Source organism: Motiliproteus sp. MSK22-1, assembly GCF_001968815.1.
GTDB lineage: Bacteria > Pseudomonadota > Gammaproteobacteria > Pseudomonadales > Balneatricaceae > Motiliproteus.
Genome location: NZ_MIEQ01000022.1, coordinates 1 through 57,671, shown reverse-complemented (window position 1 = coordinate 57,671; position 57,671 = coordinate 1). Strand labels below are relative to the sequence as shown.

The 57,671-nt window shown below is 47.2% G+C and carries 53 protein-coding genes and 1 other RNA gene; 31 read left to right on the top strand and 23 right to left on the bottom strand.

The window, feature by feature from the left end:
- Positions 1-7: 7 nt before the first annotated feature.
- The 6 genes from gcvH to BGP75_RS03385 all read right to left on the bottom strand — a co-directional run bounded on the left by gcvH (position 8) and on the right by BGP75_RS03385 (position 6,816).
- Entirely contained in the window at positions 8-400 is a 393-nt protein-coding gene (gene gcvH, locus BGP75_RS03410; RefSeq protein WP_076715149.1) for a glycine cleavage system protein GcvH, read from the bottom strand.
- 75 nt (positions 401-475) lie between these two features.
- A complete protein-coding gene (gene gcvT, locus BGP75_RS03405) occupies positions 476-1,579 on the bottom strand; it encodes a glycine cleavage system aminomethyltransferase GcvT (RefSeq protein WP_076715147.1) in 1,104 nt (367 codons plus the stop codon).
- A gap of 239 nt (positions 1,580-1,818) precedes the next feature.
- Positions 1,819-3,234: a UbiH/UbiF/VisC/COQ6 family ubiquinone biosynthesis hydroxylase gene (locus BGP75_RS03400; protein WP_076715145.1), complete on the bottom strand. Its 1,416-nt coding sequence runs from the start codon at positions 3,232-3,234 to the stop codon at positions 1,819-1,821.
- A 133-nt stretch (positions 3,235-3,367) separates the two neighbouring features.
- The gene (ubiH, locus tag BGP75_RS03395; protein WP_076715143.1) at positions 3,368-4,675 is read right to left on the bottom strand and encodes a 2-octaprenyl-6-methoxyphenyl hydroxylase; all 1,308 of its coding nucleotides are present in this window, start codon (positions 4,673-4,675) and stop codon (positions 3,368-3,370) included.
- A complete protein-coding gene (locus BGP75_RS03390) occupies positions 4,672-6,183 on the bottom strand; it encodes an aminopeptidase P N-terminal domain-containing protein (protein ID WP_369832096.1) in 1,512 nt (503 codons plus the stop codon). The genes ubiH and BGP75_RS03390 overlap by 4 nt, the downstream gene beginning before the upstream one ends.
- A 9-nt stretch (positions 6,184-6,192) precedes the next feature.
- Complete coding sequence (locus tag BGP75_RS03385; protein ID WP_158070057.1) at positions 6,193-6,816, bottom strand: UPF0149 family protein; 624 nt, start codon at positions 6,814-6,816, stop codon at positions 6,193-6,195.
- 218 nt (positions 6,817-7,034) lie between these two features.
- On the opposite strand from BGP75_RS03385, the gene BGP75_RS03380 reads away from it, so the two are divergent.
- From BGP75_RS03380 to BGP75_RS03365, 4 genes are all read left to right on the top strand, one after another.
- A complete protein-coding gene (locus BGP75_RS03380) occupies positions 7,035-7,241 on the top strand; it encodes a TIGR02449 family protein (protein WP_076715137.1) in 207 nt (68 codons plus the stop codon).
- Positions 7,238-7,534, top strand: a complete 297-nt coding sequence (locus tag BGP75_RS03375) for a cell division protein ZapA (protein ID WP_076715135.1) — start codon at positions 7,238-7,240, stop codon at positions 7,532-7,534. The genes BGP75_RS03380 and BGP75_RS03375 overlap by 4 nt, the downstream gene beginning before the upstream one ends.
- A gap of 91 nt (positions 7,535-7,625) precedes the next feature.
- A non-coding RNA gene (ssrS, locus tag BGP75_RS03370) (6S RNA) lies at positions 7,626-7,805 on the top strand.
- 407 nt (positions 7,806-8,212) lie between these two features.
- Positions 8,213-8,797, top strand: a complete 585-nt coding sequence (locus tag BGP75_RS03365; RefSeq protein WP_076715133.1) for a 5-formyltetrahydrofolate cyclo-ligase — start codon at positions 8,213-8,215, stop codon at positions 8,795-8,797.
- Here BGP75_RS03365 and BGP75_RS27160 read toward each other — a convergent pair whose 3' ends face one another.
- The 4 genes from BGP75_RS27160 to BGP75_RS03355 form a co-directional block, all read right to left on the bottom strand.
- Positions 8,798-8,935, bottom strand: a complete 138-nt coding sequence (locus BGP75_RS27160) for a hypothetical protein (protein WP_198939261.1) — start codon at positions 8,933-8,935, stop codon at positions 8,798-8,800.
- A 420-nt stretch (positions 8,936-9,355) separates the two neighbouring features.
- Complete coding sequence (locus tag BGP75_RS03360; RefSeq protein ID WP_076715131.1) at positions 9,356-12,118, bottom strand: sodium:solute symporter family protein; 2,763 nt, start codon at positions 12,116-12,118, stop codon at positions 9,356-9,358.
- Between the two features lie 25 nt (positions 12,119-12,143).
- Complete coding sequence (locus BGP75_RS26985; RefSeq protein WP_158070056.1) at positions 12,144-12,320, bottom strand: hypothetical protein; 177 nt, start codon at positions 12,318-12,320, stop codon at positions 12,144-12,146.
- A gap of 149 nt (positions 12,321-12,469) precedes the next feature.
- Positions 12,470-13,405: an AEC family transporter gene (locus tag BGP75_RS03355; RefSeq protein WP_076715129.1), complete on the bottom strand. Its 936-nt coding sequence runs from the start codon at positions 13,403-13,405 to the stop codon at positions 12,470-12,472.
- A gap of 129 nt (positions 13,406-13,534) precedes the next feature.
- On the opposite strand from BGP75_RS03355, the gene BGP75_RS03350 reads away from it, so the two are divergent.
- Entirely contained in the window at positions 13,535-14,062 is a 528-nt protein-coding gene (locus BGP75_RS03350) for a glycine cleavage system protein R (RefSeq protein WP_076715127.1), read from the top strand.
- 137 nt (positions 14,063-14,199) lie between these two features.
- Here BGP75_RS03350 and argH read toward each other — a convergent pair whose 3' ends face one another.
- The gene (gene argH / locus BGP75_RS03345; RefSeq protein ID WP_076715125.1) at positions 14,200-15,648 is read right to left on the bottom strand and encodes an argininosuccinate lyase; all 1,449 of its coding nucleotides are present in this window, start codon (positions 15,646-15,648) and stop codon (positions 14,200-14,202) included.
- Between the two features lie 326 nt (positions 15,649-15,974).
- On the opposite strand from argH, the gene hemC reads away from it, so the two are divergent.
- Genes hemC through BGP75_RS03325 form a run of 4 tightly spaced genes read left to right on the top strand, consistent with a single transcriptional unit; the run spans position 15,975 to position 20,365 of the window.
- Entirely contained in the window at positions 15,975-16,907 is a 933-nt protein-coding gene (gene hemC / locus BGP75_RS03340) for a hydroxymethylbilane synthase (protein WP_076715123.1), read from the top strand.
- Entirely contained in the window at positions 16,904-17,743 is an 840-nt protein-coding gene (locus BGP75_RS03335; RefSeq protein WP_076715121.1) for a uroporphyrinogen-III synthase, read from the top strand. Before hemC ends, BGP75_RS03335 begins: the two co-directional genes overlap by 4 nt.
- Positions 17,736-19,121, top strand: coding sequence for a uroporphyrinogen-III C-methyltransferase (locus BGP75_RS03330; RefSeq protein WP_076715119.1), 1,386 nt, complete (start codon positions 17,736-17,738; stop codon positions 19,119-19,121). The genes BGP75_RS03335 and BGP75_RS03330 overlap by 8 nt, the downstream gene beginning before the upstream one ends.
- Positions 19,121-20,365, top strand: coding sequence for a heme biosynthesis HemY N-terminal domain-containing protein (locus tag BGP75_RS03325; protein ID WP_083704601.1), 1,245 nt, complete (start codon positions 19,121-19,123; stop codon positions 20,363-20,365). Before BGP75_RS03330 ends, BGP75_RS03325 begins: the two co-directional genes overlap by 1 nt.
- Positions 20,366-20,460: 95 nt before the next feature.
- Here BGP75_RS03325 and BGP75_RS03320 read toward each other — a convergent pair whose 3' ends face one another.
- Entirely contained in the window at positions 20,461-21,243 is a 783-nt protein-coding gene (locus BGP75_RS03320; RefSeq protein WP_083704600.1) for an NAD(P)H-flavin reductase, read from the bottom strand.
- Positions 21,244-21,290: 47 nt separating this feature from the next.
- Positions 21,291-22,769, bottom strand: a complete 1,479-nt coding sequence (ubiD, locus tag BGP75_RS03315) for a 4-hydroxy-3-polyprenylbenzoate decarboxylase (protein WP_076715116.1) — start codon at positions 22,767-22,769, stop codon at positions 21,291-21,293.
- Between the two features lie 898 nt (positions 22,770-23,667).
- Here ubiD and BGP75_RS03305 point away from each other — a divergent pair.
- From BGP75_RS03305 to BGP75_RS03260, 12 genes are all read left to right on the top strand, one after another.
- Entirely contained in the window at positions 23,668-24,195 is a 528-nt protein-coding gene (locus BGP75_RS03305) for a hypothetical protein (RefSeq protein WP_076715111.1), read from the top strand.
- A 79-nt stretch (positions 24,196-24,274) separates the two neighbouring features.
- A complete protein-coding gene (locus tag BGP75_RS03300; protein WP_076715109.1) occupies positions 24,275-30,688 on the top strand; it encodes an RHS repeat-associated core domain-containing protein in 6,414 nt (2,137 codons plus the stop codon).
- Positions 30,689-30,693: 5 nt separating this feature from the next.
- Positions 30,694-31,002, top strand: coding sequence for a hypothetical protein (locus BGP75_RS03295; protein ID WP_076715107.1), 309 nt, complete (start codon positions 30,694-30,696; stop codon positions 31,000-31,002).
- Positions 30,999-31,139, top strand: a complete 141-nt coding sequence (locus tag BGP75_RS26980) for a hypothetical protein (RefSeq protein WP_158070055.1) — start codon at positions 30,999-31,001, stop codon at positions 31,137-31,139. The genes BGP75_RS03295 and BGP75_RS26980 overlap by 4 nt, the downstream gene beginning before the upstream one ends.
- Before the next feature lie 235 nt (positions 31,140-31,374).
- Entirely contained in the window at positions 31,375-31,668 is a 294-nt protein-coding gene (locus BGP75_RS03290; RefSeq protein ID WP_076715105.1) for a hypothetical protein, read from the top strand.
- Positions 31,669-31,787: 119 nt separating this feature from the next.
- Complete coding sequence (locus tag BGP75_RS03285) at positions 31,788-32,129, top strand: hypothetical protein (protein ID WP_076715103.1); 342 nt, start codon at positions 31,788-31,790, stop codon at positions 32,127-32,129.
- Positions 32,130-32,187: 58 nt separating this feature from the next.
- Positions 32,188-32,355 (top strand): HNH/endonuclease VII fold putative polymorphic toxin, encoded by a 168-nt coding sequence (locus BGP75_RS27710; protein WP_369832101.1) that lies wholly within the window; start codon positions 32,188-32,190, stop codon positions 32,353-32,355.
- Between the two features lie 8 nt (positions 32,356-32,363).
- A complete protein-coding gene (locus BGP75_RS03280; protein WP_076715101.1) occupies positions 32,364-32,981 on the top strand; it encodes a hypothetical protein in 618 nt (205 codons plus the stop codon).
- 22 nt (positions 32,982-33,003) lie between these two features.
- Positions 33,004-33,261, top strand: a complete 258-nt coding sequence (locus tag BGP75_RS03275; RefSeq protein WP_076715099.1) for a hypothetical protein — start codon at positions 33,004-33,006, stop codon at positions 33,259-33,261.
- A 90-nt stretch (positions 33,262-33,351) separates the two neighbouring features.
- Positions 33,352-33,849, top strand: coding sequence for a hypothetical protein (locus BGP75_RS27155; protein WP_076715097.1), 498 nt, complete (start codon positions 33,352-33,354; stop codon positions 33,847-33,849).
- A 234-nt stretch (positions 33,850-34,083) separates the two neighbouring features.
- Positions 34,084-35,148 (top strand): LamG domain-containing protein, encoded by a 1,065-nt coding sequence (locus tag BGP75_RS03265; RefSeq protein ID WP_076715096.1) that lies wholly within the window; start codon positions 34,084-34,086, stop codon positions 35,146-35,148.
- An 88-nt stretch (positions 35,149-35,236) separates the two neighbouring features.
- Positions 35,237-35,605, top strand: coding sequence for a hypothetical protein (locus BGP75_RS03260; RefSeq protein ID WP_076715095.1), 369 nt, complete (start codon positions 35,237-35,239; stop codon positions 35,603-35,605).
- A gap of 159 nt (positions 35,606-35,764) precedes the next feature.
- Here the strand turns inward: BGP75_RS03260 and BGP75_RS03255 are convergent, their stop codons facing one another.
- The 4 genes from BGP75_RS03255 to hslO form a co-directional block, all read right to left on the bottom strand.
- Positions 35,765-36,991, bottom strand: coding sequence for a glycosyltransferase (locus BGP75_RS03255; protein ID WP_076715093.1), 1,227 nt, complete (start codon positions 36,989-36,991; stop codon positions 35,765-35,767).
- Positions 36,992-37,134: 143 nt separating this feature from the next.
- Positions 37,135-38,394, bottom strand: coding sequence for a transcription termination factor Rho (gene rho / locus BGP75_RS03250; protein WP_076715091.1), 1,260 nt, complete (start codon positions 38,392-38,394; stop codon positions 37,135-37,137).
- A gap of 434 nt (positions 38,395-38,828) precedes the next feature.
- The gene (gene trxA, locus BGP75_RS03245; protein WP_076715088.1) at positions 38,829-39,155 is read right to left on the bottom strand and encodes a thioredoxin TrxA; all 327 of its coding nucleotides are present in this window, start codon (positions 39,153-39,155) and stop codon (positions 38,829-38,831) included.
- A 191-nt stretch (positions 39,156-39,346) separates the two neighbouring features.
- On the bottom strand, positions 39,347-40,228 hold the full coding sequence (gene hslO / locus BGP75_RS03240) for an Hsp33 family molecular chaperone HslO (protein WP_076715086.1): 882 nt from the start codon (positions 40,226-40,228) through the stop codon (positions 39,347-39,349).
- A gap of 168 nt (positions 40,229-40,396) precedes the next feature.
- On the opposite strand from hslO, the gene BGP75_RS03235 reads away from it, so the two are divergent.
- Entirely contained in the window at positions 40,397-41,185 is a 789-nt protein-coding gene (locus BGP75_RS03235; protein WP_076715084.1) for a phosphatase PAP2 family protein, read from the top strand.
- A gap of 89 nt (positions 41,186-41,274) precedes the next feature.
- On the opposite strand, the gene BGP75_RS03230 is transcribed toward BGP75_RS03235, so the two are convergent.
- Positions 41,275-41,646 (bottom strand): RNA-binding S4 domain-containing protein, encoded by a 372-nt coding sequence (locus BGP75_RS03230; protein WP_233152830.1) that lies wholly within the window; start codon positions 41,644-41,646, stop codon positions 41,275-41,277.
- Positions 41,647-41,739: 93 nt separating this feature from the next.
- On the bottom strand, positions 41,740-42,417 hold the full coding sequence (gene yrfG / locus BGP75_RS03225) for a GMP/IMP nucleotidase (protein ID WP_076715080.1): 678 nt from the start codon (positions 42,415-42,417) through the stop codon (positions 41,740-41,742).
- 107 nt (positions 42,418-42,524) lie between these two features.
- Between yrfG and nudE the strand changes: the two genes are divergently transcribed.
- Both nudE and cysQ read left to right on the top strand, forming a co-directional pair.
- Positions 42,525-43,112 carry an ADP compounds hydrolase NudE gene (nudE, locus tag BGP75_RS03220; protein ID WP_076715078.1) on the top strand — a complete coding sequence of 196 codons (588 nt, stop codon included), beginning with the start codon at positions 42,525-42,527 and terminating at the stop codon, positions 43,110-43,112.
- 118 nt (positions 43,113-43,230) lie between these two features.
- Positions 43,231-44,049 (top strand): 3'(2'),5'-bisphosphate nucleotidase CysQ, encoded by an 819-nt coding sequence (gene cysQ, locus BGP75_RS03215; protein ID WP_076715076.1) that lies wholly within the window; start codon positions 43,231-43,233, stop codon positions 44,047-44,049.
- 14 nt (positions 44,050-44,063) lie between these two features.
- On the opposite strand, the gene BGP75_RS03210 is transcribed toward cysQ, so the two are convergent.
- The gene (locus BGP75_RS03210; protein WP_233152829.1) at positions 44,064-44,366 is read right to left on the bottom strand and encodes a hypothetical protein; all 303 of its coding nucleotides are present in this window, start codon (positions 44,364-44,366) and stop codon (positions 44,064-44,066) included.
- Between the two features lie 271 nt (positions 44,367-44,637).
- Here BGP75_RS03210 and sodB point away from each other — a divergent pair, with 271 nt between their 5' ends.
- The 3 genes from sodB to BGP75_RS03195 all read left to right on the top strand — a co-directional run bounded on the left by sodB (position 44,638) and on the right by BGP75_RS03195 (position 47,274).
- Entirely contained in the window at positions 44,638-45,222 is a 585-nt protein-coding gene (gene sodB / locus BGP75_RS03205) for a superoxide dismutase [Fe] (protein ID WP_076715072.1), read from the top strand.
- 211 nt (positions 45,223-45,433) lie between these two features.
- Positions 45,434-46,630 carry an NnrS family protein gene (locus BGP75_RS03200; RefSeq protein ID WP_076715070.1) on the top strand — a complete coding sequence of 399 codons (1,197 nt, stop codon included), beginning with the start codon at positions 45,434-45,436 and terminating at the stop codon, positions 46,628-46,630.
- Between the two features lie 122 nt (positions 46,631-46,752).
- Positions 46,753-47,274 (top strand): hypothetical protein, encoded by a 522-nt coding sequence (locus tag BGP75_RS03195; protein WP_076715068.1) that lies wholly within the window; start codon positions 46,753-46,755, stop codon positions 47,272-47,274.
- Between the two features lie 152 nt (positions 47,275-47,426).
- Here the strand turns inward: BGP75_RS03195 and BGP75_RS03190 are convergent, their stop codons facing one another.
- Positions 47,427-47,972 (bottom strand): Spy/CpxP family protein refolding chaperone, encoded by a 546-nt coding sequence (locus BGP75_RS03190; RefSeq protein ID WP_076715066.1) that lies wholly within the window; start codon positions 47,970-47,972, stop codon positions 47,427-47,429.
- A gap of 181 nt (positions 47,973-48,153) precedes the next feature.
- Here BGP75_RS03190 and BGP75_RS03185 point away from each other — a divergent pair, with 181 nt between their 5' ends.
- Complete coding sequence (locus tag BGP75_RS03185) at positions 48,154-48,864, top strand: response regulator transcription factor (RefSeq protein WP_076715064.1); 711 nt, start codon at positions 48,154-48,156, stop codon at positions 48,862-48,864.
- Positions 48,864-50,300: a HAMP domain-containing histidine kinase gene (locus tag BGP75_RS03180; protein ID WP_076715062.1), complete on the top strand. Its 1,437-nt coding sequence runs from the start codon at positions 48,864-48,866 to the stop codon at positions 50,298-50,300. The genes BGP75_RS03185 and BGP75_RS03180 overlap by 1 nt, the downstream gene beginning before the upstream one ends.
- Before the next feature lie 19 nt (positions 50,301-50,319).
- Here BGP75_RS03180 and ilvA read toward each other — a convergent pair whose 3' ends face one another.
- Positions 50,320-51,837 carry a threonine ammonia-lyase, biosynthetic gene (ilvA, locus tag BGP75_RS03175; protein ID WP_076715711.1) on the bottom strand — a complete coding sequence of 506 codons (1,518 nt, stop codon included), beginning with the start codon at positions 51,835-51,837 and terminating at the stop codon, positions 50,320-50,322.
- Positions 51,838-52,001: 164 nt separating this feature from the next.
- On the opposite strand from ilvA, the gene rpiA reads away from it, so the two are divergent.
- Together rpiA and BGP75_RS03165 are read left to right on the top strand one after the other, a co-directional pair.
- Complete coding sequence (gene rpiA / locus BGP75_RS03170; protein ID WP_076715059.1) at positions 52,002-52,673, top strand: ribose-5-phosphate isomerase RpiA; 672 nt, start codon at positions 52,002-52,004, stop codon at positions 52,671-52,673.
- Between the two features lie 227 nt (positions 52,674-52,900).
- The gene (locus BGP75_RS03165; RefSeq protein ID WP_076715056.1) at positions 52,901-56,275 is read left to right on the top strand and encodes a DUF748 domain-containing protein; all 3,375 of its coding nucleotides are present in this window, start codon (positions 52,901-52,903) and stop codon (positions 56,273-56,275) included.
- 515 nt (positions 56,276-56,790) lie between these two features.
- On the opposite strand, the gene BGP75_RS03160 is transcribed toward BGP75_RS03165, so the two are convergent.
- Entirely contained in the window at positions 56,791-57,033 is a 243-nt protein-coding gene (locus tag BGP75_RS03160) for a GrxA family glutaredoxin (protein WP_076715053.1), read from the bottom strand.
- Positions 57,034-57,671: the final 638 nt, after the last annotated feature.

The following is a 57,671-nucleotide window of genomic DNA, read 5'->3' as shown; positions in this document are numbered from 1 at the left end:
AAATCAATTACTCTTCTGATTCACAAAGTTCACCGTAAGCGGCGGCGTCCAGAAGACCATCCAGTTCAGATTCGTCTTCCAACTTAAGCTTAACAAACCAGCCGTCACCGTAAGGATCTGAATTAACCTGTTCAGGGGAATCTTCCAACTCTTCGTTTACTTCAATAACCTCACCACTGAGCGGTGCATAAAGATCCGAAGCAGCTTTCACTGACTCAACAACGCCCATGTCATCGCTTAGGGCAAAGCTGGATCCAACTTCGGGTAACTCAACAAAAACCACGTCCCCCAGCTGATCCTGAGCATGATCAGTAATACCTATGGTAACAACGCCTTCACCTTCTACACGAATCCACTCATGACTGGATACATACTTCAGCTCAGCCGGAATATTGCTCATTACGCAATCCTCAATCAATATGACAAAACAGAATGATAAGACAAACAGTTAAAAAAAGTCCTTCAGAACCTTTATTTAAGCAAAGACTTGCTTTCCTTGCCTAACAAAACAGGGCTTTACTACAGAAACTTTTATGCGCTTACCACGCATCTCGACTTCAGCACTGGTTGCAGTGGCAGCAGGGACCCGGGCCAAAGCAACTGAATGCCCAAGACTCGGTGCAAAAGAACCGCTGGTTATTTCCCCTTCACCAACCCCTTCAATGATTACTTTTTGATGAGCTCTTAATACCCCTCGCTCTTTAAGCACCAGCCCAACGAGCTTCTCAGGGCAGCCTTTCAGCCGTTGCTGTTCCAGAGCCTTGCGTCCAATAAAATCGCGATCCTCTGGCTCCCAGGCGACACTCCATCCCATATTTGCAGCCAGCGGTGAGACTCGCTCATCCATATCCGAACCGTATAGATTCATTCCAGCCTCCAGACGTAAGGTGTCACGAGCTCCAAGCCCACAGGGTTTAACACCGACAGCTGACAGATCTTGCCAAAACTTACTCACGTCCGCTTCAGGTAGCATTATTTCCAAACCGTCTTCACCGGTATAACCAGTGCGAGCCAAAAACCACTCTCCTGCAGGTGCACCATGAAAAACAGTCAGGCCTGCCAGGGCACTTTTTTGATTATCCGCTAATACAGCCCCTACCTTGTCAATCGCCTGAGGTCCTTGTACTGCAACTAATGCCATTTCTGGCCGCTCAGTCATCGCAACCTCAAATCGCGCAGCATGCTTGTCCATCCAATCAAGGTCTTTCTTCCGGGTACCGCAGTTAACAACCAGCCGGAACCATTCTCCGGCTGAGCCGGGAGTCCCCATCGCATAAACAATCAGATCATCAACAACACCACCATCCTCATTAAGCATCCCTGTATATAATGCTTTTCCAGAAGTATTCAGGCGCCCAACATCGTTTGCCAGAAGGTGACGCAGATAATCTTTGGCATCTCCTCCTTTAACATCCACAACGGTCATATGGGATACGTCAAACATTCCTGCAGAAGCCCTAACCTGGAGGTGCTCTTCTTTTTGTGAGCCGTAATGGAGTGGCATATCCCAACCACTGAAATCAACAATTTTTCCACCCATGTCCAGGTGTTGCTGGTATAAAGCTGTTTTCTGTCCCATAGCCTTTCTCACTCAAATAAAGCTTTTGTCGATCAATTGAGGTCTTTCTCAATTAACCTGAGCCATTCTTAATAAACCAAGGTGTTTACTCGCTCTCAACCCAGGATCAACAAACTATCTCATCAACAATATCTCTCAAATAATGACCACGCCTGACCTATTACCGGGGAATGTATAACTAGCCTTAAATTAATTCAACGCAGATAGACACTTTCACTCCGCCTAAACTTGCCATCAGATTAGTGCACATCCGCTCGGCTACTATTAAGTCGACAAGCCAGCCTTGGGCGCCCGGTGCCTGCGAGGGCCGCTTGATTGTCAATACCCATAGCCCTCTCAGTCAGAAATTGTTTAACGGGGGTTACCCGATCAACCCAGTGCATACCCAGATTTCTCAACCAGTGAACCGGTGGAGGAACCTCTGCATACAAATGCTTAAGGGCCGACATCAACCCAATCATTTGCAGATTTTCTCCCTGCCGGCGACGTTGATAGCGCCTTAACCAGCGACGTTCAGAAAATTCAGCACCTTTATTTTCTGCATTGATCAGCTCTTCCGCCAGCGTAGCAGCATCCAGAAAGCCCAAATTAACACCCTGTCCTGCCAGCGGATGAATGCTGTGAGCTGCATCACCCACCAGAGCAATACACTGATCAACATATTTGGAAGCATGACGCTGTACCAAAGGAAAACTGTAGCGTTTATCAGACTCAACTATCCGGCCCAGTCGGTTTTCAAAGGCTGTCGCAAGAGCGATATTAAAGTCCTGCTCATCCATAGCCATTAATGAACGGGCGTGATCTGGAGAAGTAGACCAGACAATTGACACCAGGTTATCCTGTGGCTCATCACCACTGATCTTGTCGGCACTCTCTTCAGTCGATACCTTGCCTGACGCTGGGCTAACAGACTTAAAGGAACAATCTGGCCCTGAAGAGCAAGTAAGAGGTAACATGGCCAGAGGGCCATCTTCTGTAAAGCGCTGCCAGGCTGTCCGCTCATGACTCTTTGACACTTTAACGGTCGCTACGATCGCATGATGTTGATAATCCCATTCACTCACGGTCAATCCGGCAAGAGAGCGAGTCAAAGAACGCGCCCCGTCAGCTGCGACTACCAGCCTCGCATTCAGACGCTGTCCGTTAGAAAGGGTCAGCTGGCGCCGGGATTTTCCGCTGGTTAAATCATGCTCTACAATTGATAGGGATGTCAGGGAAGCACCACTGATCAGTTCGATATTACTGTGACGAGACATTACCCGGTAAAGAGCCGCCAGGGTGATACGATTCTCAACAATATGGCCCAGGTATGGTTCATACATCTGAGCAGCACTAAAATCGATGGAAGCTGTGCCTTCACCATCCCAGACATGCATATGACTATAAGGACTCACACGCATTTCGGCCATTAACTCCCAGGCTCCGAGATTACGCAATATCTGCTCGGAAGCTAAGGTAAGGGCACTGACCCGGGGATCAAACCCCTGTTTGTTTTGCTGTTGAGTCAAGTCCCAAAGCTCATCTGGCTGATGTGCCTGAGGCTCGATAACAACCACCCGTAGATCCTGCCCACCGAGAGCGCAGGCCAGAGTAAGGCCAACCATGCCACCCCCGACAATGGCAACATCTACAGTCTGCTCTTTAGTATTCTGCATCACTACCTTGTATCACTGTTGTTTTATACCACTTGTCATTCCACTGGGTTGGACACAAGTGTTCCATACTACGCTTAAATCGCAGATAGAAGTGCTCAACTAGAAAATTATCTCTAAGGTACGCTCTTCAATATTATTCTCTAGCCTGGTTAGCAAACGCTGGAGCAGGGATATCGAGCCCCATCGCACTGCGCGCAAACCATTGTTTTGCAATTGGGGAGAGATCCATAGCCAGTAATCCCAGGTTACGGGCAACGACAGCCCCACCGGCCTCGGAGGAAAATAGCCGAGTTACCTGATCACTAAAGCCGATAGTCTTGTCTTGATCCCACTCCAGACGCTGCTCGAACTGTCTTAGAGTCGCCATGGCACCTAAATCAGCTCCCTCTTCCACTGCCTTTACCAGCTGTTCAGATAATGCCAATGCCCCTCTCAACGCCAGGTTAAAGCCCTGACCTGCTATTGGGTGCAAAGTATGGGCAGCATTACCCAATACCACAATTCCCTGCCTGACCTGCTCCCTTACTCGCATCAGTTGAAGTGGATAGCAATAACGTTGACCAACCTGTTGGAAAATGCCCGCACGATAACCAAATTGCTGCTGCAGCTGGTGAAGAAACTTGTCGCCAGAGCAGTTCATTATTTGCTCCGCCTGCTCAGCAGCAATACTCCAGACTAACGCACACCGGGGCTTATTCATGCCATCATTGGTCAGCGGAAGCAAAGCCATAGGGCCAGAAGCAGTAAATCGCTCATAGGCTATGTTCTGATGAGGTCTATCCGGAGTAATATTGGCTACCACTGCATACTGCTGATAGTCCGACTCGTTGTAATCAATGGCCAGTTTTTCTCGTAATGCGGAGCGACCACCATCAGCCATAACAACCAGATCTGCCGTCACGTCAAAAGTACTACCATCCTTCCTCACAACCAATTGCATACCTTTATCCAGAGGCTCGGCACTGATTACTTCGGTTGGGCAGAGCAGGCTGACAGGAGACTCAGCAACCGCATCTGAAGACTTCTTTGCCATAGAGTCAGAGGACAAACCACGACTTAACGCATCCAGTAGCGTTTGTCCCAGCCAACGATTTTCAACAACATAGCCCAAAGCCGGCACTTGCTGGGTTTTTGCCTCCAAACGAACCGCTCCGAAATGCCCACGATCAGAAACCCTGATCTTCTCAATCGGAGAAACCTGTGCCCTAAGGGTATCCCAGACTCCCATCTGCTCTAATAACTTCCGAGTACCAAAGGAAAGCGCTGTCGAACGCGCATCGTAACTGGGCTGGAAGGTTTCTGCTGTGGGTTCAGGCAAGGGATGTGCTTCAAAAACAGCAATACTCAGGGAGTATTTACTGGCAGCCTGAAGTAACGAGACAGCTAAACTCGCTCCCACCATGCCACCACCAATGATGGCTATATCGTAGTGAGATTTCACGACCTTACCTGCACCTCTGAGCTTGTTTCTGCAAAACTTGAACGATCCCGATGTTGTTCTTCTGTCTGTAAATGTTCTCTTTTTATTTTGGCTGTTTTCATCAACGCCTCGATTTGTTCCACGGTTTTGGGTACAGCGGCTGTTAAGATTTCACAACCAGATTCAGTAACCAGTACATCATCTTCAATACGCACCCCCAGTCCCCGCCAACGAGGGTCGACTGTTTCACAATTCGGGGCGATATAGAGTCCAGGTTCAACCGTTAAAACCATACCGGGTTCCAGCGCACGCCACGGTTCCTTAGTCTTACTATCCTTACTACCACGGGCGGGCAACTGATCCGACCCATTGTTGTTCATCTCATCCTGTTCAGCACTGCACTGATCTGCCATATTTTCAGCGGCTTTGTATTCACCAACATCATGCACATCCAAACCAAGCCAGTGTCCCGTACGGTGCATATAGAAGGGTCGATACGCTTCCGACTCAATAAGCGCAGACAATTCTCCCTCCAGCAAACCCAGTTGCAACAATCCCTCAGTCAGTACTTCCACTGCAATTTCATGGGGCCGGTTCCAGGAAGCTCCCGGCTTTATCTCTCCAATAGCCGCTACCTGAGCGTCCAGCACCAATTGGTACAGGGCACGCTGATCTGAAGTGAATGTTCCGTTCACCGGAAATGTCCGGGTAATATCACCAGCATAACCATCCACTTCTGCACCGGCATCAATCAGCACAAGGTCACCCGCTTTCAGTGGGTCACGATTTTCCGTGTAATGCAGGATACAACCGTTAGCTCCACCACCTACGATGGTATTGTAGGCAGCTGAACGTACTCCCTGGTCAGCGAAACAGTAGAGAATTTTTGCCTCCAACTGATACTCCATCAACCCCGGTTCACAATGTTGCATTGCCGATACATGAGCCTCTGCAGACAAAGCCCCCGCAGCCCGCATAACTGCCTGTTCCTGTGGGCTTTTAATTAAGCGCATCTCGTGCAACAAAGGCTCAATATTGCGCAATGTCTGAGGAACAGTGAGACTACTGCGGTGTTTACTTTGAATCTGCTTTCGCCAGTTCTGTATTTGCGAAGACAGCTCTTCATCCTGAGCTAATGGGTAGTAAAGGTCGGTTTTTCCATGCAACAGCTCAACCATCTTTTGATCTAATTCATCGAGGTTATATGCAAGATCGATATTGAAGTTGTCTACCACGCCCTCTGGCCCATAGCGATAACCGTTCCAGGTTTCTTTCTCTGGATCTCGAGGCAAGCAGAACAGCACCGATTGCCCTCCTCCATTTCCATCAGGGAGCAGGAGTAAAAAGCCTTCCGGCTCTGGAAAACCGGTGAGATACAGAAAATCACTGCTTTGCCTGAAAGGGTACTCGGCATCACGATTACGAATACAAAGCTTAGCGCCAGGTAATAACACAGCACTATGGGAGTCAAGCATAGACATCAGTTGCATACGTCTGTGCTGATATTCGGTTTGTGGTATTTTAATCACAAGATAACCTCAGTGCAGAAGCTTACCCGCTGGCGGGTTCTGTTCCAGCTCAGATTGGTCTTCTCCATTAGCACCAACAGAGTCGGTGTTACATTCGGAAAAAATCAGCATTGCGGACATTCTTACGTACTCAAAAACCTCAACAAAATCCGCTTCTTCTCCCTCATCCTCGCCGGATTCAGCAGCGATCTGAGAGATTTGTACCATATCCTGTATTGCGTCCAGGGCATCTTCACTCAACTGTCCTTCGACACCACCGCCGGCAATACCATAGCTACTCAAGAAACCATGGCACCATTGACCAAGAGCTTCAGCTCGTACTGACATCGGCGCTTCGTCTTCCGGGACAAGCAGTGAAAATTCAAAACGCCCATTGGAGAGTTGTTCCAGACTCACTTGATAAATCGACTGTAAGGCCGAGACCAAAGATTCATCCCTGACCTCGGTAATTTCCATCAACTCTGTCGCTGCTGCTAACCAGGTTGTTGGTTCATAGCGTCCACCAGCAGCCAGATGACCACACAAGCTACCGTGAAACTCTGCCGGAGAACAGAAGGCTCCAGCCTGTACAAACAGATTGGCCAAACCATCAAAATCTGGCAGCAATTGCTCTGAGTGATCGAGACTCGACATTAAAGCACCCATGTATAGCGCCAACGGTTACGGCGCCAATTAAAAGAATTCAAACAGACTCTAATGCTAGCATCTCCACCGTTGCAGAGCCATGAATCAAGGAGTCAGTAGGTTACTGAAGGCAAAGATACGCCTAAACATTGCTCTACCCTGGGTGGCTCAGTATAGTTATCAAATTATTGATATCCACCTCTGGGAAGCGCTTTTAAGGACAAGTTATGAGCGAACAGACATTCGAACATCTTGAGCGGCAAATAGATCGTTTGATTGCACGCTACCATAACCTGCAAGAAGAAAACGAAAAACTGCTAAAACGGGAAGTGGAATGGAAGGCCGAACGAGCACAGTTATTACAGTCTCGCAACAGCACCCAATCCAAAGTTGAAGCGATGATCAGCCGACTGAAGGCTATGGAGCAACAATGAAGCAGCATCGCGATAAAAATAACGTCTCGATAAAAGTTATAGATAAAGAGTTTCTCATTAATTGTCCAGAAGAAGCTCAACCGGAATTGATGGAAGCCGCCAAATACCTGGATCAACGCATGCACGAAATTAAATCCGGTGGGCGTGTTTATGGAATGGAACGCATAGCCGTTATGGCAGCCTTAAATCTATCTCACGAATTACTCAAAGCCCGTCAGGAAACCGCTGAACTCAACCGCCGTTTGGACCAAAAGATCAGCCAGGCCCTTGCAAACACCGACTCGAAGGAATAGCCCCTTCCTGGCGTCAGTTCGGCAATTCCCTTATCACAGACACAGAAGAATACAAGACCTGACATTAGCCGCAACAAAGGTATAATAGCTTCACTCCCTGAGGTGTTTGGCAGTTGGTACAGTCCCTCGAGCCGATAATTAACACCCCGGAGGTTTTCAGAAGGCGCCGATGTGCATGTCCGCAAGACGGAAAGCCTAAAGTGTCTCGAAAACCACCACCTTGAACCTTCGGGTTCAGGGCCGAAATCAACACCGGCATCCTGGGGAGCCTTTTGTTTTACCTCTTCAATGTATCCACTCTCACAGACAAATTTCTGGTGTTGACTAAGTACTGCTCTATCTTGATAACTACCCGATAGCGCTTGACTCTAAACGATTTTTCAGACGATATTTTTCAGACGATATAGTTGCCCCTGCCGTTTTTGTGCACCTCATACTCGTACCCTTTCGTGTACAATTTGCTTCTCCACGCAATCGGCTTCTCCACGCAATCGGCTTCTCCACGCAATCGGCTTCTCCACGCAATCGGCTTCTTCGCACAACAGCAATTACCAACTCTGGATATATACCCTAAAACCTTTTCCATACTTGTCTGAACCTATCACTACCAGTACTCTTCACACCGGAGTGGCCTAAGCCATTGGTACGAATATAACTCGATAATAATAGGATCCTTTCATGGACCGTCAACAGCTTCGTAAACAAATGCGTTTAAAGCGCAGAGCCCTGAGTCGTAAACAGCAAACAACAGCGTCAGAAGGTCTCAAACGTGTTTTAATTCGTAATCCAATACTGCTGGGCAGGAAGCGACTGGCCTTTTATTTGGCCAGTGACGGAGAAATATCCACCCAACCCTTATTGAAGTGGGCTCTCGCTACCGGTAAAGAGTGTTATCTACCAGTATTACACCCGGTACGTCACAACCGACTCTGGTTTGTCCGATACCGTCCAGGTTGCCCGATGAAGCGAAATAAATACGGTATTGATGAACCTTGCGGAGTCAGAAACCCTCGTGTTCCTGCCTGGGGCCTCGACCTGGTGCTACTCCCCTTGGTAGCGTTCGACCCTTTCGGAGGACGCTTGGGAATGGGCGGCGGATATTATGATCGTACTTTTGCCTACAAGCATCGTAGAGGAGGAATGAAAGGACCTAAATTACTGGGCTTGGCACATGAATTACAAAAAACGGAGAGATTGGAGCTTGCCAGCTGGGATATCCCCCTAGCCGGAGTAGCAACAGACCGATCACTTTATATCAGTTGATCAGCTATTGGTCGCTTGACTGAATACCTGAGTAACGACCGATGCAAATTGAAGATCGGACTGACTAAGCGTGGTAATTACAAAACCCACTGCAAATACTACAATCAGCATCATTATCAGATCTGGCCCTTGCTTCATTGAGGATTCCCATTACTAGTCGCTCAAAAATTTAATGCGAGATACTCGCATATTCAAGAGAAAAAGCAACAACTAGCTGTTATCTCATGATATAAAGCGAAAAAACGCACCCTGGAACGAATAAATAAGCCATTAAGCATTACATTATAATCGCAGGGTTGTTTATCTAATCAACCACTGAGTGCTTATATACACTAGTCAGATATACATCAGATTAATGTTTTCATATAGCACTGTGGCTCTAATCGGCTAAGCTCAGGGAAAATTAAGGCTTATTTGAGAAAAGATGCAAAATAATCGAAAAATCTTCAATTTTATCTACAGGCTCTATAAAAAAACCGGGCTGAACTAAAAACATCTCGTTGTTACTCAAGAGCGTGACTGAAAATATATCACTCAGTCGAAGAGCATATCGCTTATCTACTGATCGTTAGCTTCCGCGCTGCTATCAGCAGAATCATCACTGGCAACCTGTTCAGACTGCTGAAGCTGATGCTCTACACTTTCTAACTTGGCAATGAGCATTTTTTGTTCGCCCCGCTCAGTCTCAAGTTGCTGCTGAATTCGATACCGTTGAACTAAACCGCCTAAACTATTGGCAACAATCTCCAAAAACAGTAAATCACTTTCCTGCTTTTGATACCCGGATTGAAGATAAATCACCAGTCCACCCAATAACTCATTATCGGCTAATAAAGGCATCAGGTAATTAATCTCCCCTTCCATCGAATAGAAAAGTGCACAGGTTGTAGCATTTACCTCCTCACTATCACTACCTTCAACAATACTCTCTTCATTACCAGCGTCCTTGTCAAAGCCACTCTCCTCTGCATTCTGTAAAGAGCGCTGCAGATCGACTGCCATGCCACGCAAACAGTCTTCATATTTAACCGGAGAACAAGCTTCTGTTATCCCCTTCTCAATAACGTTAGTTACATGGAGTTTATTATCTGCCAGAAATATAACCCCCTTACCATTTGTCGGTAACCAAAGTAGCGCCAGTATTTTATCCAACGCTTTTTGAAGCGTTCTTTCTATTGCCGTTTTTTCAAATGAAAGAATAAGCAATTCATTTAACAGCTGCTGTGATTGCAGCGCCTTTTCTGCTTCTTTTTCGGCCCGTAAGCGTCCTTTGATTTCCCGCTCTCTCTCAAGCACTCGAGCCTCTAGCTCAATAGAATGCATTCGCTGTACTTTATCTCGCTCTTCAAAATAGGAGATTCGTTCCAGTAACTCGTCGGGAGTCAGGTGCAGATTAGCGAGAATTCCAGCGTAAGCCCTGTTTACCTGTCCGTGCTCCTGCTCCGAATAGCTCAACCCCTTCTTCATCACCTTATGAGCAGCTGCTGCACCGATACTACCCGCCAAAACCCGCTCCAACTCACGATGAAAACGAAGTAGCTCCCCTGCACTAATCAATTCTTTTTCCAGGATGCCCATCCCCTCAATTATTTGTCGCACCTTACTCCGGGCAACCTTTTCACTGTAATAGTGCTCTAGCAATGTTCTGGCTTCGTCCAGCTTCGCCGCTTTATCAATGGTAGAGCTGTCACTGCTGCTATGAGTCTCCCGACGACGATTAAACCGGAGAGCATGAACATAAGCACTGGCCATTTCCAGCTCTGTCTCCTTCTGCCGCGCTAACAGCGAACCCAACAGATAGAACCCACTATTAAAAAACAACGACCAGAACGACGCATGAGTCACCGAATCAAAACGTTCCAGACCAAACAAGGCTTCAGGCCGTAACCAGTTCATCGCAAAAGGACCCTCATTAAGCCACGTCATTGGCAGCCAGCCTCCCTGAGCAAGCAGCGGTACCATCAACGTATAAAACCAAAGAATAAAACCTGCACTCAGCCCCAGTAATGCTCCGGTCTTATTCCCCCGTAACCAAAACATCCCTCCGATGATCGCCGGTACAAACTGCAACGCCGCACAGAAACCAAGAATACCGATATTGACCAGCAACCAGCCCTCTGTCAGTTCTCGGGCAAAAAGATACCCAAATAACAGTACGATGGTAATTGCCACCCAACGAGCAGGAAGCAGATAACGTTTCATAAAATGCAGAGCATCAACATGGTTCAGCACGGGTACCAGTAAGTGATTGGTACTCATGGTAGCCAGGGTAACTGAACTGACAATAATCATGCCTGAGGCGGCAGCAAGCCCTCCGATAAAAACGAGAATAGAAAGAAAATGCTGATCGGCCTGCATAGGAAGCAATAACACAAAGAACTCAGCTAGCTGAGGAGAAAGCCCTTGCAGTTTCCCAGCGGCTGCTAATGGAACAACAAAGATACTAATCAGAAGCAAGTAGGCCGGTACCAGCCAGACTGCCGTCCGAATATGTTCCTCATTACTATTTTCAATAACAGCCGTGTGGAACTGGCGAGGTAAAAATAGAATACCGGCCATAGAAATAAAAAACACTGTCATCCAACGGACATAACTTTGATACTGATCATCTCCCACTTGAGTCAATTGCTGGCGATCTAGATGAGGGAGCTGATCAAGAATATCGCCGAAACCGTCATACATTCCATAGGTTACGAAGATTCCAACGGACATAAATGCCAACAACTTTACAAAGCACTCAACAGCTAAAGCTGCCATCATCCCCTGATGTCGCTCGGTAGGATCCAGCCGTCGTGCACCAAACAGCACACTGAAGGCAATTAAAAGAACGGTTATTGCCAAACCAATTCCTTGCCAGTCCAGTGCAGTTTCCTTAGCCCCGGTTATCACGCTAAAGCTGGTAACCACCGCTTTTAACTGCAAGGCGATATAAGGCAAAGTCCCTAACAGGGCAATCAGGGTGACAATCATCGCAACACCCTGAGAGCGGTCATAACGGGCGGAAATAAAATCAGCAATACTGGTGATGCCACGTTTTTCCTTAATACGTACCATCTTTCTCAGCAGTACCCACCAGAGCCCAATGGCTACAGTAGGTCCCAGATAAGTTGGCAAGAACATCAAGCCGGATTCTGATGCCAGGCCAACACTGCCATAGAAAGTCCAGGAAGTTGCATAAACGGTGATCGACAGCGCATAAACCCAGGGGCGTCGAGATAATGCGGTGGATAACTTGGGATTGCGCTCCACAGACAAGGCGACCCAAAACAAGGCTCCCATATAGGCGAAAAAGATTAACAGGACTGTACTGGTTCCAAACATTTAGTCAGTTCCTTCTGCTTTCGCTTCAACCAACTTTTTTAGACATAAAGAAATAGACCAGCACCACCGTTGCCCAAATACCGAAGAAATAGAACAGTCGCCCCAAAGGACTGAATTGACGGTAAACCTCCATCAGAGGCCAGGCAAACAACAATCCAGCCACAACAAAGAGGATATAGGGAAACTCCGGTTTTGATAACACAGTTCAGCTTCTCCTTGAGAAGACTATTTCAACAGGATGGCCACGAACCCGTTCCAGCAGGAAAGCTGTGGGTAAGTCCAGACTCCTTAGTCAGTATAGACTCCGGAGCTTTCGAAGCTTCCTACTTAACTTCAAAAGCTTTAGACAGACTATGAAAAATAACCGAACAACACCAATATCAGCGGTATAGTCAGCATCGCCAATAAGGTTTGCAGGGTAATCATTGCCGCCATTAAGGGTGCATCACCTCCCAGTTGTCGAGCGAGTATATAAGCTGAAGGGGCCGTAGGTAACAAGGTAAAAATCAGTAGTACGGATGTAGCCACTGTGGATAATTGAAATAGTTTAGCGAGTACGACAAACAACAGTGGATAACACAGGAGTTTAAAAAAACAACTCAGCCAAAGGCCTAAACCTCCTCGCCTTAAAACCTTTAAATCCAATCCAACTCCCACAGCCAACAACCCCAAAGGCAGTGCTACCGGACTTAAAAGAGCAAGGACAGGTTCTGCTCCCCAAGGTAATCCCAGACCGCTGACATTCAGACCGATGCCTATTCCACAGGCAAGTATTAACGGGTTCTTCGCCAGATTCATAATCACCGACCCCAAGGACGGCCGATTACCTCCCTCTGCAACCAGAGCAAACACTAATACACAGCAGACATTAACCAAAGGAATCATCACTGCGAGAAAAACAGCTCCCCAGAGCAGCCCCTGCTCTCCGAACAGCTCAACCGCAGACGCCAGGCCAACGTAAGTATTAAAACGAACACTGCCCTGATAAAAAGAACTCAACGCCGGTCCACCTAACTTCAGCCAGACCCCCAGCCCGTAAACAAGTAGAGAGGCAACAACCAGTAAACAGACGATCGCCGCGACAGCAGATGGCAGCTCAAGACCTGAAAGCCGGGCTGTGGATAACTTATAAACCAACAAAGAGGGAAACAGCAGATAGTAGGTAAAGCGCTCAGCCTGGGGCCAAAAGCCCTGCCCTGGAAATCCAATCAATCGACAAGCGTAACCCAGCAGGACAAGGACAAAAACCGGCCCCAAGGCTGCAATTACCCCATTAAACTCACTCATACTTAACCCGACCCCTTCTATCAGCTTGCGAATCGCTTAGATCTGCGCATAGTATGCAACTGTACATAGTCTATTATTGCTGAATACAACATTGCAGAACCGTACAATGATCCTCTGGAGTCATAACCCATGAAAACCTCTCTGGTAGTTACCCTGATTGGTCCCGACAAGCCGGGCCTGGTCGAAATAGTTTCAGGTACATTAACAGAACACCGAGCAAGCTGGCAGGAAAGTAGCATGTCTCGACTCGCTGGAAAGTTTGCCGGAATCATGATTGCCAGTGTAGACAGCACCCGAGCAGATAATCTGCTTAACGCTCTTCAACAGCTCGACACTCAAGGGCTGAAAGTTATTGCGGAAGTGGACAGCAGCAGTGAAATTGAACGTCAGGGTAAACCGCTGTGCCTTGAGCTGATTGGTCATGATAAACCCGGCATCGTTAGAGACATATCCCGGGCACTGGCAAAGCATAATGTCAGCGTTGATCACCTCGAAACTGAGGTCGTCAGCGGATCAATGTCTGCTGAGATGTTATTTAAAGCCAGTGCAGATCTGATGGCTCCTGTAGATACCGATCTCGATGAACTTCAGGAAGGACTGGAAGCTATCGCTTCAGACTTAATGGTTGATATTTCTCTGAATTTACAAGGCAACTGAAACAGTAGCAAAAAGTAATCAAACGGTGACGTGGCTGTTCCCTCACCTGTGGCCGTTTAAGCAAGGTTGCTAGCATGAGATTCAAAGCCCATGCTAGCAAATTGAGTCTGGATTTTTATTTATCTGACAAGATAAGACTAACCTCGATCAGCCAGCTTTTCCCGCCCCCGTGCAACAGCAGCACGGACCTGATCTGGCGCAGTACCGCCAATATGATCTCTGGCTGCCACCGAGCCTTCCAGCGTTAACACGTCAAACACATCTTCACTAATGACATCTGAAAATTGCTGCAACTCCTGCAACGACATCTCTCCCAGGTCTTTATCCTGCTCGATACCGTAGGCAACAGACTTTCCTACAATCTCGTGGGCATCCCGAAATGCAACGCCGTTACGGACCAGATAATCGGCCAGATCAGTTGCCGTTGAAAAACCACGCAATGCCGCTTCGCGCATACTTTCTTTCTTCGAGGTAATTGCCGGAATCATATCCGCATAGGCACGCAAACAGCCCTGAAGGGTATCAATGACATCAAACAACGGCTCTTTATCTTCCTGGTTATCCTTGTTGTAAGCCAAAGGTTGCGACTTCATCAGCATCAACAGAGAGATCAGGTGGCCAGTTACCCGTCCGCTCTTGCCACGAACCAACTCAGGAACATCAGGATTCTTTTTCTGCGGCATGATCGAAGAGCCGGTACAGAAGCGGTCAGGCAGATTGATGAAGTTAAACTGGGCCGATGTCCACAGGACCAATTCTTCAGATGCGCGCGAAAGATGCGTCATGATCAGGCTGGCAGCGGCACAGAATTCAATCGCAAAATCCCGGTCACTGACGGAATCCAGGGAGTTTTCGCTCGGCATATCAAAGCCTAACAGCTCCGCAGTGTAATGCCGATCAATAGGATAAGTGGTACCTGCCAAAGCAGCAGCCCCCAAAGGCAGGATATTGATACGCTTACGACAGTCCAGCAAACGCGCATGATCCCGCTGCAACATTTCAAACCATGCCAGCAAGTGATGACCAAAAGTCACCGGTTGTGCCGTCTGAAGGTGAGTAAAACCTGGCATGATGGTATCAGCTTCACGCTCAGCCAAATCCAATAACCCCTGTTGGAGGCGGTTGATCTCAGAGAGAATAACATCCAGTTCATCACGCAAATAAAGGCGGATATCAGTTGCAACCTGGTCATTACGCGAGCGCCCGGTATGCAATTTTTTACCGGTAAAGCCTATTTTCTGGGTTAATGCGGCTTCGATGTTCATATGTACATCTTCTAATGCCACTGACCAGTCAAATTCACCGCTTTCGATTTCTTCCAGAACCTCCTGTAAACCACCCAGAATGTCGTCACGTTCAGCTTCAGTCAGCACTCCTACTTTGGCCAACATCCTGGCGTGGGCAACAGAACCCTGAATATCTTGACGATACATCCGCTGGTCAAAGTCCACCGATGCCGTAAAGCGAGCAACAAAGGCGTCGGTAGCTTCGCTGAACCGACCACCCCATTGCTGGTTGGTAGCAGATTGATGACTGTCATCCTGATTGACAGATGAACTATTACTGGAGGAATCGGTACTGGACATGAATTGGAGCCCCTTCATTTCGAACTGGTACAAGTCCGGGAAACGTTTAGATCTGGATTATTTATACTGCGATGGATAATTACCACTGTCCGCAGAATTAGCAAAGTGGCGGTATTATACAGTGCCTTCCAGCACTCTGCGACGACCTCCCTTTGACTATTTATTTTGGGAGGATTGACTCTAAACAATTTGAGCAGATGCAGTTCAAAGCAGGTTTCTGGTAAACTGGCGCGCAGCGAGGGTGTCCAAGCATTTTTCCAGTCGTAGAAAGTATACTACTACGCCTGTTCTACACCCCTCAATTTGACCGTGCAGTGAGACCTAAAATGCCCGAAAAACTCATCCGAATTGCCACCCGCAAAAGCCCCTTGGCCCTCTGGCAAGCCGAATTTATCAAGGCTGAGTTAGAAAAACACCACCCAGGAATCAAAGTAGAATTACTGGGAATGACTTCCCGTGGGGACAAAATTCTTGACGTTCCCCTGGCTAAAGTCGGCGGTAAGGGTCTCTTTGTTAAGGAACTGGAACATGCACTGCTGGAAAACCAGGCCGATATAGCCGTCCATTCCATGAAAGATGTCCCGATGGAATTCCCTGAGGGCCTCGGTCTGGCTATTATTTGCGAACGGGAAACGCCCACGGACGCTTTTGTCAGCAATCGATACAACAGCCTGGATGAGTTGCCCGAAGGTTCAGTGGTCGGCACATCCAGCTTAAGACGTGAAACTCAGCTGCGGGAAAGACGGCCAGATTTGCAGGTCAAGTTTCTTCGGGGAAACGTGAATACTCGCCTGGCCAAGCTGGACAATGGGGATTACGACGCCATTATCCTGGCCTCAGCAGGCTTGATCCGCTTAAAAATGGAAGATCGTATCAAACAACAAATCCCCCCTGAACAAAGCTTGCCCGCAGGCGGTCAGGGAGCCGTTGGCGTCGAATGCCGAATGGCAGACGAACAGACAGTTGCCCTATTGACACCGTTGCACCATCAGGATACAGCCTATCGAGTCAAGGCCGAACGAGCCATGAATAAGCGCCTGGAAGGTGGTTGCCAGGTACCTATCGCATGCTATGCAACTCTGGATGATAAGAAACAGATTTACCTTCGGGGACTGGTAGGAAAACCCGATGGAAGCCTGGTGCTGCGCGCAGAAATCAACGGACCTGCAGAACAGTGTGAAAGCCTTGGCATAACGCTGGCCGAAGAATTGTTAAGCCAGGGTGCTGCGGCCATTTTGAAGGAAGTTTACGGGGAATGAGTCAACCGGATCAGCCATTATCCGGACAGCGAGTCCTGGTGACCCGGCCTGCTCCTCAGGCAGAGGCTCTATGCCAGACCCTACGGGAAATGGGGGCTGAACCCGTCCGCTTTCCGACATTGGCAATAGAACCAGCGGAAAGCTACATGGCTTCTCTTGAGCCGCTGAAGCAAAAGTTTATGGAACTGGACCGCTATCATGCAGTCATTTTTATCAGTACCAATGCCGCTCGCCTTGGATTTGAATGGATAGACAGTTACTGGCCACAGTTACCCATCAGAATTCATTGGCTCGCAGTCGGCGACGCAACCGCCAGAGCATTACAAAAACTGGACATCCCGGCAACCTGTCCTGAAACAGGAATGGATTCAGAAACATTATTGACGTTACCGGAGCTGCAACAGTTACAAGGAAAGAGTATCCTTATCTGCCGTGGGGTCGAAGGACGAGAACATCTGGGACAAGCACTGTCATCAAGAGGGGCAAAGGTCGACTATGCTGAGCTTTACCGTCGAGTTAGCCCAAACTACGCCGTGCAGGACGTCGAAAGTATCATTTATAAATTTCTGCCTTCGGTTATGTTAGTTACCAGTCAACAATCCCTCGAGAACCTGGATCAATTGTGTAAAGGACCAAAAGATTCACTGCCGATCCATCAGTTACGGCAGATACCTCTGATTGTACCCAGCCAACGCATTGCTCATAAGGCACGCCAACTGGGCTACAGCAGAGTAGATATAGCGCTAAATGCAACAGATCAGTCAATGATTGAAGCTTTTCAGCATACATTACAACTTACTACTGCGGATGACGAACATGGGAAAATCCATGAATGACAAAAAGTTAGGGCAGAGCAAAGAAAAGCAGGACGACCTGCAGTCTAAAGATGACAGCTCAACTGAAACCACTCAAACAACGGAAAGTTCAGACACGCCGACAGTAGACGAGCAACCGACCGACACGCAGAAGAATGCTGATGATCTGGATGCAAAAGCAGAAATCACCACAGGTCACTCAGACAGTGATGTGGAAGACGCTGTTGTTTTAGAAGAAACCACAGATACTAAAACTGAGCCGGAATCAGTGGAAGGCACTAACGAAGCAGCCAGCACTGCTGAGGAATCCGGATCAGAAAACAAAGAACCGGAACAAACCAGCACAGAAAAGAAATCTCGTTCCTGGATCGGTGTTTTAGCTTTTGTTTTGGCTCTCTGTGCGTTGATTGTCGCAGGCTACGGTTTCTCTAAACTGCAGGAACTTCAACTACAAACAGCTTCTCTGGAGTCCTCGGCGGCCAGTGTTAATGAATCCATAGATCAGAATCTACAGAAAACCATCGCTGCAGCCTCGAAAGAGAGTGGCAAAGCGGAAGCAAAGATAGACGCACTCAAGTCTGAACTACAAGCACAACAGCAGCATGTTTCAGAGCTTCAGGACCGCTTGACCCGAGCTACCAAGCAAATGAGTAAAATCGGTACCGACAAGCGTAAAGACTGGTTACTCGCTGAAGTCGAATACCTGTTACGACTGGCTAATCAGCGTGTACTGATGGAGAAATCTCCAGTTGGAGCGCTAGCATTACTGAAGTCTTCAGATCAGATCCTGAAGGAAACCGACGATGTGTCTATCTATAATGTACGCAAAGCAATTGCCAGCGACATTGCCTCTCTGGAGTCTGTACCACGCTTGGACGTCGACGGAACTTTCCTGAAGCTGGCCGCCCTGAACGAACAGGTCAGCAAACTTCGCCTGATTCCAATCTCAGACAAGCGTGAGCTACCCGACATGCTAAAAGAGGTCACGCCTGATTCTGTATCCGAGAGCTGGAATCAAGGACTGAAAGCGTCCTGGAATCAGACAATGGACAAGCTGGAAAAGCTGATCGTAATTCAACATCGTGATGAGCCTATTGAGCCTCTATTATCTCCCGAGCAGGTATACTTCTTACAACAGAACCTGCACCTGATGATTGAACAGGCTCAGCTATCTCTACTTCAGGGCCAGCAGGGTTCCTATGACGCCAGCCTTAACAAAGCAACGGAGTGGGTCAGCAGTTATTTTGAAGCGGAAGACTCTACCACTCAAAGCCTGCTTAAAGGCCTCAATGACCTGAAATCCATACAGGTGTCACCAGCCCTGCCTGATATAACTTCTTCACTGAAAGCACTCAAAGCTTACCTGGCGGACATTCATGACGCCAAAGGAGAAGCGTGATGAAACTGCTATACGTTATAGGGCTTATCCTGCTGCTTGTTGGTACTGTGGTTGGTGAACTTATCATCAAAGACCCTGGCTATGTACTGCTGAGCTATCAGAACACGACCATTGAAACCAGTATCTGGGGGCTTGTCATCGTAGCAACGGTTCTTTTTGTAACCCTGCACCTGGCTATTCGCTTTCTTCAATATGTACTGGAACGCCGCCGCAAAATTAACGATTGGAACAACAATCGCACTCGGGTTCGCGCTAATCGCAGAACCCTAAACGGCTTGCTGGCATTGTCTTCCGGTGACTGGCAGAAGGCTCAACGCTTATTGGTTTCTGCAGCAGACAAAGCAGAAACACCGTTGATAAACTACCTTGCAGCAGCACGAGCTGCTCATGAAGAAGGCTTACCAGATGCTTCCGACCGCTATCTTGAGCAGGCCCAAAAGGTCATGCCTAAGGCGGAAACAGCTATCGGCATTACACGGGCCCAGATTCAATTATCCCGAGGCCAGCTTGAACCCTGTCTGGCGACGCTTAAGCGCCTGCGAGGCATCGCCCCCCGACATACTTTCGTGCTGAAAATGCTGAAACAGGTTTATTTGCAACAGCAAGATTGGGTGTCTCTGTCCGAGCTTATTCCTTACCTCCAGAAGAACGACGTTCTCAAAGGTCAACAACTGCGAGAGCTTGAGCGAAAAGCTTATATTGGGCTGATGAAGGAAACACTGGATCAATTGCCAGCAGAAAGTGACGCTCCAGCCCGGATTAAAGCACTGAATAAAACCTGGAAGTCCTTACCCAGAGAGCTGATGAACGACTCTGATCTGATTGCCAGTTATGTCTCACTGCTGGCACAAAACGGATCTGAGGACAAAGCCGAAACATTTCTCAGCGATGCCATTTATCGCGAATGGGATGATTCCCTGGTCAAACTCTACGGGCAGATTGCCAGTAGCAATCCTGCTAAGCAGCTAAGCACCGCAAAAACCTGGGTGCACGAACACAGCGACAACGCTACTTTACAGCTAACTCTGGGTCGCCTGTCACTGCTGAATGCTCAATGGGAGCAGGCTCGCGAACACTTTGAGAAAAGTATTGAGCTGCATAATTCGCAAGAAACTTATAACGAGCTGGCTCGTTTACTCAAGCATCTTGACGATACCGAGGGCTTCCAGAAGCTGATGAAGGATAACCTGGATTCGGTAACCGAGTCTTTGCCAAAGCTTCCGTTACCAGCAGGAAACACCTAGTACCGACATATATCGATTCAGATAAAACAGCAAGGCAATAAAGAAGGGTGTCATAGACACCCTTTTTTAATTTCAAGCCTGCCAATATTCCTGCGTTATGCACTTCTCGGAGCGTAAGCAAAAACATCTGAAAAAATTCTACCTTCTTTCAATCCGTGTTCCAGAAAGGCATCTTCTACGGCATAAACCATTTGAGGAGAGCCACAGACATAGGCTCGAACATTATCCAGACTATCAAAGTCTTCAATGACAGCAGTATGAACGAAACCACTTCTGCCCTCCCAGTTCTCCAGCTCCTCTGAGACAACCGGCACAAAATGAACCTGTGGATGCTCATTAGCCCATGATTCCGCCAGATATTTCAGGTAAAACTGCTCCTGGGCTCTTACTCCCCAGTAAAGGTGAATCGGGTTTTTCACCCCTTCATCCAGAGCATGTTCGATCATCGCTTTCATTTGTCCGAATCCAGTGGCCGCCGCCACAAACAACAACTCTTCCCTGGCATCAAGATGATCCGGGTAGAGGATACATTCACCCATTGCCATACGAACCTGTACTGCCGGTTGGCTATTAAACAATTCCAACACTTTCTCAGAAAGTCCCCCTTCCTGATTGAGAATATGCAGCTCAATCTCGTCTTTTTTAGGGGCTGAAGCAATAGAATACGGTACAGCTTTACCGTCTTCTAAAACCAGCTCCAGATATTGCCCGGCGTGGAAACCCAGCTCTTCACCTAATTCAGGCAACGCAAGACGTACCTCATACACTGATGCTCCAAGCAGCTTCACCCCCAGTACCTGACAAGTGCAGGTCAGCTGTGGCCAATGAGACATGGTTTTTTCAGTATTTTCCGCAGCACACGAAGAGTTAGCGCTCATTAACAATTCCTCTCATTTCAATACAACTAAACTGCAACTAACGCACTTCAGCGGTCTGGTAATTCTATTCCCAGGCTATCCCAAATATCATCCACTCGACTTTTGACTCTGGCAGACATTTCTATGGGATCCCCCCACTCTCGCTCTGTTTCACCGGGCATTTTATTGGTCGCATCAAACCCCATTTTAGACCCTAACCGAGGCACTGGAGATGCAAAGTCCAAATAGTCGATCGGCGTATTCTCAATAAACACCGTATCCCGGGCAGGATCCATACGGGTCGTCATAGCCCAGATAACGTCTTCCCAATTGCGGGCATCGACATCATCGTCAGTAACAATAACAAACTTGGTGTACATAAACTGACGGAGAAACGACCACACCCCCATCATTACGCGCTTTGCATGACCAGGATATTGTTTCTTGATCGTCACTACAGCCATCCGATAAGAGCAACCTTCTGGCGGTAAATAAAAGTCGACTATTTCCGGATACTGCTTCTGTAAAAGCGGGATAAAGACCTCATTTAATGCCAATCCTAAAATGGCAGGCTCATCCGGCGGTCGTCCAGTATAGGTACTATGATAAACAGGATTATTACGGTGAGTAATGCACTCCACTGTAAATACCGGAAAGCTTTCAACTTCATTATAGTAGCCGGTATGGTCACCAAAAGGACCTTCATCAGCCATTTCACCCGGTTCGATATAACCTTCAAGGATGATTTCAGCCGTTGCAGGCACCATCAAGTCATTTGTTAGAGATTTAATCAGCTCAGTTTTCTGTCCTCTGAGCAATCCTGCAAAAGCAAATTCCGATAATGAATCCGGTACTGGTGTAACCGCTCCCAAAATCGTTGCGGGATCAGCCCCCAGGGCTACCGAAATGGGGAACCGCTCACCAGGATGAGATTGTTGCCACTCTCGAAAGTCCAATGCCCCGCCCCGGTGAGACAGCCAACGCATAATCAGTTTATTCTTGGCAATCAGCTGCTGCCGATAAATCCCCAGATTGAGCCGTTCTTTATGAGGTCCCTTAGTTATCACAAGAGGCCAGGTTACCAGAGGGGCTGCATCCTTTGGCCAACAGGTCTGAATAGGCAGTCGATAAAGATCCACCTCTTCACCCTGCAACACATGAGTCTGACAAGGTGCCTGCTTAACAACCTTTGGCCCCATATTCATCACCTGCTTGAAGATAGGTAACTTCTGCCAGGCATCTTTCATACCCTTGGGAGGCTCAGGTTCTTTTAAAAATGCCAACAGCTTACCCACTTCGCGTAGCTGCTCGACATTTTCCTCACCCATTCCCATCGCCACACGGTTTGGTGTACCGAACAGGTTCGCCAGCACCGGTATATCATAACCTTTCGGGTTTTCAAACAATAACGCCGGTCCGCCCGCCTTCAATGTGCGGTCGCAGATCTCAGTCATCTCCAGATTCGGATCCACCTCCGCTTTAATACGGATAAGTTCCCCCTGGGCTTCCAGGTTTTCTATGAATTCTCGAAGGTCTTTGTATTTCATGATTATCCCGGTAAGGCACTCGGAGAGAGGATTCTAACGGCTCCAGAGGCTCGGAGCCAGTCAAGGCACGATATCCTTATTTACTTCACCGCTGTCGTTATACCAAATCACGTATAAACCAAGCTTGTCACTAACATCCAGACTGCGAAAAAAGCAGTTCAACATGATAGTAACCGGCGATTCTGAAAGCGTGATAGCGACTTAGCCAACCATAAGCTCCTCGCACTGATTCGCAAGGTGGTTTCCCTATTGCATCCATCGCACCATTAATAACCGACAACGCCTGGTGGTCCGACGCAAGCAGAAACTCCTCTGATAATGATTTAGCTGGCTGCAGACTTGGCAATGGAGATTTTCCGGGAGGAGAGAAAAAACCGGTGCCAAAACTCGCTACTGAAAAGCCTGATTCTCTCGCTGCAAGTAAGGCTGTTGGGGCGTGATACAAACCAGTAAGCTGGGATTCAAAGTATCAAATAACGACATCCGGCCTGATAACAAACCAACCAATGACTTAGATTTTTTGTAACCATGCCAACAGAGTAAATCTGAATAGTTATTGATAGGAATCCGATCACCTGGTGATGACAAATAAAACGGCGCCTGAAACACGTTATCGAAGCTGTTTTCACTTAAGCTTTTAAAGTTCGATAAATCCCTTAGAATCCAGCTCTCAGCTCCCAAGCAAATACTACATGCCTTGCGCTCATTTTCGAATCCTTCGTTAACTACAGCAACCAAAAGAACCAGCCCTGAAGACTTTGCCAAAAATGAGTAGACCCAAAACAGTTGACAGTCAAGTAAAACGATTGTAAATTCCTCATCGATTTTGATGTTGTTGTTATTTTTCTTTTATTTATTAACAAGCTGTGCATCATCTTTCATAAAAGGATTATGGGATATGGATTTCAAGCTGCATCGTGTTGTTGTACCTGTCGCGCTGCTGGTTCCTCTTTCAGCGTTTGTTTATTTTCAGTTCCAACAGATTGACAACGATGCTTCTGTTGAATTGGTCTCTCATCACCGCTCTGGCAACTCCACAGCTGTACCCTCCGATATTTCCTCTCCCCTCCAGGAGTTAATCGATAAAAACAGGGCTTCATACACCTCTGACAGAGCCTCTTCGTTGGAAAACAGCGCTCCTGCTCCTCATCAAGCGCAAACACAGGAACTTGTCGAAAAGGCAACACCATCCTTCGACAACACCATCCGGCAATTGCAGCTGCTGACGGACAAGAAGAACCCAGCCCCTACGCCTACTGAGCAAAAAGTAATACATGCCGATAAACTGATCGCTGACACGGATCGCCTGTTAGCCAGCATCGGCTTAAAACCTCCGTCACAAAAAACCGCCAGAACATCACCTGATACGGATGAAAAGTTCATCGCAGCAACCGAACGTTTACTGCGCCTGCAACAGCTCCAGTAACCGCCCAGAATCAGTCAAGGGTATTTCGATACCACTGCCCCCACACCGATAGACTTTGTTGTTTGACCAAGGACCGGAAATGAACCTGACGCATCGCGCCGCTCAACGATTGACCACCGTATTATCCCGACGATGGACTCCATTTACGGTCGCCTCGCTCCTGGCAGCACTCGTCACTGCGCTGCTGATGGTTAGCGCTCCCCAAGTAACGGCGGACGAGGTGGGGAGTATCGAGGGTGATTTTAAGGTCGATAACGGTGGGGCAGCATCCTACAGTATCCCCCTGGCTCTGCCACCCGGTATTGCCGGACTGGAACCTAAACTCACCCTGAATTACCGCAGCGGTCGTGATCTGGGTGAACGCTGGGGCTACATGGGCCGAGGCTGGCGGTTGGGGGGGCTGTCCTCGATTCATCGCTGTCGCGCCAGTCAGAAGCAGGATGGATTTAAAGCCGGGGTCTGGTTTGAAGAAACTGATCGTTTTTGCCTCAATGGCCAGCACCTCAAAGCAATCAGCGGTACATACGGTGCCAACGGTACGGAATATCGCACTGAGCTGGATAGTTTCAGTAAGGTAGTCTCCTACGGCAATGCCGGTGTGGGACCCGCCTGGTTTAAGGTCTGGACCAAGTCCGGACGTATTATGGAATTTGGTAACAGTGCCGACTCCCGTATTGAAGCTCAGGGTAAGCACTCCGTCCTGACTTGGGCGGTTAACCGTATTCAAGACCGCTCCAATAATGAAATAACCTTCAGTTACACCGAGATTAACGCCAATACCGAGTTTGTCCCCAACCGGATTAACTACGGCGGCAATTCGATACGCTTTGAATACGCCGATGTCACTGGTAGCAAGGAGTCCTGGATACTGGGTTCGAAAGTCAGTGTTTCTAAACGCCTGGATAAAGTCCGAACTTATTCCGGTGAACAGGAAGTGATGAACTGGTCCCTGGATTATGAAACCGGGATCCCCACCACCGCCCCACAAATAACAACAATCACTCAATGCAACGCGGAGGGCGGCTGCTTACCCGCCACCACTTTTGACTGGCAGCAGGGCACCCAACCGGCCCTCTTCGCGGATGATGTCGAGCCTGAGGACAGTTTCCCGGAGTTGGACCCCAAAGCGCCACTGATCGATTTCGATGGCGATGGGATCGAGGATGAGTTTCGCCTTCTTAACGGCAGTAACGCCAACCTCAGAGAAGCTCAGGTCAAGCTGGGAGACGCTGACTTTATCACCTGGCAAACCGGTGTGACCGGTAATTTACCCCGTTTTGGCGATATCAATGGGGATGGTAAAACCGATTTTGTCACCCAGACCCATGAAAGCTGCCGCACTTATGGGAGCGATGATACGGTGGAGTGCACCACTGGCGCCCCTCAGGCCTACCTGTCGACCGGTACGGGCTTTCAGTTGATGGAACTCCCCGAAGTCAATCGACCCATTGATTTGGGTGACTTTAACGGTGATGGTCGTGCCGATCTGATTGTCGCCAACAAAGTCGCCCTGTCCCAGGGGGGCAGCTTTGGCCCCTGTGGTGAGTGGATCGCTGCTGCGGACCTCAAAGGTCGTCCAGATGTGGGCGATGTGAACGGTGATGGTTACACCGACCTGTTGGTTGCCGCCGCCCTTGATCCAGTCTCTAACAATGTCACGATACCCGCTCGACTGTTTCTTTCCACCGGCAATGAATTCGTCCCTGCTGAGACCCCGCACAGTCTTAACACCAGTGCGGTACTGCATGATATCAATGGTGACGGCCAAGCCGACTTTTATGGTAATCGAGCAAACGATGGCTCCCCACAGCTACAACTGGCCACGATTGCCAGACCCGATCTGATCACCGGTATTCACGGCGCCACTGATATTATCATCAAATACAAAGAACTCACCGACACCAGCATTCACACTCCGGCCACCGACTTTGGCGTAACGGAACTGCCCAACCGTCGACCGGTACCACTGGTGGCCAGCGTCCAAACGGATGACGGTATTGGTGGCACTTATAACACTCGCTATCAATATGCCGGTGCCAAATACGATTTCCAGGGGCGGGGGTTTTTAGGCTTTGACTGGCGAGAAAAAACCGATGCCGAAACCGGCATTATCACCCGCACTACGTTCAACCAGAGCTTTCCTTACGTAGGACGTGCCAACACCACCACACGCGCTCTCGCCGATGGCACCCTGATCAGTGAAGTCAACCGCACCTACGACGACATCGCCAGTAACAACGGCGCCCTACACTTTCCTTATCTCAAACAGGAAGTGGAAAAAAGCTATGAAATCAATGATGGCGCTAACACCGAAATAATCACCGTCACCAAAACCTTCTCTGACTATGATGACTACGGTAATGCCCGATCCATCGAAGTCACAACCATCGGTGACGGAGAGACCCACACCAAAGGCACCACCAACACCTTTGCTAATGACAGCGGCAACTGGCTATTGGGCCAATTGACCCGCGCCGTTATTACCCATACTAATCCTGACAACACCACCCTGGTCCGCACCAGCGAATTCGACTATGACCCAATAACGGGGCAACTGACAAAGGAAACCACCGAACCCAACGATGCCTTGGCTATCAGCAGTCAATACAGCTACGACAGCTTTGGTAATCGTACCCAGGTCAGACTCAGTACTCATGGCGAAGATGACCGTATCACTCGAACCGAGTACGACAGTCAGGGACAATTTCCCACCGACAGCTATAATGCCAAAAACCACCATGAAACCTATAGTTACGATTCGCGCTTTGGCCAAGTCACCCGTCAAACCGATCCGAACGGCCTGGAAACCAGCTGGAGCTACGACGGCTTTGGGCGCGAAGAACGGGAAGTCCGACCTGACGGGGTTAACACCACCCGCAGTTGGCGGTGGGCTTCGGACTGTAGCGATGTCCCTGCCCATGGCTATTACTGCGTCACAGAAACCCGTGATGGAGAGTCCCCGATTACCGTTCATTATGATCGTTTGGGTCGGGAGCTGCGCACCGTCTCTATCGGTTTTAACGGCGATGCAGACAATGGCGGCAGCGCCCGCACCGTTTACACTGATCAGGTCTATGATCACCTGGGCCGCTTAGCCAAACACTCTCGCGCCTATTTTGCTGGAGACCGAACCTACTGGGCAGAGCATCAATACGATATTCTGGGTCGCAAGACAGAATCGAAAATCGCCGGGACCGATGGCCAGTTTACCACCACGACCACCGCCTACGATGGCTTGGTCACCCGTGAAACCAACGCCGAGCAACACCGTAAAAAGACCACTCAGAATGTGCTGGGTCAGGTGATTCAGGTGATTGATGCCGAAGGCAGCGCGGATCAGTCTGCTATCGCTTACAGTTACGATCCGGTGGGGAACCTCTTAACCACCACCGATGCTGACAACAACGTTGTCACCCTTACTTACGATGCCCTGAACAACAAAGTCACCATGGATGACCCTGATATGGGGTTCTGGCAATACAGCTATAACGGCTTTGGTGAGCTAAAAACTCAGAAAGATGCTAAAGGCCAGATCACAGAGATCACTTACGATGCTCTGGGCCGTCTAAAGACCCGTGATGATGACACCAACATCCCATCAGCGGGCTTCACAGAGTGGCACTACGACAACGCCCCCAATGGAATCGGAAAGCTGGAATCCGTTTATGCCCAAAACAATACCTCAGAGTCATTTATCTATAATGCGCTGGGACTTGTCGAATCGGTCACTCGCAGTAACAGTAGTTTCTGGCTGGATAAAATAACCATCAAAAACACTTATGATGCTTATTCGCGTTTAGATGTACAAACGCGTCCGAGTGCAAACTCCAGTGAATTTCAGCTCAAACATTTTTACAACGCCGAAGGCTTCTTAACCGCCGTGGGTACGCCCCGGGAGTCGGTTACGGATTACTCGGCAGCCCATCTGACAGGGCTGGTCATCACGGCCACCGAAGATGCCGAGGCTTTGCTTGAAAAGGCGGATGAATTTAGGGAAAAGTCCGATGAATACGCAGCCCAAGCAGATTATTACCGTACAGTCAGCGAGCAACTTAGTGTATTTGGCGATTATACCAATTTCGGTACCGCAGTTGTTGATGGGCGTCATTCGGTCTATATCGACAGTACTGGTCGGCGCTTTCTAAGAGTTGTCCCCACCACTGACACTAATGGCGATCGCTGGATTCCGATCTTTGCCGGGGGGATTATCTTTCCCATTCGAGTAACAGTTGAGGGCCAGGTCGAGCGTTATGTACAGCTCCTTGACAACGGTGATGGCACTTGGAGTCTTTACGATTTCGGTTCAAACTACCAGTGGCCGGACTTGGCCGCAGACCTTACCGCCAACAGTGAAGTGCTATTCGCCGGTCAATTGGATAATCAAGGCGATAAAGACTTTTTTATCTTTGATCATGCCATCGTCCCCTGGGACGATGCTGTCATTGATCCAACCTTCCTCGTAAAGTTGTTTAATGCCAGCAATGAGCTGGATGAAGTCGCAGACTTTCTGGCCAAAGAAGCCAATGACTTTGTAGAACTGGCGGATAATCTGCTGGTTCTGGCAGAAACCACCTACCGGGATGCGGTCGCTAATGATCTCTGGATTGAAAACTATCAGGGTGAATACGCCAGTGAGTATCAAAGCCTGCAAGATGAGACCGAGTACGTCTACTTCTGGAAGGCTAAAAAACGCGATGCGGAAGGTCGCCTGTCCCGTTACCTATCCGGTAATGGCTTATCCACGGTGCGTAACTACGACCCGGCCACCGGTCAACTGCGGCAGGTACAAACCGGCTTTGCCAGCTACGAGCCGGTTCGGCATCTGGCCTATGATTACAACCGTCTTAATAACCTGACCCTCCGCACGGACTACACCCTGCAGACCACCGAAACCTATGAGTTCGATAATCTGGAGCGTTTAAGCCGTTCAGAACTGACCTTCCAGAGTGGTGTGATCACTCATTCCGTTGACTACCAGTACGATGCTCTGGGCAACCTGACCAACAAATCTGATGTCGGCAGCATTGTTTATGGTGATGGATTCGGCGGTCGTCCCCATGCTGTTCGTTCCGCTAAGGGCAGTGCCGACTATGTCTATGACGCTAATGGTAATCTCACCAGCGGTAACGGCCGCACCATTCAATGGAGCAGCTATAACAAACCGACCTCCTTCAGCAAAGAGGGAGAAAGTATCCAGTTTAAATACGGACCGGACCGCAGCCGTTATTCCAAGATAGCAGGCGATATCCATACGCTCTATTTTGACAAAATTTACGAACGTACCCTGGATTACAGTGGTCAGCTCACCATCAACCACAAACAGATGATTTATGCTGATGGCGATTTAGTCGCCACCCACTCAGTGGTGGAACGGGATATACCCCAGGCTCGACTCAAAAAAGGTGAGACCCAGGCCACCTTACCCAGTTGGATGGTCAGCACCGAAACCCTGTATATGCACCGGGATGCCTTAGGCTCGATCGATACCGTCACCGATGGCGCCGGTAAAGTGGTTGATCGCATGGGTTACGACGCCTTTGGTCAGCGCCGTGACGGCAGTGGTTTACCCGCAAGCTACACCATACTAAACCCCTCCCCGGTCACTGATTTATTTGCCGATAAAACCAACCGCGGCTTTACCGGCCATGAGCATATTGATGAGATCGGCCTGATCCACATGAATGGCCGGGTCTATGATCCTGAACTGGGGAGGTTTTTGAGTGCAGATCCGAAGATTCAAGCACCTTTGAATTCTCAAAGCTTTAACCGGTACTCATATGTGGTTAACAACCCTCTAATGTATACCGACCCCACAGGATTTGAGTATGATGAAACTGGCACACTTAAAGGCGATGAGGGAGAAGAAGAAGCCTATGCCAATATTGAGAATAATCGTTATGGGGTAGACAGTAATGGTAATTGGAACTTTTATCACGGCGATCCAAATGAACCACTACAGGATGTATCGATAACTGGTTTAACTTTAGCGATAAAAACAGCATATGACACCTTCAAGGACTTTATTGATCCGATTCTTGAAGAAGGGCTTACACAAGACGCTCTCAAATCAGGTGCACTGGCTGCAATACTCGGATTTGTTGATAGACGTGTTGGTCGTTTAGTGCCGGATGAGGTTAAAGATAAGGCCACTATAGTAGCTCAAAATGCTCTTGATGTTAAAAAGACTGTAAACAACCCTGTAGATTTAACTGATTTTCGTAAAGACCATATTCTCAACAGACATGGTCCCGGCACAGGAAAACCTGGTAAGACGGAATTCCCTGCAGATTGGGATGATGACAAGATACTACATGAAATATCTGATGTTGCTACAGACCCAAAATCTACTGTTACATCAGGTCGTTGGGGAGCCGACCGTATTCAAGGTAGAAGAGATGGCATTGATATCACCGTTGATCTATATCCGTCAAACTCACAGCATGCAGGCAAAATCTCTACTGGTTATCCAACAAATACTAAGGTTAATCCATAAACAATATGAGTGATTCTATAGACATCAAAATCGCAAATAAAAAAGTTAGTACTTTACTGAATCAATGTCGAGAGGTGCTCTGCGAAGATGCAATTGGTGAAGTGGTCCACTACATAGAACATAGTGAACCGGAAATAGCCTTTGAAGGCTTGCTTATTGAATTGATGCAAGTAGATGAATTGCCTCAAAATGTGGACAAAATTAGCTGCATCGAATTAGGTAAACACCTTAATTTAGATAGTGAGTCCGTGCTGGATGATGATTTTTGGGCAAAATTTATCACATTCATACAGAAACCAACGGGGTCAAGTTGAAGCTCCCCGGATGGAAAACCATAACTGCACCCGACGGCAGTGCCGCCAGTTGGCACATTGATGGTCGTTTTATCGGCTTTAGAGGAGCTCAGCAAATCAATGGTAGCAAATCAATGGGGTCTGACCCCATTGAATAATACGTAGCTGATCCAGCTAATCCCGAAGCATTTATCAAGCAAACAAAAGTTGGTAATCAGTATGTTGAATTTGATGTGCCGGCATCTTCGTTAAAGAAAACTAATGAAGGGTGGGCGCAGGTAGTGGGTCCAAATTCCGCTACGGGTAGGTTGGCCGCACGAAAAGGTAATCCCGTTCCGCAAATGCCAAGTGCAGAAAACATAGTCCATAAAGCAACTAAGATAAGGTAACGGTATGCTTCAGAAGGTTTTAGATTGGCTTAAGTCAGATAAAAATATATTTATGATGCTTGGGTGCGTATTTGAAATTATGCGTTCTCCAGAACACGCAGATAGTCAAAGCATTACTGTTAACTTCGATCTCAATAAGTATTTTTGCCGTCTTACCTTCTGGGATTCGGGAAGTGGTCATATCGAAGTTTTAGAGACTGATAGTGAGGCTACAATCGTGGATGAAGGCTTTGATATAGATGCTGTATTTAGCTCTGAAAAGCCCTTCGAAGAGTTGGCGAAAAAATTATCTGATTAGATGTTACAAAGGAAGTGACACCCAAGAATGTCCAGCAATTTGAATCGAAGAGAGCCGCTCTTCGAAAAGCGATGGGGTCAAGAAAGGTGAATGGGGTCAGACCCCATTGAATAAAAACTATGACTTTAGAAGAACATCAAAAACAAGTTTGCAAAAATTTCAGTGCTTCTTACCAAGCATGCGATCTTAGGCTAAAAGTAGGAATTTCTAGAAATGTAAAAGAGGGCTACCGACCTATAAATGGTTTACGAATAAAAGAAGAACATGGCACAAGCGGATGGTATATCTGGGCAGGGGAGTGGTCTGATAACGAAGATTTTTTTGTCCCTCTTCATGGTGAGCACTTGAAAAGCTGGGCAGAAATAGTAATGCCTTATTTAGGCCTACCTGAGGGCTGGAGATTTCTGATATCGGAGGATTATGAAGATGTATGGGAAGACCCTGAACTACTTTTGAAATAACGAGCAACAGAGGGTGAGCAACCAATGGGGTCAAACCAATGGGGTCAGACCCCTTTAAATATGCGAGTTTAAAGGAAAGGACGGAAGTACGACTACGATTAGAGAACACTCATTAGGCCACAAACTAGATAACCATGGCCCACGTTTTAATAGTGAAGTCCGGTCTTCTACTGGTATTAAGCAGCCATTAGGTGGAAATGGTGACTCACATACTTACTTCAATTAGGCGATAAAATGAAACCAATCTATCTCTACGATGTTGGTATTAAACCGTGGGAACAAACATCTACAGTTAATGATCGTCGTTTTGCGACGATCACTATTGTTCAGCGGTCTGTTAGCGAATTGTTTGGTTTATGGCTTATGCTTATCACCAGCGTAAGTCAGCGGCTGCCTAAAGCTTTCAAGTGGCGGACTGTTGGTCATTCTATAGAAGGGTCGAAAGTTCAGGAGTTAAAGCTTTTGAAGCAGTTAAAATCAGATCTTTCTAATAGTGATTTTATTGATAGAAATGAAGAGTCAAATATTTATTCGTATGTAAAGCGACTGTCAACGACTCTATCAGAGTTCGATTTAAATACAATTACACAGCCGAGGTATACTGTTCTTCTATTTCTTCCTGATTCAGAGCCAAGCATCGATTCTATCTGGAAATCGTTTAAGGACTCTGATGCAGGACTTGATGCCGAGGGTATTGAGAATTCCTTTTGCTCGTTTGAGGATCTAATGATATGCAGAGTGGTTGAGTCCGATACTCATGTGGGTGCTCAGTTTATCGGTGCAGTAGAACAGGTAGACAGGTTGTTAGAAAAGCTAAATGAGTTAGGGGTGAATGGGGTCAGACCCCATTGAACTAGGCTAATCCATATACAATATGAGCGATTCCATAGACATCAATATTGCAAATAAAAAAGTTAGCTCTTTACTGAATCAATGCCGAGCGGTGCTTTGCGAAGATGTAATTTGTGAAGTGGTCCATTACATAAAGCACGGTGAACCAGAAATAGCCTTTGAAGGCTTGCTTATTGAATTGATGCAAGTGGATGAATTGCCCCAAAATGTGGACAAAATTAGCTGCATCGAACTAGGTAAACACCTTAATTTAGATAGTGAGTCTGTATTGAAAGAATAAAAACAAACCCGGTGTAAACAGGGAAGACATGACGGCCAGTGGATTACCGCTGGTCTAGTTTATAAAAGTCAGGAATAGAGAGAAATCAGTATGAAGTTATTAAAAGCACCGGTGTTGCTGCTTTCAATGTTAGCCAGTAGTCAGGCATTTTCTGCTGAAACAGGCGCCATTGCCGATTTGATTATGTCTGGTCCCGAAGATCCCAATCACCCGAATATGATACAGATCGATTTTGGTGAGGATCTCATGACGACCTCCGGCTGTAATCAGCGCTACGCAGGGATTCGTAAAAACAATCACAATTCACACCTGACCAGTCTCGCTATTGCCGCGCTGATGTCCAATCAATCGGTCTACATTGAATTAAACCCAGATGATATCTATCTGGAATCTGATAGCCGTTGTGTTATTGATCGGATCTCACTCGCCAGTTATTCAACACCTGTGGGTGAACCGCCCTCGGACGATGATGACGGTCACGGACATGGTCATGGCAACGGTCATGGCAATGGAAATGGCAACGGCCACGGGAATGGTCATAACCACGGCAATGGAAACGGTCACAAACACGATGACGACGATGACTAAAGTCGACTGAAGACCTGTAGATCCTATGGGACTATTACGGCCTTATAAGATAGAGGCTTAAAAGGTTTTAACGAACAGATAAACAGAAGCAATAAACGAAAATTACGCATTGGGTGGTCTTCGTTTTCAGGGACAGATTGAAGCCATGCCTCAGCGGCGGGTTAAGTCCTTATTAAGGGCAGAATTCACAGCGGGCCCATTTATTAATTTTTAAACATTGCGAGAGAAACCAATATGAAGTTACTTAGAACACCTGCGTTACTGCTATCCTTGTTGGCCAGTAACCAGGCGTTTTCCACTGAAACAGGGACTATTTCAAACTTGATCATGTCAGGCCCTCATGACTGGAACCACCCTAATATGGTTCAGATCGATTTTGGCAGTGATGTGATGAACACCGCAGGCTGCAGCAAGCGCTACGCCGGAATTCGTCAAACCGAAGACAATTCACATCTGGTCAGCCTCGCCATTGCTGCTCAGATGTCTCAACGAGATGTCCACATCGAACTGAATCCGGATGACGTCTATTACCCGGCCGAAAACCGTTGCAGTATTTATCGACTCTCTTTAGCCGGTTATTCCGATCCTGGTGGCGAGCCACCCCCGCCACCTCCAGCCAATGATGAGGATGTGCTGGCGCCAGATAATGCCAATCTGAAACTGCATTATTCGATGGAGAATATCGTTGATTCCACCCTCATTGATGAAACTGGAAACTTTAACATCACCCTCAACGGAGCCACAGAAACCGCCGGGTATTTGGGTCAAGGCCTTCATTTTGATGGTGAGGACGATTACGGAACAGCTGATTTGGCGGCTTTAGGCACGCTGGATGCCATTACAGTCAGCTTCTGGGCGAAAATGAGATTTCCCAATCGAGGGCCTGTGGCACTGATCGCTCAACCCTTTGATGTTCACAACCAGTTTAATATTCATTTTTCTCGTCAGGGTGGAAAACTTTATTGGGACTTTGGCGATGTGGCCAGACAGGGACGCGCTGGAATTCGCTGGAATAGAGCCTGGGAAGAGACCTGGACACACTTCACCTTTACAGCGGGTACTGATGGGTTGAATATCTATGTAAATGGCAACCTGGAAGCCTCTCGTGGAAAGGCCCAGTCCGTAGATTTTAGCCAGAAGACGCTAGGCTTTATGCACCATACCCGCCCCGGGGACTCAGCCGCTAATTTCCGTCGTCACAAAGCCTTTATGAATGGCGACATTGACCAGCTGCGGATTTTTAACCGAGGCCTGACGCCGCAAGAAGTCAACACATTGTATAGCGAAACACTCAACTAACAGCTCTTTTTCTCTTATAGCTCACGGACTCTTAATGGCCCCAAACCGTCCACTCAGAGTCCGTACCAACAGACCTCAAGGAGGATACATGCTCAACAAACCGGGCCTTAAAAGAACCGCATTATCCACAGCAACTCTAGCTGCACTTGCAGCCACGCCAGTGACTCAAGCCAACAGCCTCAGTCCAGAAACCCAACAAACCGCAACAGCCCCCTATGAGACAAAGAGTGGTTGCACACTTAACTTCGACAGTGGCGAAGCCTTGTTTGCCAATCTAGACGACAGTTCAGAGTGTTATGATAGCCTGGGTTACGGTGACGGCTACGGCGATGGAGGAGACCAAAGCTGTATCATCCCTAATGATAATGACCAGACTCTCAAGCCCAGCATACAACCTCTACCGGAATGCGGTCTCGCCGGGCTGGAGCAGGCTCAAAAACTATATCGCAGATCATAATATTTGGGAGACACTAAATGGCCAGCCATCATGACTGTTGAGAACAATGTATAATGTTCTGGCTGGTCACCACCGTTCAATAAGAGGCAATATAGAAAGTTTAAAAATCAGCATCATCTGATCCCAAACAATCAATAACCAAGAGCATCAAGAATTCACTCAGCAGGGGGCATCAAGGCTAGGAGGTTTTTTTATCAGTTGCTCACACCGATCAGCTAACAATTTGATCTGTTCCTCTGAACAAAATTCACTGTATTTTTTGGCAAAGAGCAAGGACCGTTCCTTCAGAGCTGTCGAGTTTTTAAGCTCTTGCAACTGCTTTATCACCCCCTCAACACCCTTTCCACATTCACCGACTAGACCTAAACCATACTGCCTTAACCTATGGCTTAATATTAATTGCTCTTGATGAGCAGGAAATAGCAACAACGGGATTCCTGCTAGCAGCGCCATAGATACAGTGCCATGACTTGCATGACAAATGATGAAGTCAGCACTCTGACATACTTTCTCAATATCCAAATGTTTAGCGGAATAATTTATTGTTTCACTAACATGACCGCTGCTTGGTGATTGAAAGCCACGAGTAAAATGGACGATGGCTGGCCAGCCGAGATTATCCAAAGCCTTTAAAACGTATTCTGTCGAAACCCTGTCCTTTTGTAGATACACGAATACCCGCGGCCCATTACCTTCCGGCCAGACAGGAACTTCACCAGACTCCCCTCCCCCATATGCCCCCCAGTAACAATGATCCTTACGCTGCGGGTAATGATCTAATTCTGGAAATGTGCATAAAAAATGTTCATCAATATCAAATAAGCTACTGACTTGAGGGAGGGTATAACGCCCTAGGGACTCCATTGCTGAATTAATAACAGAGAGCACTGTTGCATCAGACTGCTGCAGAGTCTCAATGGAGATACGTTTGGATAGTTGTAAGCTTGGTAAAGGTGAACAACAAGGCGGGCAAAAAAACCCAATACCAATACTCGCCACAGAGCATTCATAGCCACGAGATGCCAGCAGCGCCGTTGGTGAATGGTCACAGATCAACAAGTCCGGATCAAGCTGATCGAATAGCAGTTCCCAGCTATGCAGAAGCATTACAAGCTCATCTGCTTTTCGATAGCCATGCCGGTAAAGCAGGTCAGAATAGTTGTTAACTGTCTCCAGGCCCTTATCTTTTAGAGTATAGACAGGAGCCTGAAAAATCTTATCATCGCAATTATTACTCAGATTAGGGAAATTGGAAATATCTTTTAGAATCCAGCTAACTCGGTATCCACGCCGTCGCATTTCCTTTGCAATGGGCATAAAACTGGTTATATGCCCATATCCTGCCCCCAACTCCCAGGCAAAAACAATATGTTTAGATGGCGTCATTTAGCTTCCCTGCAAGAACGGAATAAAGATAAAAAGATCAAGAGACAAAGCTCTTCAAAATCTATCTGAATTTTTTGCATAAAAAAGGTAAGCCGCAGCCTACCTTTTTGTCGAAACAGATTCAGACCTGTTATTCCTGGGATTTACTTGCGCTTCATAGACATAAAGAACTCGTCATTAGTCTTGAAGTCTTTAAGCTTATCCAACACAAACTCGACAGCGGCGGTATCTTCCATAGAATCGAGCAGCTTTCGTAAGATCCACATCCGCTGTAACTCGTCTTCAGAGGTCAGCAGATCTTCACGACGGGTGCCCGAGCGGCGAATATTGATGGCAGGGAAGACGCGACGCTCCGCCGCTTTGCGATCCAGGTGCACTTCAGAGTTACCTGTACCTTTAAATTCCTCAAAGATCACTTCATCCATCTTCGAGCCGGTATCAACCAGAGCCGTTGCCAGAATCGTCAAACTACCGCCTTCTTCGATATTACGAGCTGCACCAAAGAAACGCTTGGGACGTTCCAGTGCGTGAGCATCTACACCACCAGTCAGCACTTTGCCGGAGGAAGGGATTACGGTGTTATAGGCACGAGCAAGGCGGGTAATGGAGTCCAGCAGGATGACAACGTCTTTTTTGTGTTCGACCAGACGCTTGGCCTTCTCAATAACCATATCAGCCACCTGTACATGACGGGCTGGTGGCTCATCAAAGGTACTGGCTACCACTTCACCACGCACTGAGCGTTGCATTTCCGTTACTTCTTCCGGCCGCTCATCAATCAACAGAACGATCAAGTGGCACTCAGGATTATTGCGGGTAATGGAAGATGCAATATTCTGTAGCATTAATGTCTTACCGGCTTTAGGCGGGGACACGATCAAACCACGCTGGCCCTTGCCGATAGGAGCGATCAGATCAATAATCCGAGCCGTTAGATCTTCCTTGGAACCGTTGCCCATTTCCAGCACCAAGCGCTTCTGAGGAAATAGCGGAGTCAGGTTTTCAAACAGGATCTTGTTTTTTGCATGCTCAGGACGATCAAAGTTGATCTCACTGACTTTCAGCAGTGCAAAATAACGTTCGCCGTCCTTGGGGGGCCGAATCTTACCGGCAATGGTATCCCCTTTGCGCAGATTAAACCGACGAATCTGACTGGGAGATACATAGATATCATCAGGTCCCGCCAGGTAAGAGCCTTCGGCTGAACGAAGAAATCCAAAGCCATCCTGCAAAATTTCCAGGACACCATCTCCGTAAATGTCTTCACCGCTTTTTGCGTGCTTCTTGAGAATAGAGAAGATGACATCCTGCTTACGGGAACGGGCAAGATTATCCATGCCCATGTCTTTGGCGATTTCGAGTAGTTCTTTAACGGGTTTTAATTTTAGTTCGCTTAGATTCATAGTCTATTTGTCAAGATGCACACTGGCAGGTGAATGGATGGTCAAGAGGGGGTATTTAGAAATGGTTTACACATCAACGGAAGTGGATGCTGGTCTATTTTGTCTATTAATGTTTAGGAATGCAACCACTACCGAGTGATTCAAAGGATCTAAATTAGCTTAGATCAACTTACGGCGGATAACAACTCCCGACGGACGAGAAAAATAACTTAAAAAGTAACGGACAACAAACTGAGATAATGTAGTTAGCTTATCAATTAAAAAAGTAGATTACAGACTTATTCTAACGTGCTTGCTAACAACTGACTGGCAACACTATATGCAGAAGACGCCTTGATTACAACAGTTGCCAATCAATACAGGTAATCTACCGAATTCGCTTAGTGCCAACAGCAACATACAGCCGCTAATAGCGGCTGTATGTACATCATAGATCAGAGGCTACTATCAAGAAACGCAGTTAGTTGAGACTTGGATAGAGCACCAACTTTTGTTGCTTCTACGTTTCCGTCTTTAAACAACATCAGCGTAGGTATGCCACGAATACCGAACTTTGGCGGAGTTTCGTTATTTTCGTCGATGTTCAATTTACAAACCTTTAATTTATCACCGTAGTCCTTGGCTACTTCTTCCAGCACTGGGGCAATCATTTTACAGGGACCACACCACTCGGCCCAGTAGTCAACCAAGACAGCACCTTCCGCTTTGAGTACATCATCCTCAAAACTAGCATCCGTTACATTGACAATATTTTCGCTCATTTGGTCTTGTCTCCAAGGGGCTAGCAACTTATAGAGTCACTAATAATAGCATTGACTGAAATTTTTTGGGAAGCGCAGGACAAAGTATCGGCCTCGGCTGATCGTGGCAGGCATCCACAGACGCTAACAAAGATTCCTATTAACTAACGGTTGATGGGGCCTGTTTTATAAATAACAAGGCACCATAGTATCTAATGACAACTTTTCGATGGCTCCACAGCTCCTGAAACTCCCTGTATCTCTGCGATACTGGTGCGATCAAACCGATATTGATTGTTACAGAACTGGCAATCCATGGTGATTGATCCTTCCTTTTCTAACATTTCTTCCAACTCATCACTCTGCAAGGTTTTTAAAGCTGTCAAACTGCGCTCACGGCTACAATCACAGTCAAACCGCAACTCTTCCGCGTCAAAGACACGGACATCCTCCTGATGATATAGCCGGTGCAACAACTCGCTATTGTCCAGAGTCAGTAATTCCTGACTGGTCAATGTACTTCCCAGATGAGTTATTCGGTCCCAGTTTTCTTCCACAATCTGACTGTCTTTATCGCTGGGCAACGCCTGTAACAGCAGGCCCGCAGCCTTTTCAGTATCAGCAGCCAGAGTAATCCGAGTCGCAAGCTGCTCAGACTGCATGAAATACTCCTCAAGACATTGAGCCAACTGAGGTTTCTCCAAGGGCACAATTCCTTGGTAGCGGTTACCCCGATCAGGCTCTATGGTAATCGCCAATTGCCCATTACCCAAAAGAGTCGGCAGCCCTGCATCATCAGCGATCGGGTCTTGCCAACGAGCAATCGCTCGCAAATCCCGCCGATGATTACATTCAGCCATCAACATGGAAACAGGCCCATCTCCCCGAGCTAACAGGCTCAGTCGCCCTTCGAACTTAAGGGTAGAGCTCAACAATCCGATGGCTGCCAACATTTCACCCAATAACGAGGCCACTTTAACGGGATAGGGGTGACGACTCAAAACCTCCTGATAACAGGACTCCAAGCCAACTAGAACGCCACGCTGGTCAGTATCTTCGAATAGAAAACGTTGTATTTGATCGGAATTGCTCATACTTGGGTAAAACTCGAAATAGTCAGCTAAGTGTAAGGGGTGCCCGCCGAATCTTAAGGTCTGCTGCTTCTAGGCAGCTCTGATCGGCGGTGATATATTTGGTTAATCATTTCAATACAAGCAATTTTAACACAAGCCTCACCTCTTGAAGAGACACCCAAGGACCTTATGAATCCACAAACACACCCCTTCGGCAATTGCTGGCAGCTAAAATCTCTCGCACTGTTCCACGGACTGGCAATGGTGCTACTGGCAAGCTGGATCTTTCCTGGTAGTCACTCACTGTGGCTTTGGATGGATGAAAAGATATTTTTTCTATTGAATGGCTCTCTTTCTAGTGGGGAAAGCTGGCAATACTTCTGGGCTGCGATGAATGTCCGAATATCCGACGTTGTCCCTATGCTGATCATTCTTATTTCTCTGACCTTCCCTATACTGGGTATAAAACAGCATCAACTACACAGCGCTTTTATCGGTTTCGTTTTACTCATTATTCTGATGTGGCCCATCAGAGAGGCTCTGTATGAACTGGCTATTTTGCTTGACCTGAGTGGCAATAGTCCTTCAATCCAACTGCAACCAGCTTATTTACTCTCTGAGATATTTCCCCAGTTAGGTACCAAGGATTCATCCACCCATAGTTTTCCCGGCGATCACTCTGCCGTGCTCTGGACCTGGAGCGGTTTTTTAGTACTTATGCTTCGCTCACGACTGGCGCTAATCACCGTTTTAATCTCCGTGCTATTCATGTTACCTCGATTGGTGGCCGGGGCCCACTGGTTCACAGACAACTTTGTCGGCGGATTAGCCGTTGCTCTCGTAACTCTAAGCTGGGCATTTCACACACCGCTGCTACAGAAACTCACCACGCTACTTTGTGAGTATCTGACCCCCTTCTTCTATCGTTTAGGAAAACTCATCCCAGGTCTTAATCTACTGCCATTTTTTCGTTCCTGACCCTGTTCAGATAACCCGAAGGTCAGTTAGGTAGTAAGAGGTATCTGATGATGCAACGAAACCTCGCTTACCTACACAAAACCTAGCGACTACTCTCGGTTTCTTTCTTTAAAGCCGTGGATCAGGCGGCGATCTTTCTTACTGGGCCGCCCTTCTGTGGCGGGCTGAGCACCTCGCAAAGATCGCCTCTGTTCCGCACTCATTTCACGTTGCTTAATACTTTCCGGGGTTTCAGCATAGAGTTTAGCCGCTTCAGGGGCGCCCCTACGTTGATCAGATAAGACCAGAACTTCCACCGTTTTTTCGTCAAAGCCCTGGCGAATTTTCAAGATTGCTCCCCGCTCAACCACACGGCTGCATTTGCTGCGAGCACCATTGTAGTGAACCTTGCCTCCTTCAATAGCCTGCTTGGCAATCGCTCGGGTTTTAAAAAACCGAGCAGCCCATAACCATTTATCCAATCTAATTTTCTGATGCTGTTCTGACTGTTGATTAACCACTGTTTTTCTTACTCATTGCTGTTTTGCTTTAACTCAGGCACGGCTTTGCTGAGCCTATTTTTTGTTCTTTCCAGAAGTCCCTGCCGGCTCTATTTCATCAAAATGGCTGATACCGGGAAATTCATTAACATCTCGCTTTTGCTGCTGGCTGTCCGGTACTAAAATGGTTAGCAACTGCCCGATTCCGTAGTCTCTGGCCGAGCGCAATACTTCCAGATTGTCATCAACTAAAAGAGTCCTGGTCTTATCAAAAGGTTCATCTTCCTTTAGCAAGTCCCAAAACCGGATATCCTCCTTGGGTAAACGGTAATCGTGGGCACAGATGACTCTGTCGACCAAGCGATCCAGTCCTGTTTTTTCCATTTTTATCGCTAAACTTTTCTGGTGTGCATTGGTCACAATTACGGAACGGATCTGATGCTTACGTAACCCGGACAAGAAGTCTTCAACATGAGGACGAAACTTGACTTTATGCTGTATTTCACGCTTCAACGCAGCAATGTCGACCCCCAGTTCCGCAGACCAGAAATCAACACAATACCAATTTAGCGTCCCCTGTTCTTGTATGATACGCTTCGTCAATTGCTCTTTAGCCTGAGAGCGTTCCAGGCCATGATGTTGAGCATATCGGGTAGGCAGATGTTCAAGCCAAAAGTAGGTATCGTAGTGCAGGTCCAACAGGGTACCGTCCATATCAAGTAGCACGGTATCGATGACATCCCAATCCAACATAATCAGTACTTCTTTAAGTTCTCCAAAGAGAACGATAATTTTTAGTCTCGAAAGAGAGCCATGACTTCTTTTCTCACAAAGAGAATTATTACTAGGGAGATTTCAGTATGCCCACAAAGCCACAGGTTTTGAAGGCAAGGACTGCAGCAAAAAGCCGATTGTTTGAAGTAGAGGAACTGGACCTGCGTTTTTCCAATGGCGTCGAGCGTACTTATGAGCGTCTGGCCAGCAAAGGAAACGGGGCTGTAATGATTATCCCCGTCCTCAACAACGAAACACTATTGCTTATCAATGAATATGCCGCTGGCATACATGAGTATCAGCTCACTCTACCCAAGGGGTTGATTGACCCCGGCGAAACAGCTTTAGAAGCGGCTAACAGGGAGCTTATGGAAGAAGTTGGCTATGGGGCTCGTCGCTTAACACCGCTAAGATCTATGACCACCTCCCCTAGCTACATGGGACACAGGATTCAAGTGGTTATTGCTGAAGATCTTTATCCTCAGCGCCGCCCGGGAGATGAGCCGGAAGAACTGGAAGTTATTCCCTATCCCATCGAAAATATTTCGGAACTGGTCTTTGAAGAAAACTTCGCAGAAGCCAGAGTGATCGCGGCACTCTGTCTCTGGCAGAAAGTACGTAAAGATCCCAGGCTATCCGCACAGCTGTCTAACAAAACTGAACAGATATCTTAGGAACCTTAAACGAGCAAACCATAACTATTGATCGATATGCTCAAGCAGCCAATCATATAATCTGAATTTCTGCAGACACTTGCCAATTTACCATTCAATTATTCTGAGTGATCAAAAGATGCCGAACTCAAATCAGTTACTACCACAGATAATGGACATCACTCAGGAAGCAGGTGAAGCCATTTTGGCAATCTACAATCGCACATCTGGCTTTTCAGTCAATGAAAAAACAGACAGCACTCCTGTGACTGAAGCGGATATTGAAGCTCATAATCTAATTTGCACCAGACTCAGACAACTCACCCCGGAACTTCCCATTCTATCTGAAGAATCGGATCAGCAGAGTATTCAACAACGACACCAGTGGCAACGCTATTGGCTGGTAGATCCTCTGGACGGAACCAAAGAATTTATTAAACGAAATGGCGAGTTCACCGTTAACATCGCTCTCATCGAAAGTGGCCGATCTACACTGGGGGCCGTACATGTGCCAGCGACTGGTAACACTTATGCGGGTTGCCTGAAGCAAGGAGCATTAAAACGCGATGCGGCAGGCAGTACTCGCGCTATCCACTGTCGCTCTCTAGAACCGCTGAAAGGCCTGGATATTCTGACCAGCAGAAGCCACCTGGATCCTCGTCTCGATAACTATATCGAAAAACTACGGCAGATAGGTAATGTAACCTTAGCGACTATAGGCAGCTCACTCAAGATATGCTTGCTTGCAGAAGGAAAAGCAGACTTACATCTGCGCTTGGGCCGGACCTGCGAATGGGACACTGCAGCAGCTCAGGCAGTTTTGGAAGCCGCTGGTGGACAGCTGGTCGACTTGTCACTTGACCCCCTGCGCTACAACCAAAAGGAAGATCTTTACAATCCTGATTTTCTTGCGCTGGCCGATCCATCCTTTGGTTGGTCGAGTTATTTTTCCGATTGATTATCAAGCCCTGATCAACGACAGGCATTGGCCCCACTGCGAACCACATTGGCGACTTTATCCTGAAACTGCTTTCCTGCCACCCGATTTTCCATCACGGCTCTGATTTCATCCTGCGTTAACCGCTCATGAACGTAATCCGCCAAACAACTACATTGCTTTTCGGTGCCAGACCCACCACTCAGGCACGCCTCAATGAAAGGCTCCCGGGTTTCAGGAGACATGAACTGGCGACTGAGGAAAAACCCCAACAAGGCAAGCGCGGCGATATAAAGCATGATTCTAGGCATAGATTGGCCAATTCTTGTTATTGTCATATATAGATCTGTATTCTATGAACTAATATTGCAGATGTGGAATCCACTTTAGTCGACCATACCATTGGCTATTACGTATACTTGCTATGCACCAGGATGGGTAAGTATATCTGTTTGACTAATCTATGTAGTCGACCGATACCCGACCAATTTAGTATGATTTATATCAATACAGTGATAATATCGTGGCCCCTGTCCATAAGGAGCATTCAGAATAACCAGGGCAGGCGCTTATAGTTTACGCTTAATCAGGATAGAAGAAGGTCACATCATGAGCTTTGAATTACCACCTCTCCCTTACGCTAAAGATGCACTGCAACCACACATCTCTCAGGAGACTCTGGAATATCACCACGGCAAACACCACAACACCTATGTGGTTAAGTTGAATGGACTGATTCCTGGAACTGAATACGAAAACAAAAGCCTGGAGGAGATCATCACTTCTGCTCCTGCTGGTGGTGTTTTTAATAATGCTGCACAAATCTGGAACCACAGCTTCTACTGGAACTGCCTAAGCCCTAATGGCGGTGGCGAGCCAACAGGTGCTGTAGCTGACGCTATTAACAGCGCTTTTGGGTCTTTTGCAGCATTTAAAGACAAGCTAACAGACAGCGCTATCAACAATTTTGGTTCCAGCTGGACTTGGTTGGTTAAGAATAGCGATGGCTCACTGGCAATTGTAAATACCAGTAATGCTGGATGCCCACTCACTGAAGGCCAGACTCCACTGCTTACAGTCGATTTATGGGAACACGCTTACTACATCGACTACCGCAACGTACGTCCTGACTATATGAATGCTTTCTGGGCACTTGTGAACTGGGAGTTCGTTGCAGAGAACTTCGCCAAGTAATTGACTTTGGCACTGAACACCTCCAAAAGCCCCTACTCAGGGGCTTTTTCTTTTTGAGATTTACGCATTGGATTTTTAACCGGCTCAAATGATAGTTATCAAGGAGAGCAGAGGCTGCCGTCCGTAGACTTTTTGATCAATTATTGGCACATTTAAACCACAGTGACGATCCACCAGGCGCTCTTCACTGCCCGCTTTAGAGATCTTAACAATGTTGAATATAGAAAGACCTGAAGACAGGATCCCGGAGGACACTTTTGCTCTGTTTTTCCTGGGTTTTCGCCCCTTTTTCTCCTTGGCTGGCCTAAGTGCCGTATTGCTGATATTACTTTGGATACCCTTTTTCTCTGGCCATATCGCACTCAATAATTATTACGGCCACGTCGGCTGGCATGCCCACGAAATGATATTTGGATACAGTCTCGCGGTGATTGCCGGATTTCTACTCACCGCCGCCAGAAACTGGACTTCCATGGAGACACCTTCAGGGGCTCCATTAATAGGGTTAACTCTGGTTTGGCTGGCAGGTCGGCTACTTTCAACGGTCGATCTGGGGCAACCTGACTGGCTTACCCTGGCTGTCGATATCGCCTTCGCTCCTTTGGTAATAGCAGGCTTAGCTAAACCCTTACTGGCAGCACGGGTGGCCCGTAACATAGCCTTTCTGGTGATTCTAAGCCTATTTACAATTGCTAACCTGCTGATGCATCTAGGTGCCATAGGTGTGGCCAACACACTATCTTTCGGTATCGATATGGGTCTTAGCTTAGTCATCCTGGTCATCGTGGTACTCGGTGGTCGAGTCATCCCCTTCTTTACCCGTAATCCGTTACCGGGCATGGTGCCTAAACAATGGCCTGCCATTGAAATAGCCTCTGTCGCAGGTGTCATTGTTGTCATAGTTACCGATCTCCTGCCATTACCTGCTTTGCTCGCAGCAATCGTTTCACTGGTTGTTGGCACTATTCATTTTGTGCGCCTCAGCGGTTGGTATGATAAGCGGATCTGGCAACACCCTATTATATGGGTTCTACATGTTGCATACGGTTGGATAGCAGCCGGCTTTTTACTTAAGGGACTTTCGCTACTGAATTTGGTATCTAGCTCTTCGGCCACTCATGCTTTCACGGTAGGCGGGATTGGCCTCATTACGCTGGGCATGATGGGCCGGGTCTCGCTTGGCCATACTGGTCGAATGTTAGAACTCCCCAAGCTGACCGTTTATGGAATCTATATTCTTACGCTTGCAAGTCTAATCCGTGTAGCAGCGAGCATTGAGTGGTTCAGTTCAGCCTATATGTTGCTGATTAGCACATCCGCTGTTCTTTGGGCGATTTCATTTGCTTTTTTCTGTTACAACTACTGGCCATTCCTATTAAAACCTCGTATCGATGGACGACCAGGCTGAGTTATACACCTTTAGTAGAGACGTCCGCATAAGCAGGCGTCTTCTGCCAGTCGTCAAGCTCCTTCGACAACGGTATACTGGCGGGCTTTTACACCGACGCCTTTAATACGAGTAAGTAACTGATGGGTACAATTTCCGCCGCCTGGGGAATGTTAGGTATCTGCCTTATTTTAGGTAGTGCCATTTATCGCCTGAGCTTGGTAGGGCTTGACGCTTTCTCTCAACCATTAAGCTGGTATCACTGGATAATTGCTTTGGTATGGATTGCCTTTATGGCTTTCAGCGAGGGTTACCGAGGTTTTCAAAAGGGATTTTCTCCCAGGGTCGCAGCTCGTATTGCCTACTTAAAAGACAACCCTACATTCTTAAGACTGATTTTTGCCCCACTTTTCTGCATGGGCTACTTCCATATCGAACGCAAGAGACAAATCATCACTTTTATCATCACGATAGCAATAATCGGCCTGGTTCAAATCGTACATCTTTTGGAACAGCCCTGGCGAGGTATTGTCGATCTTGGTGTTGTTACCGGCCTGGCCTGGGGGCTGATATCTCTGTTTGGATTTACCGCCCAGGCCTTCTTAGATGATAGTTTCAGTCATTCACCACAGGTGCCATTACAGTCTTCAGATTCGAACAGATAAACTTACACTCCCAGTGCAAGAATTATCCATTTACTTATGTGCATGCTGCTCTGCCTATAAAATAAAACGCCGTTCTGCTGTTGTCAGCCTGGATTGACGATCCAGGCGTAACAACAACAGCTGAGCTTGGAAGCCAGCTCCTTTTATACCTGCTAATTTCCCTGCTTCATTGCTCCCTGCTGCCCCTGTCCTCGCGGCTGGCTCCACTTTTTTCCCCACTGACCCTTAAGCTCCTTGAAGGTCTGCTGTTGCTCTGGCGTGAGTACGGCATAAATAGCCGCATAAGTTTCCGCACGCTCTGTCATTCGCTGAGTGATCTGATCAGCCTGCTGCTGAGCCAACTGCTTGACCTGCTCCTGATAGTCAGCGCTGCCAGGATCCAGTTCCATCATACTTTTGCGCATATTCTGTTTAGGACTGTTCATCTGGCCTTTTTGTGCTTGCTGATCTTTCATCAAAGAACGAATCTGATCTCGCTGCTCTGCTGTTAGCTCAAGCTCCCAGTCCAATACATTCAGCATTTTGGCACCCATCATCGATCCTTTGCCGTGACGATCATATCCACCGCTTTTATGATGTTTACCCCATCCGCCACCATTACAATCTTTAGCACCGACACCCTTGTCTGCTGCAATAACAACAGCGGTGCTTCCAGCTAACGCTATCGCGGCGATGGTCAATCCAATTGTCTTTTTCATGATCTTTCTCCTGATGTATTGATAACTCACACCCTGAAGTTTAAAGATGGCAATGCAAACCAGAGTCAAGGCTATGTAAAGTTTCTGTAAAGCTGACTATTCAGCAGATGAGGTTATGGCAAAATAAACACAGCGACAGATGCCACCTGACACTTACTGTCAATTAGATAGGACTGACCGGATGAGCCGCATACTGCTAGTCGATGACGACAAAGAACTTTGTGAACTATTACAAGAGTTTCTTGAGCTTGAAGGGTTCGATGTTGATCTGTGCCACGATGGTCAAAGTGCATTAAGAAAGGGTTTGAATACAGCTTATGATGTTATCGTTCTAGATGTAATGATGCCCAAGCTGAATGGCTTCGATACCCTGCGAGAGCTGCGAGGAGAGTCCAATACTCCTGTGTTGATGATGACCGCCAGGGGAGATGAGATCGACAGAATTGTTGGTTTTGAGATGGGTGCTGATGATTACCTTCCCAAGCCCTGTAGTCCGCGTGAACTGGTTGCCCGCTTGAAGGCTATCATCCGCCGGGTCGGATTAGATAAGTCCACAGATAACGAACCTCCACTGGCGGACCATCTGATCATTGGCGATCTGGAACTGTTCACAACGGCCCACCGTGTTATTCGTGATGGTACCCCAATAGAGCTTACTCACACAGAGTTCAGCCTCTTGTTGGTGCTGATGCAGCAATTAGGAAACCTGGTCAGCAAAGAGGAGCTGATGCGTAAAGCCCTGAACCGTAAACTGGGTCCCTTCGATCGCAGTATTGACATGCATCTGAGTAATTTACGTCGTAAGCTCGGCCCTTACCCGAATGGCAATACCCGTATAAAGACGGTTCGCGGTATGGGTTACCTGCTCTTAAAACCTGAGGACACCCCCTGATGCGTCGTCTTTACTGGAAAATATTCTTCGCATTTTGGCTGGTGATGATTCTGGTCATTGTCACCAATCTGGCTGTTACCTGGATTCAGGTCCGGCTCTTTCAGAGCTCTGAACAGAAAAGTGAACATATCTCGGAGTTGGCACAAGAAGCTGCGGAAATATACGAAGAAAGAGGAAGACAAGCCTTAATCTTATGGAAAAAGCAGCTATTTCACCGTACCGATCTTAAAGTGCTGTTACTGGATGAACATAATCGTCAGGTTAGCGGTCATCCCCTTCCGCCCCATTTTAAGGACCTGCTGGAAGGTCGATCCCGAAGAGGCAATGACAACCGACAGCGCTCCCCTTATTTTTATGAGCCCGAAGATCAACAATATCAGATAAAAAGAAGGCAGTTCTTTGACAAACGCTTTCGCCCAATAATCTGGCCAACAATAAGCGCTTCCGGGAAACGCTATCATTTTGTTGTGCTCAATCCCCACGAACTCAGTGATCACCTTTATTCCAGTACCACTTTGTTATGGCGCATAGGCATATCCATTTTGATTGTTATCCTGGTTGCATTGTTGCTCAGTCACTATCTGGTCAAGCCCATTCGATTATTGCAGCACGCCAGCCGCAAGCTGGCAGATGGTGACTTAAATAGCAGGGTGGCAAAGTCGATGGGAAAACGAAGAGATGAGCTGGGTCAACTGGGCTTGGATTTTGACACCATGGCCCATCAGATTCAGGCATTGCTCGAAGGCCAGCAGCAGATGCTAAGAGATATATCCCATGAATTGCGTACCCCACTGGCACGACTAAGGATTGCACTGGAGTTGGCACGCAAGCGCTCCGGCGAATCCAATGAACTGGACCGAATGGAACTCGAAGCTGAACGAATTAACGAGTTGATTGATGAAATTCTATGTCTGGTTCGACTGAATTCCAATCAAAATGATTACCACTCTAGCGAGTTAGAACTTGTCGCTCTACTCCGCCCTCTGGTAGAAGATGCTAATTTTGAACAACAGCGGGTATTACTGAAAGCTCCTGAGACAACCATCATTCACGGAGATGACAAGCTGCTATACAGGGCAATCGAGAATATCGTCCGCAATGCGTTGAAATACAGTGAAGGCGAGGTTGAGGTTAAACTTGAACCTTGCCCGGATAGCGTAGAAATAAGTATTACAGACAGCGGCCCCGGAGTTGATAAAGACAGCCTGGAAAGACTGTTCGAACCCTTCTTTCGAGCGGATCAATCCAGGGGGAGAGAGAGCGGCGGGTATGGACTAGGACTGGCTATTGCAGCCAAGGCAATAAAGCTGCACCAGGGGAAGATAACCGCCCGTAATCGAGAATCAGGCGGTCTTGAAGTCTGTATTTCATTGCCTTGCGGGCAGAGCCCGAAAAACCTGAAAACTGAGCACCATAATGATTCAAGCGAGCCCTGAGTTTTAATAGTCACAATTATCAATTAAGAAATAATTGAAACGCCTTATTGTCGGTTTCTTCACGGTACTGATAGCTGATATCTTCTAAAAACCGGGCTACCTGAGATCGCTCGTTCTCGGGTACCTGCATCCCTACCAGAACACGACCATAAGCGGCACCGTGATTACGGTAATGGAACATGGAAATATTCCAGCGTCCTCCCAGTTTATTTAAAAACTTCATCAAGGCACCGGGACGTTCTGGAAACTCGAAACGATACACCACTTCATTGTCGAGACTGGCAGGTGCATGGCCACCCACCATATAACGTACATGCAACTTGGCAATTTCGTTATCGGAAAGGTCTTCAACCTCCTCAATATGCTCTTTCAACTCATTCAGCAGTTCTTCACGATCTTCATTACCCGGCCTGATCTGTACACCTGCAAACACGACGGCATCGTTCTCATCACTGTAGCGATAATTAAACTCGGTGATCATGCGCTGCCCCAAAGCCTTACAGAATTTTTTAAAGCTTCCCGGACGCTCTGGTATTTTTGCAGCGATAATAGCTTCTCGCTGCTCACCGAGCTCTGCCCGTTCTGAAACGTGCCGCAAACGATCAAAATTAACGTTAGCACCACTATCGATCGCTACCAGAGTTTTTTCTTCAAGCCCTTCCTGGGCAACATATTTTTTCAGACCAGCCAATGCAACGGCACCTGCAGGCTCTGTAATAGAACGGGTATCATCGAAAATATCTTTCAAAGAGGCGCAGATTTCATCAGTATTTACAGTGACAACCTCATCAACATAATTACGACAAATATCGAAAGTATTCTTGCCAATCTGGGCAACAGCGATACCATCAGCAAAAATACCGACCTGAGGCAAGATCACTCGCTCATTAGCCTCAAGGGCAGCCTTAAGGCACGCAGAGTCTTCTGATTCAACACCAATGACTTTAATATCCGGGCGAAGATATTTCACATACACGGCGATACCTGAAATCAGCCCTCCCCCGCCAACAGGAACAAATATGGCATGAATAGGCCCTGCTTCCTGACGTAAGATCTCCATACCAATAGTACCCTGACCCGCGATCACGTCAGGGTCATCAAAGGGATGAATATAGACATAGCCCTTCTCATCAACCAGTTTCTGGGAATGGGCGAATGCTTCATCAAAGGTATCACCGCGCAATACAACCTGAGCCCCCATCGCACGAACCGAATTGACTTTAATATCCGGCGTGGTCCGAGGCATGACTATTGTCGCCTTAACACCCATAACAGCTGCGGACATAGCCAGACCCTGAGCATGGTTTCCGGCAGACGCTGCCACCACGCCATTACTTTTCTCCTCTTCTGACAATTGTGCCATCTTGTTATAGGCACCACGGAGCTTAAACGAAAATACAGGCTGAAGATCTTCACGTTTGAGTAACACGCGGTTATTCAAGCGCTTGGAAATCGCCCTGGCATCATCTAACGGGGTTTCCTTTGCTACGTCGTAAACGCGGGCCTGAAGAATCTTCTTAATGTATTGATGAGGCATTGGTATTCCAGAATAAAGAACTTTCAGTCCAGCAAAGGGACCACTTGATAGAATCATACAAAGTGGGTAATAGTAATAACTATCAACCCCTGACGTCTACACGCATAGGGCTATGCAACGTATAATTATTCATCAAAGTTCATCATCCATTGACAGGACACACCATGACACAAGATGAAATGAAGCAGGCAGTCGGCAGGGCAGCCGTTGAACAACTTAAAAATAAGCTCGAAAGTGATTCTGTTGTTGGTGTCGGTACCGGCTCGACAGCAAACTGTTTCATTGAAGAGCTGGCTAAAATAAAACATACCTTTGATGGTGCTGTCGCCAGCTCTGAAGCAACAGCAGAGCGACTGAAAAGCCATGGTATTCCGGTCTATGACCTTAATTCCGTCAATCAGCTGGATTTTTACGTTGATGGTGCCGATGAGTTCAACGAACGCTTTGAATTAATCAAGGGTGGTGGTGGCGCCATGACCCGCGAAAAAATTGTCGCTGCGGTAGCCAAGACTTTTATCTGTATTGTCGACGAGAGTAAAAAGGTTGATATTTTGGGCGAGTTTCCACTGCCGGTAGAAGTCATACCCATGGCACGCAGCTATGTGGCCCGGGAACTATGTAAATTTGATGCAGAACCCATTTATCGAGACGGCTTTACCACTGACAACGGCAATCAAATCCTTGATGTCCACAATCTGGAAATCAACGCTGCAATAGCCTTAGAAGAAAAAATCAACAATCTGGTAGGCGTCGTCACCAACGGACTGTTTGCAGCGCGGCCTGCGGACATTATTTTAGTCGGCACCCCGAATGGAGTGGATATACTGACACCTTAACCTGCTTTTCCACTCTTTTCGAAACCTTCCTGGACGGTGATAAAGACACCTTCACCGTCTGCTGTATGGAATACCAGGATAGAGCATGGCTCAACAGGCCCCTGACCATCACAGCCTCAGTCTACCCATGGATATTTCTCTTTCCTCTGTTGATTTACATTAACGAAATGTATATTCAATAACCTGAGCAATGCTTACCGAGACGAATGACCGGAGAAACCAGACCAATGATATTCAAAAGCGCGAGATTTAAGAAGCTAGTCAAATTGACAACCTTCCTGGCCACCCTCCTGCTGGTAATCTCCTTGGCAGTACCCTTTATTACCAAGTCGCTGATAAAAAACTGGATGTTGGAAAATGGGGCTGAACAAGCAAGCATAAAAGGCTTGTATCTGAATATCTGGTCCGGACGCTTTCGTCTTCAGGGCCTTGAAGCAACGGCTGCTAATCGCCCGGACCTTAGCATCGGTCATTTCGAAGCAGATTTCAGCTACCGATCTTTGTGGGACAAACGCTTATTACTCAATCAATTGATATTTTCTAACGCAGCGCTAGCTGTAGAACAGCAAGGTAAGGATTGGTTCGTCGGACCCATCCAGATTCCAGCCTCAGACGATCAAAAATCAGAACAACCAGAATCAGAACCATGGAACTGGGGACTAACAGAATTAGATCTTAGTAATCTATTAATGACGGCCAAGTTAGAGCAGCAAAAATATAGTCTTGAAGTTGAAAAAGGAGCTCTGCGGTTATTGCATAACTGGGTACCAGACCAAGATAGTTTTTTAGAGCTTAAGGGTCAGCTAAATGAGCGCCCATTTGATTTACACAGTCAGGGAACTCCTCTGGCGCAAAAAGCCGGCGGACAACTTAAATTGCAGATCGATAGCTTAGACTTGTCCTCATTACTACAGCCTTGGGTGCCTGAACTGAAAGGGATACTAAGCACTAATCTGGAAATCAATATTCAACAAAAAGAGAGTGGAATCAACATCAGTGAGCAAGGTGACCTGCAACTGAACAAACTAAGTTTCAAAGATGACAAGCTGCGACTGGGAGCCAACTCAATCAACTGGAACGGTAATGCTGAAGTAACACTGTTCTCCGAAGGAATAAAAACAGTGATCACTGAGGGTAAGCTCCGGCTGATAAGCCCGGATATCAAGCAAGAAAGCTTGGGCTTCAGCAGTAAAGAAATTGTCTGGGAAGGGGACAACCAACTTGAGATGCTAAATGCCAAACCACAAAAAGTGGTATCAAAAGGAAAACTGGCTATCACCTCCTTGCAACTTTCTCAGGAACAGCTCCAAGTAAAAAACAAAGCACTCAGTTGGCAGGGGGATAATCACGTCAGTTTTGAAAAAGGATCTCTGCAAGAACTTGAAAGCCAGGGAGCACTTACTCTGACACAAAGCAGTGCTCAGCAGCCACAACTTGAATTCCTGTCAGAAAGCATTCAGTGGAATGGCAACATAAATGTGAAGCTAGTCAAAAACCAGTTGCAAAAACTGTTTAATTCCGGTGATTTTTCTGTTGCTCAACTGAAACTGAATCACACTCCGGATCAACAGTCTCAATTGCAATTAGGGACATCTGAAATTACCTGGAAAGGCAGCAATGATCTACTATTTGCTGAGAATTCACTGGAAGAAATTACCAACAAAGGTAGTCTCTCAGTTAATCAGCTGGAATTAAATCAAGATGCAGCCCAAAAGATGCATATCTCTTCTACAAATATCCACTGGGATGGCAGCAATAATGTAAAGTTTTCAGATAACCAGTTAGAAGAATTGTTAAACAAAGGAGAGTTATCCGTTGCCAAGTTAAAGCTGGAGCAACCTGATCTATCCGTGTCGGAAGATAACATACACTGGAACGGCGACTTAAAGTCAGATTTCCAAGAGTCTCTGTCTCTTAACGGATCTTTGGCTACTCAGCCTTCAGAAATCAGTCTGGGCCATCTGAAGATATCCAGCCATTCCCGTAAATGGGACGGGTCTGCATCTATTATTCTGAAACCTTTTGAATTATCTGAACTCTCAGGCTCTGCAGACATTGAGCAGTTATCTGTCACACAACCATCAGGGACAACCCTGGCTACAATCCAAAAAATTCAGCTCTTGGACTTAGCAGCTTTACCGAATAATACCGTACAAGCATCAAAGCTTGATATTGAAGCAATAAAACTGGCCAACAATAAGCCTTTACTGGACTTATCAGCTGTTGAAATAAGCCCGCTTCAAGTAGGAGCGACTGAAGCTGTCTTTGGTACCCTGAGCATTGGCGAGTTAATCACGGAACTTAACCTTAGTGGCAAAGGCGTCCCTCAGGCCTGGCTGGACTGGCAGTCTGCTATCACCGGCTCCACTTCCAACGAGCCAACACAAGAAGAAGTGGCAACAGCCACTGAAAAACAAAGTGCTGAAAAAGACTCATCTCCTTTCCATTTCGCGATAAAGACTGTGCAGCTTGAGGCCCCTGCCCAAATCAAATTCAGTGATGAATCTGTTAATGCCAGAGATATAGACATTCAGATTCAAAAATTACAGCTTACCAATATTGATTCAGCCTCTTCGGCACCCGGTCCCTTCCTCCTTGCCGCTAAGATTAATCGCTTTGGCGAGCTAAAAGCAGCAGGAAACTATAGCTGGATGTCACCACTCCCCAATGGAGATTGGAAAGGATCTCTTAATAATCTTGAGCTACCTCCATTTAGCCCCTATATGCAGAAGTACAGTGGATATCAGCTACGTAGCGGGCAGTTCACCATCAAAACAGGAGGAAAGATTAACGAAGGAAAAATTAATAGTCAGAATAAGATCAATATTCGCAATCTCGACGTTAAGCAAAAAAAGGATAATTCTGCAAAAGAGTTCAATCAGCAGCTGGGTATGCCATTGGAAACAGCCATCTCAATTCTCACCGATGATGATAATAATGTAGAGCTGGAAGTTCCTATCAATGGCTCAGTCAATGACCCTGAATTTGGCTATCAAAGTGTTATTAACATCGTTATGACAAAAGTAGCCAAGGAAGGAGCTATCGGTTATCTGAGCAACGCTTTACAGCCCTATGGTGCACTGATTAGCCTGGGCCGTATGGTAGTCAATTCTGCCAGTAAAAATGCCATCAACCTGGAACCCGTATCTTTCACTCCAGGCTCTCCAGTATTAGACACCAAAGCTACTGATTACCTAAGCAAAATCAGTTCGTTACTCAAAGAGCGAGAATCTCTTCGGCTTAACCTATGTGGGATAGCAGTCGCCTCGGATAGTGATGCGATAAAGCAGCAGTTCCTTATCAACCAGAAGGGACAACTCACATCACAATCTTCAGTAACCACTAACGGAGAAAAACCAGAAGCTCTACCCGACTCCAGCCAGGAGCCTCAAACCGGAGCATCTACAGCAGCGGCATCAATGAAACAAATCGGTCCTGATGAGTTAGCAACAGCCTTGAATACTCTTGCAGAAGACCGCTCAGAAAACGTCAAGGCGTATCTTATCGAAGAAGCGAAAATTGAAGCTGACCGTCTGTTCAGCTGCCTACCACAGGTTATGAGTGACAGTGAGCAACCTCCGCAAGTTAGCCTTGGGTTTTAGACTGAGCCGAAACATGTCAACCTGACACAACAGAGAGGCATGGAAGCACCTCTGTTCCTTTATAAAACGGACAACTGTTAGCATTATCGTTATAAAAAATCTAACCTGCTCTTCGATTTTTGCTCAGGCCAGGCCATTGATTAAATACGCGTTGTAGTCAAGTTTACATAAGCTCACAGCATAACCGCTAATAATCTATCTGGGTTAAATTTCCCAGTAAAGACTTCACTACATTTGTACTCAACGCTCATTAATGCAAGGTTATTGAGCGAACATACCAATATAGGCCTAAAAATAGGAAATATTCCTATATAAATATAGGCCATAAAAAACGGATACTTAGCTCGCGAGGTTATCAAAGGGAATTGATGGCTGACAGGGACGACAGCTTGGTAGCATGGAAACGCGACGCGCAAACCACCTCGTCTTAAGGGCTCATATCAGGAAGGTATGAGCCCTTTATTTTTTGATGACAGTCTTCGTTACTTAATGATTTTATCAACAGCGGGAAGCTCTCAACCCCCTGATTGCTCCACTAAGCCCGCAAACTCTGTGTATCCCCCGATATATTCCTGGCCATTAAAAATCTGTGGCACCGTCTCAACAGGCTTACCAATCGTCTTCTCTAAATCCTGCTTGCTGATACCTTCTTTATGGATATCAATATAACGAAAATTAAGGTTCTTAGTTTCACAAAGTTCTTTGGCCCGTTTACAGAAACCACAGCCTTCCCGACCAAAAATTGTAATCCGCTCCATATTCTACACTCCACTGAAGACCGCCGGGATTTGTCCCGAACTGATTTGTCCTTGTATTAAACCTGTTGATCGCCTGAATATCCAATTAGCGGTATCAATATAGACCATAGGTTTTAACAATAATCCATACGCTACTAATTCATACAGTCTTAGACACAAACCGCAGGCCTTTCTCAGGCATTTATTTGTAAGCGATCAAGGAACCCATCTTGATTAGGTGGGTTTGTTATCCAAGGGTAGTTAGTTTCCTGTAAACCAGGACTCAGCTAAGGGTAAGTTGGGTTAGCGCAGCGTAACCCAACAACAACTTTTGATTAGAGGGACTGGTCGCTCCAGAACAATAGATTTTCGATGCCTCGACCGTTTCAGCCGCTGGCAGGTGGGTAAGGACTTGGCAGAGGTAAGCGTACGGTTCCTTGATCGCTTGCGGTTTATTTATCGCTTACAGAGCGCGGATAGGGTCAGGGGATTTTAAATCGCAGCCATAAAAAAGCCCCGTCCGTCAGGACGAGGCTTTCTCGGTTAGGCGCTTGGCGATGGAAGTCCTACAGGCGTACAGGCTGTAGTCGCAAAATCGGGCCAGAGCATGCTCTGGACATTTCCGTTTTTGCCCTACTCTCACGTAGCTCATCGCCACT

Coding starts and splice junctions, on each gene's coding strand:
- ilvA (WP_076715711.1), bottom strand. CDS start 51,837: ATGCCTCATCAATACATTAAGAAGATTCTTCAGGCCCGCGTTTACGAC.
- BGP75_RS03385 (WP_158070057.1), bottom strand. CDS start 6,816: ATGTCGAGTCTCGATCACTCAGAGCAATTGCTGCCAGATTTTGATGGT.
- BGP75_RS03185 (WP_076715064.1), top strand. CDS start 48,154: ATGAGCCGCATACTGCTAGTCGATGACGACAAAGAACTTTGTGAACTA.
- BGP75_RS03295 (WP_076715107.1), top strand. CDS start 30,694: ATGAGTGATTCTATAGACATCAAAATCGCAAATAAAAAAGTTAGTACT.
- cysQ (WP_076715076.1), top strand. CDS start 43,231: ATGCCGAACTCAAATCAGTTACTACCACAGATAATGGACATCACTCAG.
- BGP75_RS03165 (WP_076715056.1), top strand. CDS start 52,901: ATGATATTCAAAAGCGCGAGATTTAAGAAGCTAGTCAAATTGACAACC.
- BGP75_RS03335 (WP_076715121.1), top strand. CDS start 16,904: ATGAGTCAACCGGATCAGCCATTATCCGGACAGCGAGTCCTGGTGACC.
- BGP75_RS03285 (WP_076715103.1), top strand. CDS start 31,788: ATGACTTTAGAAGAACATCAAAAACAAGTTTGCAAAAATTTCAGTGCT.
- BGP75_RS03380 (WP_076715137.1), top strand. CDS start 7,035: ATGAGCGAACAGACATTCGAACATCTTGAGCGGCAAATAGATCGTTTG.
- yrfG (WP_076715080.1), bottom strand. CDS start 42,417: ATGTTGGATTGGGATGTCATCGATACCGTGCTACTTGATATGGACGGT.
- BGP75_RS03210 (WP_233152829.1), bottom strand. CDS start 44,366: ATGACAATAACAAGAATTGGCCAATCTATGCCTAGAATCATGCTTTAT.
- BGP75_RS03375 (WP_076715135.1), top strand. CDS start 7,238: ATGAAGCAGCATCGCGATAAAAATAACGTCTCGATAAAAGTTATAGAT.
- BGP75_RS03330 (WP_076715119.1), top strand. CDS start 17,736: ATGAATGACAAAAAGTTAGGGCAGAGCAAAGAAAAGCAGGACGACCTG.
- BGP75_RS27160 (WP_198939261.1), bottom strand. CDS start 8,935: ATGAAGCAAGGGCCAGATCTGATAATGATGCTGATTGTAGTATTTGCA.
- BGP75_RS03280 (WP_076715101.1), top strand. CDS start 32,364: ATGAAACCAATCTATCTCTACGATGTTGGTATTAAACCGTGGGAACAA.
- BGP75_RS03320 (WP_083704600.1), bottom strand. CDS start 21,243: ATGAGCGCTAACTCTTCGTGTGCTGCGGAAAATACTGAAAAAACCATG.
- BGP75_RS03400 (WP_076715145.1), bottom strand. CDS start 3,234: ATGCAGAATACTAAAGAGCAGACTGTAGATGTTGCCATTGTCGGGGGT.
- hemC (WP_076715123.1), top strand. CDS start 15,975: ATGCCCGAAAAACTCATCCGAATTGCCACCCGCAAAAGCCCCTTGGCC.
- BGP75_RS03195 (WP_076715068.1), top strand. CDS start 46,753: ATGGGTACAATTTCCGCCGCCTGGGGAATGTTAGGTATCTGCCTTATT.
- BGP75_RS03300 (WP_076715109.1), top strand. CDS start 24,275: ATGAACCTGACGCATCGCGCCGCTCAACGATTGACCACCGTATTATCC.
- BGP75_RS03255 (WP_076715093.1), bottom strand. CDS start 36,991: ATGACGCCATCTAAACATATTGTTTTTGCCTGGGAGTTGGGGGCAGGA.
- argH (WP_076715125.1), bottom strand. CDS start 15,648: ATGTCCAGTACCGATTCCTCCAGTAATAGTTCATCTGTCAATCAGGAT.
- BGP75_RS03160 (WP_076715053.1), bottom strand. CDS start 57,033: ATGGAGCGGATTACAATTTTTGGTCGGGAAGGCTGTGGTTTCTGTAAA.
- BGP75_RS03200 (WP_076715070.1), top strand. CDS start 45,434: ATGTTGAATATAGAAAGACCTGAAGACAGGATCCCGGAGGACACTTTT.
- BGP75_RS03305 (WP_076715111.1), top strand. CDS start 23,668: ATGGATTTCAAGCTGCATCGTGTTGTTGTACCTGTCGCGCTGCTGGTT.
- BGP75_RS03235 (WP_076715084.1), top strand. CDS start 40,397: ATGAATCCACAAACACACCCCTTCGGCAATTGCTGGCAGCTAAAATCT.
- trxA (WP_076715088.1), bottom strand. CDS start 39,155: ATGAGCGAAAATATTGTCAATGTAACGGATGCTAGTTTTGAGGATGAT.
- ubiD (WP_076715116.1), bottom strand. CDS start 22,769: ATGAAATACAAAGACCTTCGAGAATTCATAGAAAACCTGGAAGCCCAG.
- BGP75_RS03260 (WP_076715095.1), top strand. CDS start 35,237: ATGCTCAACAAACCGGGCCTTAAAAGAACCGCATTATCCACAGCAACT.
- nudE (WP_076715078.1), top strand. CDS start 42,525: ATGCCCACAAAGCCACAGGTTTTGAAGGCAAGGACTGCAGCAAAAAGC.
- BGP75_RS27155 (WP_076715097.1), top strand. CDS start 33,352: ATGAAGTTATTAAAAGCACCGGTGTTGCTGCTTTCAATGTTAGCCAGT.
- gcvT (WP_076715147.1), bottom strand. CDS start 1,579: ATGGGACAGAAAACAGCTTTATACCAGCAACACCTGGACATGGGTGGA.
- BGP75_RS03350 (WP_076715127.1), top strand. CDS start 13,535: ATGAAAACCTCTCTGGTAGTTACCCTGATTGGTCCCGACAAGCCGGGC.
- rho (WP_076715091.1), bottom strand. CDS start 38,394: ATGAATCTAAGCGAACTAAAATTAAAACCCGTTAAAGAACTACTCGAA.
- BGP75_RS03275 (WP_076715099.1), top strand. CDS start 33,004: ATGAGCGATTCCATAGACATCAATATTGCAAATAAAAAAGTTAGCTCT.
- BGP75_RS03190 (WP_076715066.1), bottom strand. CDS start 47,972: ATGAAAAAGACAATTGGATTGACCATCGCCGCGATAGCGTTAGCTGGA.
- rpiA (WP_076715059.1), top strand. CDS start 52,002: ATGACACAAGATGAAATGAAGCAGGCAGTCGGCAGGGCAGCCGTTGAA.
- hslO (WP_076715086.1), bottom strand. CDS start 40,228: ATGAGCAATTCCGATCAAATACAACGTTTTCTATTCGAAGATACTGAC.
- sodB (WP_076715072.1), top strand. CDS start 44,638: ATGAGCTTTGAATTACCACCTCTCCCTTACGCTAAAGATGCACTGCAA.
- BGP75_RS03325 (WP_083704601.1), top strand. CDS start 19,121: ATGAAACTGCTATACGTTATAGGGCTTATCCTGCTGCTTGTTGGTACT.
- BGP75_RS03265 (WP_076715096.1), top strand. CDS start 34,084: ATGAAGTTACTTAGAACACCTGCGTTACTGCTATCCTTGTTGGCCAGT.
- gcvH (WP_076715149.1), bottom strand. CDS start 400: ATGAGCAATATTCCGGCTGAGCTGAAGTATGTATCCAGTCATGAGTGG.
- BGP75_RS03360 (WP_076715131.1), bottom strand. CDS start 12,118: ATGTTTGGAACCAGTACAGTCCTGTTAATCTTTTTCGCCTATATGGGA.
- BGP75_RS03365 (WP_076715133.1), top strand. CDS start 8,213: ATGGACCGTCAACAGCTTCGTAAACAAATGCGTTTAAAGCGCAGAGCC.
- BGP75_RS03180 (WP_076715062.1), top strand. CDS start 48,864: ATGCGTCGTCTTTACTGGAAAATATTCTTCGCATTTTGGCTGGTGATG.
- BGP75_RS03290 (WP_076715105.1), top strand. CDS start 31,375: ATGCTTCAGAAGGTTTTAGATTGGCTTAAGTCAGATAAAAATATATTT.
- BGP75_RS03355 (WP_076715129.1), bottom strand. CDS start 13,405: ATGAGTGAGTTTAATGGGGTAATTGCAGCCTTGGGGCCGGTTTTTGTC.